The organism is Neoroseomonas rubea, assembly GCF_016106015.1.
Taxonomy (GTDB): domain Bacteria; phylum Pseudomonadota; class Alphaproteobacteria; order Acetobacterales; family Acetobacteraceae; genus Neoroseomonas; species Neoroseomonas rubea.
In genome coordinates, this window is the sequence record NZ_JACADQ010000003.1 from 1 (window position 1) to 55,602 (window position 55,602).

Annotated in this window: 51 protein-coding genes; 34 read left to right on the top strand and 17 right to left on the bottom strand. The window is 69.6% G+C overall.

Annotated elements, in window-relative coordinates:
- Positions 1-281 precede the first annotated feature (281 nt).
- Genes HW577_RS00750 through HW577_RS00760 form a run of 3 tightly spaced genes read right to left on the bottom strand, consistent with a single transcriptional unit; the run spans position 282 to position 3,330 of the window.
- Positions 282-725, bottom strand: coding sequence for a hypothetical protein (locus HW577_RS00750; protein WP_198374133.1), 444 nt, complete (start codon positions 723-725; stop codon positions 282-284).
- 47 nt (positions 726-772) lie between these two features.
- Entirely contained in the window at positions 773-2,512 is a 1,740-nt protein-coding gene (locus HW577_RS00755) for a thiamine pyrophosphate-binding protein (protein ID WP_332837282.1), read from the bottom strand.
- On the bottom strand, positions 2,509-3,330 hold the full coding sequence (locus HW577_RS00760; protein WP_198374134.1) for a hypothetical protein: 822 nt from the start codon (positions 3,328-3,330) through the stop codon (positions 2,509-2,511). The genes HW577_RS00755 and HW577_RS00760 overlap by 4 nt, the downstream gene beginning before the upstream one ends.
- Positions 3,331-3,397: 67 nt before the next feature.
- Between HW577_RS00760 and HW577_RS00765 the strand changes: the two genes are divergently transcribed.
- From HW577_RS00765 to HW577_RS00775, 3 genes are all read left to right on the top strand, one after another.
- On the top strand, positions 3,398-4,378 hold the full coding sequence (locus HW577_RS00765) for a thiamine pyrophosphate-dependent dehydrogenase E1 component subunit alpha (RefSeq protein WP_232474581.1): 981 nt from the start codon (positions 3,398-3,400) through the stop codon (positions 4,376-4,378).
- Entirely contained in the window at positions 4,375-5,340 is a 966-nt protein-coding gene (locus tag HW577_RS00770) for an alpha-ketoacid dehydrogenase subunit beta (protein WP_198374136.1), read from the top strand. Before HW577_RS00765 ends, HW577_RS00770 begins: the two co-directional genes overlap by 4 nt.
- Before the next feature lie 138 nt (positions 5,341-5,478).
- Positions 5,479-6,141 carry a peroxiredoxin gene (locus tag HW577_RS00775; RefSeq protein WP_198374137.1) on the top strand — a complete coding sequence of 221 codons (663 nt, stop codon included), beginning with the start codon at positions 5,479-5,481 and terminating at the stop codon, positions 6,139-6,141.
- Positions 6,142-6,278: 137 nt separating this feature from the next.
- On the opposite strand, the gene HW577_RS00780 is transcribed toward HW577_RS00775, so the two are convergent.
- Genes HW577_RS00780 through dctP form a run of 3 tightly spaced genes read right to left on the bottom strand, consistent with a single transcriptional unit; the run spans position 6,279 to position 9,131 of the window.
- Entirely contained in the window at positions 6,279-7,565 is a 1,287-nt protein-coding gene (locus HW577_RS00780; protein WP_198374138.1) for a TRAP transporter large permease, read from the bottom strand.
- Positions 7,562-8,071, bottom strand: a complete 510-nt coding sequence (locus tag HW577_RS00785; protein ID WP_332837285.1) for a TRAP transporter small permease — start codon at positions 8,069-8,071, stop codon at positions 7,562-7,564. The genes HW577_RS00780 and HW577_RS00785 overlap by 4 nt, the downstream gene beginning before the upstream one ends.
- A gap of 7 nt (positions 8,072-8,078) precedes the next feature.
- Complete coding sequence (gene dctP, locus HW577_RS00790; RefSeq protein ID WP_198374139.1) at positions 8,079-9,131, bottom strand: TRAP transporter substrate-binding protein DctP; 1,053 nt, start codon at positions 9,129-9,131, stop codon at positions 8,079-8,081.
- A 148-nt stretch (positions 9,132-9,279) separates the two neighbouring features.
- Between dctP and HW577_RS00795 the strand changes: the two genes are divergently transcribed.
- Positions 9,280-10,842, top strand: coding sequence for an acyl-CoA synthetase (locus HW577_RS00795; protein WP_198374140.1), 1,563 nt, complete (start codon positions 9,280-9,282; stop codon positions 10,840-10,842).
- Positions 10,843-10,921: 79 nt separating this feature from the next.
- Here HW577_RS00795 and HW577_RS00800 read toward each other — a convergent pair whose 3' ends face one another.
- Positions 10,922-11,680, bottom strand: a complete 759-nt coding sequence (locus HW577_RS00800) for an SDR family oxidoreductase (protein WP_198374141.1) — start codon at positions 11,678-11,680, stop codon at positions 10,922-10,924.
- Positions 11,681-11,808: 128 nt separating this feature from the next.
- Here HW577_RS00800 and HW577_RS00805 point away from each other — a divergent pair, with 128 nt between their 5' ends.
- Positions 11,809-13,053: an alpha/beta fold hydrolase gene (locus tag HW577_RS00805; RefSeq protein ID WP_198374142.1), complete on the top strand. Its 1,245-nt coding sequence runs from the start codon at positions 11,809-11,811 to the stop codon at positions 13,051-13,053.
- On the opposite strand, the gene HW577_RS00810 is transcribed toward HW577_RS00805, so the two are convergent.
- Positions 13,047-13,790 carry an SDR family NAD(P)-dependent oxidoreductase gene (locus HW577_RS00810; RefSeq protein ID WP_198374143.1) on the bottom strand — a complete coding sequence of 248 codons (744 nt, stop codon included), beginning with the start codon at positions 13,788-13,790 and terminating at the stop codon, positions 13,047-13,049. The two genes, HW577_RS00805 and HW577_RS00810, sit on opposite strands and share 7 nt — an antisense overlap.
- Before the next feature lie 149 nt (positions 13,791-13,939).
- Here HW577_RS00810 and HW577_RS00815 point away from each other — a divergent pair, with 149 nt between their 5' ends.
- The 14 genes from HW577_RS00815 (at position 13,940) to HW577_RS00880 (ending at position 31,842) form a co-directional block, all read left to right on the top strand.
- The gene (locus HW577_RS00815) at positions 13,940-14,944 is read left to right on the top strand and encodes a TRAP transporter substrate-binding protein (protein WP_198374144.1); all 1,005 of its coding nucleotides are present in this window, start codon (positions 13,940-13,942) and stop codon (positions 14,942-14,944) included.
- Positions 14,945-15,005: 61 nt separating this feature from the next.
- The gene (locus tag HW577_RS00820; RefSeq protein WP_198374145.1) at positions 15,006-15,515 is read left to right on the top strand and encodes a TRAP transporter small permease; all 510 of its coding nucleotides are present in this window, start codon (positions 15,006-15,008) and stop codon (positions 15,513-15,515) included.
- Positions 15,515-16,834, top strand: a complete 1,320-nt coding sequence (locus HW577_RS00825; protein WP_198374146.1) for a TRAP transporter large permease — start codon at positions 15,515-15,517, stop codon at positions 16,832-16,834. Before HW577_RS00820 ends, HW577_RS00825 begins: the two co-directional genes overlap by 1 nt.
- A 115-nt stretch (positions 16,835-16,949) precedes the next feature.
- On the top strand, positions 16,950-18,299 hold the full coding sequence (locus HW577_RS00830) for a glycosyltransferase family 4 protein (protein WP_198374147.1): 1,350 nt from the start codon (positions 16,950-16,952) through the stop codon (positions 18,297-18,299).
- Positions 18,300-18,309: 10 nt separating this feature from the next.
- A complete protein-coding gene (locus tag HW577_RS00835; RefSeq protein WP_198374148.1) occupies positions 18,310-20,538 on the top strand; it encodes a glycosyltransferase family 4 protein in 2,229 nt (742 codons plus the stop codon).
- Between the two features lie 85 nt (positions 20,539-20,623).
- Positions 20,624-21,835, top strand: coding sequence for an ABC transporter substrate-binding protein (locus tag HW577_RS00840; protein WP_198374149.1), 1,212 nt, complete (start codon positions 20,624-20,626; stop codon positions 21,833-21,835).
- A 3-nt stretch (positions 21,836-21,838) separates the two neighbouring features.
- Complete coding sequence (locus HW577_RS00845; protein ID WP_198374150.1) at positions 21,839-22,714, top strand: branched-chain amino acid ABC transporter permease; 876 nt, start codon at positions 21,839-21,841, stop codon at positions 22,712-22,714.
- Positions 22,711-23,658, top strand: coding sequence for a branched-chain amino acid ABC transporter permease (locus HW577_RS00850; protein ID WP_198374151.1), 948 nt, complete (start codon positions 22,711-22,713; stop codon positions 23,656-23,658). Before HW577_RS00845 ends, HW577_RS00850 begins: the two co-directional genes overlap by 4 nt.
- Positions 23,655-24,422: an ABC transporter ATP-binding protein gene (locus HW577_RS00855; RefSeq protein WP_198374152.1), complete on the top strand. Its 768-nt coding sequence runs from the start codon at positions 23,655-23,657 to the stop codon at positions 24,420-24,422. Before HW577_RS00850 ends, HW577_RS00855 begins: the two co-directional genes overlap by 4 nt.
- The gene (locus tag HW577_RS00860; protein WP_198374153.1) at positions 24,415-25,116 is read left to right on the top strand and encodes an ABC transporter ATP-binding protein; all 702 of its coding nucleotides are present in this window, start codon (positions 24,415-24,417) and stop codon (positions 25,114-25,116) included. The genes HW577_RS00855 and HW577_RS00860 overlap by 8 nt, the downstream gene beginning before the upstream one ends.
- A gap of 2 nt (positions 25,117-25,118) precedes the next feature.
- On the top strand, positions 25,119-26,819 hold the full coding sequence (locus HW577_RS00865) for a hydantoinase B/oxoprolinase family protein (RefSeq protein ID WP_198374154.1): 1,701 nt from the start codon (positions 25,119-25,121) through the stop codon (positions 26,817-26,819).
- On the top strand, positions 26,816-28,867 hold the full coding sequence (locus tag HW577_RS00870; protein ID WP_198374155.1) for a hydantoinase/oxoprolinase family protein: 2,052 nt from the start codon (positions 26,816-26,818) through the stop codon (positions 28,865-28,867). Before HW577_RS00865 ends, HW577_RS00870 begins: the two co-directional genes overlap by 4 nt.
- A 1-nt stretch (position 28,868) precedes the next feature.
- Positions 28,869-29,477, top strand: coding sequence for a cysteine hydrolase family protein (locus HW577_RS00875; protein ID WP_198374156.1), 609 nt, complete (start codon positions 28,869-28,871; stop codon positions 29,475-29,477).
- A gap of 61 nt (positions 29,478-29,538) precedes the next feature.
- Entirely contained in the window at positions 29,539-31,842 is a 2,304-nt protein-coding gene (locus tag HW577_RS00880; protein ID WP_198374157.1) for a xanthine dehydrogenase family protein molybdopterin-binding subunit, read from the top strand.
- On the opposite strand, the gene HW577_RS00885 is transcribed toward HW577_RS00880, so the two are convergent.
- Together HW577_RS00885 and HW577_RS00890 are read right to left on the bottom strand one after the other, a co-directional pair.
- Positions 31,839-32,798, bottom strand: coding sequence for a Bug family tripartite tricarboxylate transporter substrate binding protein (locus HW577_RS00885; protein WP_198374158.1), 960 nt, complete (start codon positions 32,796-32,798; stop codon positions 31,839-31,841). The two genes, HW577_RS00880 and HW577_RS00885, sit on opposite strands and share 4 nt — an antisense overlap.
- 11 nt (positions 32,799-32,809) lie before the next feature.
- Positions 32,810-34,018 carry an FAD-dependent oxidoreductase gene (locus HW577_RS00890; RefSeq protein ID WP_198374159.1) on the bottom strand — a complete coding sequence of 403 codons (1,209 nt, stop codon included), beginning with the start codon at positions 34,016-34,018 and terminating at the stop codon, positions 32,810-32,812.
- 73 nt (positions 34,019-34,091) lie between these two features.
- On the opposite strand from HW577_RS00890, the gene HW577_RS00895 reads away from it, so the two are divergent.
- A complete protein-coding gene (locus HW577_RS00895; RefSeq protein WP_198374160.1) occupies positions 34,092-34,862 on the top strand; it encodes a maleate cis-trans isomerase family protein in 771 nt (256 codons plus the stop codon).
- Here HW577_RS00895 and HW577_RS00900 read toward each other — a convergent pair.
- Positions 34,859-35,857, bottom strand: a complete 999-nt coding sequence (locus tag HW577_RS00900; RefSeq protein ID WP_198374161.1) for a nitrile hydratase subunit alpha — start codon at positions 35,855-35,857, stop codon at positions 34,859-34,861. The genes HW577_RS00895 and HW577_RS00900 overlap by 4 nt on opposite strands.
- Positions 35,858-35,958: 101 nt before the next feature.
- On the opposite strand from HW577_RS00900, the gene HW577_RS00905 reads away from it, so the two are divergent.
- The 3 genes from HW577_RS00905 to HW577_RS00915 are packed head-to-tail and all read left to right on the top strand — an operon-like array spanning position 35,959 to position 38,152.
- Positions 35,959-36,945, top strand: coding sequence for a Bug family tripartite tricarboxylate transporter substrate binding protein (locus HW577_RS00905; RefSeq protein ID WP_198374162.1), 987 nt, complete (start codon positions 35,959-35,961; stop codon positions 36,943-36,945).
- 59 nt (positions 36,946-37,004) lie between these two features.
- Entirely contained in the window at positions 37,005-37,712 is a 708-nt protein-coding gene (locus HW577_RS00910; RefSeq protein WP_198374163.1) for an RraA family protein, read from the top strand.
- Between the two features lie 2 nt (positions 37,713-37,714).
- Positions 37,715-38,152, top strand: coding sequence for an acyl-CoA thioesterase (locus tag HW577_RS00915; RefSeq protein ID WP_198374164.1), 438 nt, complete (start codon positions 37,715-37,717; stop codon positions 38,150-38,152).
- A gap of 109 nt (positions 38,153-38,261) precedes the next feature.
- Here HW577_RS00915 and HW577_RS00920 read toward each other — a convergent pair whose 3' ends face one another.
- Both HW577_RS00920 and HW577_RS00925 read right to left on the bottom strand, forming a co-directional pair.
- Positions 38,262-39,308, bottom strand: coding sequence for an SDR family oxidoreductase (locus tag HW577_RS00920; protein WP_198374165.1), 1,047 nt, complete (start codon positions 39,306-39,308; stop codon positions 38,262-38,264).
- A gap of 5 nt (positions 39,309-39,313) precedes the next feature.
- Complete coding sequence (locus tag HW577_RS00925; protein ID WP_198374166.1) at positions 39,314-40,057, bottom strand: cyclase family protein; 744 nt, start codon at positions 40,055-40,057, stop codon at positions 39,314-39,316.
- A gap of 120 nt (positions 40,058-40,177) precedes the next feature.
- Here HW577_RS00925 and HW577_RS00930 point away from each other — a divergent pair, with 120 nt between their 5' ends.
- The gene (locus HW577_RS00930) at positions 40,178-41,530 is read left to right on the top strand and encodes an MmgE/PrpD family protein (protein WP_198374167.1); all 1,353 of its coding nucleotides are present in this window, start codon (positions 40,178-40,180) and stop codon (positions 41,528-41,530) included.
- Here HW577_RS00930 and HW577_RS00935 read toward each other — a convergent pair.
- From HW577_RS00935 to HW577_RS00945, 3 genes are all read right to left on the bottom strand, one after another.
- On the bottom strand, positions 41,527-42,012 hold the full coding sequence (locus HW577_RS00935) for a GlcG/HbpS family heme-binding protein (protein ID WP_198374168.1): 486 nt from the start codon (positions 42,010-42,012) through the stop codon (positions 41,527-41,529). The genes HW577_RS00930 and HW577_RS00935 overlap by 4 nt on opposite strands.
- Positions 42,013-42,078: 66 nt before the next feature.
- Positions 42,079-43,698 carry an amidohydrolase gene (locus HW577_RS00940; protein ID WP_198374169.1) on the bottom strand — a complete coding sequence of 540 codons (1,620 nt, stop codon included), beginning with the start codon at positions 43,696-43,698 and terminating at the stop codon, positions 42,079-42,081.
- A complete protein-coding gene (locus tag HW577_RS00945; RefSeq protein WP_198374170.1) occupies positions 43,695-45,023 on the bottom strand; it encodes an NAD(P)/FAD-dependent oxidoreductase in 1,329 nt (442 codons plus the stop codon). Before HW577_RS00945 ends, HW577_RS00940 begins: the two co-directional genes overlap by 4 nt.
- 157 nt (positions 45,024-45,180) lie before the next feature.
- On the opposite strand from HW577_RS00945, the gene HW577_RS00950 reads away from it, so the two are divergent.
- From HW577_RS00950 to HW577_RS00980, 7 genes are read left to right on the top strand one after another with little or no spacing between them, the layout of a single operon-like run.
- Entirely contained in the window at positions 45,181-46,290 is a 1,110-nt protein-coding gene (locus HW577_RS00950; protein ID WP_198374171.1) for an extracellular solute-binding protein, read from the top strand.
- A gap of 9 nt (positions 46,291-46,299) precedes the next feature.
- Positions 46,300-47,238 carry a 2-hydroxyacid dehydrogenase gene (locus tag HW577_RS00955; RefSeq protein ID WP_332837290.1) on the top strand — a complete coding sequence of 313 codons (939 nt, stop codon included), beginning with the start codon at positions 46,300-46,302 and terminating at the stop codon, positions 47,236-47,238.
- Positions 47,238-48,008, top strand: coding sequence for a class II aldolase/adducin family protein (locus HW577_RS00960; protein ID WP_198374172.1), 771 nt, complete (start codon positions 47,238-47,240; stop codon positions 48,006-48,008). The genes HW577_RS00955 and HW577_RS00960 overlap by 1 nt, the downstream gene beginning before the upstream one ends.
- Positions 48,005-49,108 carry an ABC transporter ATP-binding protein gene (locus HW577_RS00965; RefSeq protein ID WP_198374173.1) on the top strand — a complete coding sequence of 368 codons (1,104 nt, stop codon included), beginning with the start codon at positions 48,005-48,007 and terminating at the stop codon, positions 49,106-49,108. The genes HW577_RS00960 and HW577_RS00965 overlap by 4 nt, the downstream gene beginning before the upstream one ends.
- The gene (locus tag HW577_RS00970) at positions 49,105-49,950 is read left to right on the top strand and encodes an ABC transporter permease (RefSeq protein ID WP_198374174.1); all 846 of its coding nucleotides are present in this window, start codon (positions 49,105-49,107) and stop codon (positions 49,948-49,950) included. The genes HW577_RS00965 and HW577_RS00970 overlap by 4 nt, the downstream gene beginning before the upstream one ends.
- A gap of 4 nt (positions 49,951-49,954) precedes the next feature.
- Complete coding sequence (locus HW577_RS00975; protein WP_198374175.1) at positions 49,955-50,746, top strand: ABC transporter permease; 792 nt, start codon at positions 49,955-49,957, stop codon at positions 50,744-50,746.
- 4 nt (positions 50,747-50,750) lie between these two features.
- Positions 50,751-51,761, top strand: a complete 1,011-nt coding sequence (locus tag HW577_RS00980; RefSeq protein ID WP_198374176.1) for a dimethylarginine dimethylaminohydrolase family protein — start codon at positions 50,751-50,753, stop codon at positions 51,759-51,761.
- Here HW577_RS00980 and cnbZ read toward each other — a convergent pair.
- Positions 51,758-52,510 (bottom strand): 2-amino-5-chloromuconate deaminase CnbZ, encoded by a 753-nt coding sequence (gene cnbZ, locus HW577_RS00985; RefSeq protein ID WP_198374177.1) that lies wholly within the window; start codon positions 52,508-52,510, stop codon positions 51,758-51,760. The genes HW577_RS00980 and cnbZ overlap by 4 nt on opposite strands.
- A 76-nt stretch (positions 52,511-52,586) precedes the next feature.
- On the opposite strand from cnbZ, the gene HW577_RS00990 reads away from it, so the two are divergent.
- The 3 genes from HW577_RS00990 to HW577_RS01000 are packed head-to-tail and all read left to right on the top strand — an operon-like array spanning position 52,587 to position 55,526.
- Positions 52,587-53,243 (top strand): DUF1028 domain-containing protein, encoded by a 657-nt coding sequence (locus tag HW577_RS00990; RefSeq protein ID WP_198374178.1) that lies wholly within the window; start codon positions 52,587-52,589, stop codon positions 53,241-53,243.
- 10 nt (positions 53,244-53,253) lie between these two features.
- On the top strand, positions 53,254-54,390 hold the full coding sequence (locus HW577_RS00995) for an aminotransferase class V-fold PLP-dependent enzyme (protein ID WP_198374179.1): 1,137 nt from the start codon (positions 53,254-53,256) through the stop codon (positions 54,388-54,390).
- A 2-nt stretch (positions 54,391-54,392) separates the two neighbouring features.
- Positions 54,393-55,526 (top strand): alcohol dehydrogenase catalytic domain-containing protein, encoded by a 1,134-nt coding sequence (locus HW577_RS01000; RefSeq protein ID WP_198374180.1) that lies wholly within the window; start codon positions 54,393-54,395, stop codon positions 55,524-55,526.
- The last annotated feature ends 76 nt before the right edge of the window (positions 55,527-55,602 follow it).

The window sequence follows — 55,602 nt, forward strand, 5'->3', positions numbered from 1 at the left end:
GCCGCGTCCGCCAGCCGCGCCGCCGATCACCGCGCCGGTGCCGGCGCCGATCAGCCCGCCGCCGACGGCGCGCTGCGTCGGGTCGTAGGGGTTGGTGCAGCCGGCCGCGAGAAGCGCCGCCAGCATCGCGAGAAGTCCCTTGCGGGCCATGGTCCGTTCCCGTCCGAGAATGGGCGCCGCACGACTCGTGCCGCGTCTGATGTCACCATCGCGCGCCAGCGTGGCGGGGCTGTGGCACGTCGATGCGATAGGGGAACGCGTGGCGCCGCGCGCCTCGTCCCTCACCAGCCACGCGGCCTGCCATAGGTGGGCGGCGGCGGCGCGCTCGGCGGGCGGCCGACATAGGAGCCTTCGGGCAGCGGTCGTTCGAAATATCCGTTGCGCGGGGAGACGTAGGGTGCCGTGTCCTGCGGCGGACCTGGACGACGCCAGGCGGGCGGCGCGCGATCCCAATGGGGCGGTGCGCCCCAATAGGCCTGGGGCGGTATGTAGGTCGGCCCGGACTGGTACGTCAGGCTGCCCTGCGGCGCTGCCGGCGGCGGCAGGGGGCGCGCTGCCTGTGGCGCGGGCGCCCGGCGCTGCTCCGGCTCGGGGCTCGGCGCGCCGTAGAGCACCTGCGGCAGCGGCGCGCCGTACTGCACGCTCGGCAGGCGCTGGTCCTGCGCCGTGGCAGCGCAGGGCAGGGCGAGGATCAGGGCGGCTACGATGCGGCGCGGCGCGGTCATGGCCCGCTCATCCTAGCTGCTTTCGTGGCGCCTGTGGGGCGTTGCGTTCAGACCGGACGGTCGCCCTTCTCGACCTTCAGCGTGCGGTTGTCGACGCCGGGCAGCATCCGCGCCGGATCGCGCGTGACGATCACGTCGAGGATGGTGGGGGAGGAGGTGTTCTCGAGCCCCTCCCGGATCGCGCCCGCCAGCTTCGCCGGGTCCTCCACGCGGATGCCGTGGCAGCCAAAGGCGCGGGCGGCCGCGGCGTAGTCCGTCTCGGCGAGTTCGGAGGACTGGTAGTTCCCCGGCCCGTAGACGGCATGCTGCAGGGCCTTCACATAGCCCGAGGCCGCATTGTTGAACACGCAGAGCACGTAGTTGGCGCCCGCGCGGCGCGCCGTCTCGATCTCCCCGATCGTCATGTTGAAGCCGCCATCGCCGGTCAGGCCCACGACGCGCCGCTTCGGCCCCGCCGCCATCTGCGCGCCCATCGCCCCCGGCGCGCCATAGCCGATGGAGGCGAAGCCGCGGTCGGCGATGAAGTGGCGGCCTTCCTTCTTGGTGTCGAACAGCAGCCCGCCCCAATGCCCGGCGAAGCCGCCGTCGGCGACGAGGATGTCCTCATCGCCCATTGCCAGGTTCAGCTCATTGATCAGGCGGCCGACATTGATCGGCGTCTCGTTCGATTCGAGCCTGTCCGCCGCACCGGCGCGCCAGGCGGCCATGCGCGGGGCGATCGCCGCGGCGAAGTCCGCGCGGTCTTCGGGCAGCGGGCCCGGCGGCAGCGTGGCGAGCAGGTCCTCGAGCGCAAGGCGCGCATCTGCCGCCATCGCAACATCGGCGCGGGTGGTCCGGCCGATCTCCTCCGGCACGATCTCGATGTGGATCAGCGGCACGCCGGCCGGCATCAGGGAGAAACGCTTCGTCGCGATCTCGCCCAGCTTGCAGCCGACGACGATCAGCAGGTCGGCCTCCGCGATGAAGTCGTTGGCGATGCGCGAATAGCGCCCGAACACGCCGAGGGAGAGCGGATGCGTGCAGGCAATCGCCCCCTTGCCGGACATCGTGTGGGCGACGGGCATGGCGTGCGCCTCGGCCAGCGCACGCAGCGCGGCATGCGCGCCGGAGACATGGATGCCACCGCCCACCAGCAGCAGCGGCCGCTTCGCCTTGGCCAGCAGCGCCGCAGCGCGGCCGAGTTCGCGGCCATCGGGGCGCGTGCGCCGCGCCTGGGCCATCAGCGTACCGGGGTCTGCCCAGATCTCGTCCGCACCGAACTCGTGCTCGCCATGGGCGACATCCTCCGGCACGTCGAGCACCACCGGGCCGGGGCGGCCGGATGTGGCAACGGCGAAGGCGCGGCGGACGAATTCCGGGATGCGCTTCGTGCTCTCGACGCGAAGCAATTCCTTGCAGGCGGGGCGGAGGATTTCGACCTGCCGCGCTTCCTGCGTCATGTTCTTCCAGGCGTGGTCGCGGTTGGCGTCGCCGGTGATGGCCACCAGCGGAATACCCGCATTCAGCGATTCCACGAGTCCCGTGACGAGGTTCGTCGCCCCCGGCCCGAGCGTCGCATCCACCACGCCCGGCCGGTTCGTCACCCGCGCCCAGGCATCGGCGGCAAAGGTGCCGCAGCGCTCGTCGTTGATCAGGTAGTGCTTCAGGCCCAGCGCGCGCACGGCCTCATAGAAGGGCAGCAGCTGGAAGCCGCCCATGCCGAACATCGGGCCGACCTGGTGGGCCTGCAGCATACGCGCCAGCGCCTCGCCGCCGGTGATCTTCAGGGTGGTGTTGGAACTGGTCACGCGCGTCGGTCCTTTTCGATCGCCTCGGCGAGGAGGGTGATGGCGTCTCGCACCGTGCCGCCTGGCGCGAGGCCCAGCGCGGCCGCACGGACGTTCACGGCGCTGACGATGCCGCTCTCGACGGCGGAGCGACCATCGCCGATCCGCGCTGTCCAGACAGAGTAGGTGGCGGCGGCGATGCCACGCGCGTCAAGGGCGGGCAGGCGCGTGAAGCCCGCGCCGTCGATCCCGCCATCGGCATCGTTGTAGAGCGCGGCGAAGACATTCGCGCGCGCCGCGGTTTCGGGTCGCCCGCCGAGCAGGGCGCCATGGCTGCCGGTGACGACGATGGTGCCGTCATCGTCCGGGCCCATCAGGGAGTTTGAATCGATCGCACTCGCCCGCGCGCGGCCGGGGAGTTCGACGGGGAAGCGGCTTTCCGCGCTCTCCGGCGGCTCGGCAGGCGAGAGGGGCGCGGCGGCGAGACGCCGGGCAGCCTCGCGGCACCACATGCCCGGCTCGATGCCGAGCGCGGCGGCGGCGCGGTTCACATGGCTGACGATGCCGCGGCCAAGCAGGTCGAAGCCGTCCCCGATGCGCGCGCTGCGATGGGAACAGCAGGCGGCCGGGACGCGAAGGGGGTCGAGCCAGTGAAGCCCGGCGATGCCGGCGCGATCGAGGCCGAGGCCCGCATCGTTCAGCAACACGCCCGCGACGCGGGCCTTCGCGGCGAGGTAGGCCGCGTAGATGCCGCCATGCGACCCGCCGACGATGACGCGCCCTTGCGCCTCCGGCCCCAGCCGGGTGACGCTGTCCACCACGATGAGCCGGTCCAGCATGGCGTTCCTCTCCGAAACCGGGAGTAGAGCGCGACGGTGGGGCTGGCAACAGGGGGAGGGGATCCGCATGTCGGGCACGTCGAATGAGACGGCGCGGCGCATGGCGATGCTGCGCGACATGGCGCGCATCCGTGCCTTCGAGCGCGAGGCCGTTGCCGCGATGCGGGAAGGCAAGGCGCCCGGCGTGGTGCATCCTTCCATCGGGCAGGAAGCGGTCGCTGTCGGCGTGTGCGCGAACCTGCGGCGTGCCGACCGCATCACCAGCACGCATCGCGGACATGGGCACGCGATTGCGAAGGGGGCCGATGCGCGGGCGATGATGCTCGAATTGCATGGCCGTGCGGGCGGGTCCTGCGGCGGCAAGGGCGGATCAATGCACATCGCCGATTTCGCAGTGGGGATGCTCGGCGCGAACGGCGTGGTCGGCGCGGGCATACCGATCGCCTGCGGCGCCGCGCAGGCCATCCGGCTGACCAAGGAGGACGCGATCGTCGCCTGCTTCTTCGGCGACGGCGCGGTGAACCGCGGTCCCTTCCTGGAAGGGATGAACTGGGCCGCGCTCTATCGCCTGCCCGTGCTGTTCGTGTGCGAAGACAACGGCTTCGCCGCCTTCACCCGCAACAGCGCGGTGACCGCCGGTGGCGGCCCGGCCGTGCGCGCCGAGGCCTGCGGCGTGCCAGCCACCGGGGTGGATGGGGAGGATGCGCTGGCGGTCGATGCCGTCGCGGCGGAGCTTGTTGCGCGCGTCCGTGCCGGCGCCGGTCCGCAATTCCTGCATGCGAAATGCTACCGATGGGAGGGGCATACGGGCACTGACGCTGCGGCCTATCGCCCGGCGGAGGAAGCGGCCGCGGCACGGCAGCGCGACTGCATCCGCCGCCTTGCCGCGCTGCTCGTGGCCGCTGGCGTATCCGAGGGCGAGATCGCCGCGCTGGAGGCCGGGGCGGCGGCCGAGATGGCCGGCCACCGCGCCGCCGCCATGGCTGCCCCCTGGCCCGATCCAGGCGCCGCCTTCACCGATGTCCAGGATGCAGGGGCGCCGGCATGACCCGGATGAGCTTCGCCGAGGCGACGCGCCGCGCGCTCGCCGACGAGATGCGGCGCGATCCGCTCGTCTGGGCGCTGGGCGAGGACCTGGTCCAGGGGGGCATCTTCGGCCAGTACAAGGGTCTCGCCGAGGAGTTCGGGGCGGATCGCATCGTCTCCACGCCCATCAGCGAAAGCACGATCATGGGGGCGGGGCTCGGCGCGGCGTTATGCGGCACGCGGCCCATCGTGGAGATGCGCATCGCCGACTTCACGCTCTGCGCCATGGACGAGTTGGTGAGCCAGATCGCCAAGGTCCGCTACATGTTCGGCGGGCAGGGGCGCGCGGCGCTGGTGGTCCGCATGCCGCAGGGCATGTGGCGCAATTCCGCCGCGCAGCACAGCCAGTGCCTGGAGGCCTGGCTGACGCACATCCCGGGCCTTGTCGTCGCGGCCCCCGGCACGCCGGCGGATGCGGCGGGGCTGCTCAAGGCCGCGATCCGCAGCGACGACCCGGTCGTGCTGATGGAACCCAAGAACCTCTGGACCTCGGAGGGCGAGGTGCCGGAGAAGGTCGCGCCCATCCCCTTCGGCGTGGCGCGCCACGCGGCGGCGGGCGATGCGGCGACGGTCGTCACCTGGTCCGCGACGGTGCCGGTGGCCGAACAGGGCGCGCTGGAGAGCGGCCTCGCCTGCGACGTGTTCGACCTGCGCAGCCTCTGGCCCTGGGACGAGGCGGCGGTGATCGCCTCGGCCCGACGCACGCGGCGCCTGCTCGTCGTGCATGAGGCGGTGACGGTTTCCGGCTTCGGCGCGGAGGTGGTCGCGCGGGTGGTCGAGGCGCTGGGGCCGGGCGGTCTCGCCGCGGTGGAGCGCCTCGGCGCGCCGCGCGCGCCGGTGCCCTTCAGTCCGCCGCTCGAGGACAGCCTGCGCATCACGCCGGCGCGCGTTGCGGATGCCATCCGCCGCCTGGCGGCGCGGTAGAAGGATCTTTCCGGGCGGCGCGCCGGGCGGAGAATCCCCCGCTCGTTGCACCGCCGGCGGGGAGAGCGAAACCTTCTGCTTGCGGTCGGCTCGCTCGCGTGGTGGCGTCCGCGCCTATCCAGGCAGGGAGCAACCGCCATGAGCATCCAGATCGGCCAGGCCGCACCCGATTTCGAAGCCGATACCACCCAGGGTCGCATCCGCTTTCATGAATGGATCGGCGATGGCTGGGCGATCCTGTTCAGCCATCCGAAGGACTTCACCCCGGTCTGCACGACGGAGCTCGGCACCATGGCCGGGCTGAAGCCGGAATTCGACAAGCGGAACTGCAAGATCATCGGCCTGTCGGTCGATCCGGTGGAAAGCCACCATCGCTGGGAAGGCGACATCGCCGAGGTGACGGGCCACGCCGTGACCTATCCGATGATCGGCGACCCGACGCTGGAGGTCTCGAAGCTCTACGGCATGCTGCCGGCCGATGCCGGCGCGAGTTCGGAAGGGCGCACGGCGGCGGCGAACCAGACGGTGCGCGTCGTCGTCTTCATTGGGCCGGTCAAGCAGGTGAAGGCCTACCTCGCCTACCCGATGACGGCGGGGCGCAACTTCGACGAGATCCTGCGACTGCTCGACAGCCTGCAACTGACGGCGAAGCACAAGGTGGCCACGCCCGCCAACTGGACGCGCGGGCAGGACGTGATCATCGCCGGATCGGTTTCCAACGAGGATGCCAAGGTGCTGTTCCCGAAAGGCTGGAAGGAACCCAAGCCCTATATCCGGATCGTGCCGCAGCCCCGTGGCTGATGCCGGTCCGCCAAAGGATTGACCATCGGCGGAACGGAATCCGCTATCCCTCACGCGCGGCCCCCCCGCCAACCCCGCGCGCCATAGGCGGGCGCGGAAGGCCTGACCTTCGGCGCGCGGGAATGAGGCGCGCCGGGTCAGACCAGGCCCATCGCTTGCGGCAGCCATAGCGCTAGATCCGGCACCGCCATCACGCAGGCAGCCGCGGCGGTCATGGCCAGCACCATCCAGATCACCCAGGGGATGGTGCTTTCCATTGGCACGCCGGCAATGCGGCAGGAGACCATCAGATTCACCGCCATCGGCGGGGTGAACTGGCCGATCGCGATCATCATGGTCAGCACGACGCCGAACCATGTCAGGTCCCACTGGAAGGCCGCCGCAATCGGCAGCAGCACCGGCAGCATGATCAGGAAGATCGATATGCCGTCGAGGAACATGCCGACGATGATCAGGAAGATCGTGAGCATCACGAGTGTACCGCCCGCACCGAAGCCAAGGCCCACCACCCATTCCGCGATCGGGCGCACGATGCCGAGCGTGCTGGTCGACCAGGCGAAGACCGTCGCGAGCGCCACGACGATGAGGATGACCGCCGATATCTCCCCGGCTTCCACCAGCATCTCGTAGACGTCGCGGAACGTCAGGGACCGATAGACGACGAAGCCGACGAAGAGGCCGTAGAACACAGCGACGACCGCGGCTTCTGTCGGCGTGAAGATGCCGATGCGCATGCCACCGAGGATCACGACGGGCGCCATCAGTCCCCAGATCGCGTCGCGGAAGGTCTGCCAGACGGCCAGAGCCTCCCGTTTCCGCGCCTTCCCGCCGAAATCCTTGACGATCGAGATCGTGACGACCGCACCGATGATGAAGAGGCCCGCGAGCAGCCCTGGGATCATGCCCGCCGCGAAGATCGCGGGGACGGACACGCCTGGCACCAGCACGGCATAGACGATGAAGGCGATTGACGGAGGGATCAGGATGTCCGTCGCGGCCGCCGCACCGACGGTGCTGGCGATGAAGGGGCGGGGATAGCCGTCCTCGACCATCGACTTCGTCATCACCTGCCCGACAGCCGCCGAATTGGCCGGGCCCGAGCCGGTGATGCCGCCCAGCACCATGGCGACGATCACGGCCACCGAGGCGAGCGCGCCGCGCCCCGCGCCGACCAGCGCCTGGGCAAAGCGCACGAGCCGCAGCGCGACGCCCGTGCGCTCGAACACGCAGCCCACCAGCACGAACATCGGTATGGCGATCAGCGGATACTTCGCGATGCCGGCATAGACATTGGTCGGCATCGCCATGATCGCCTGGTTGGCGAGCCATATGGCGAAGGCGCCGGCGAGGCCGAGGCAAATGCCAACCGGCACGCCGGCCATGAGCAGCACGCCGAAGGCGATGAAGAGCGTGGCAGCGATCATCCCGCCTCTCCGCGCGCAAGCCGGACCAGCCGCCCTGCCGCCCGGCCGATGACAAGCAGCGAGAGCAGCGGCAGCCAGCCAGTGTACCACCAGTTCGGATTGCCGAGGCCGTTGGAGAGCACCTCGAACCGATACTCGTCATAGGCCAGCTTCGCGCCGAACCAGGCGAGCAGGCCGAAGCAGGCGATGGCGAGCGCGAGCGCCAGCATCTCCGCCCGTCGCTGCCATGTGGTGGGCAGCAGCCCCGTAAAGTACTCGACCCGGATGTGCCGGCCGCCGGCGGTGGCGAGCGCCGCGCCGATCAGCGTCACGATCACCATGAGCACAACCGAGTATTCCTCGGTGACGGCGAGCGAGACGTTGGTCAGGTAGCGCGCCGCGACATTGGCTGCGGTGATCAGCGCCATCGCGCCCATGGCGAGCGCGAGAAGCACCCGCTCGAAGGAAAGCGGGAGGCGCGTGCGCGGGTCCGGCTGGGTCGCAGCCGGGTCGAGTTCGGCGCTCACCTGGTTCTCAGGCCGTGGCGCTGGTGATGGCGGCCTGCGCCTTCTGCACGAGCGGCATGCCGACCGTCTGCGCCCACTTGTCGAACACCGGGCGCGTCGCAGTCGCGAAGGCGGTCTTCTCCGCCGCAGTCAGCTCGGCCACCGAGACGCCGCGGCGGATGCATTCCTCGATCGCCGAGCGGTCGCCGCCGATGCCGATCCCCTTGCGGCTTTCGGCGATCTGCTTCTGCGCAGCTTCCCGCGCACAGGCGATGATCAGGTCGCGGTCCGCCGGCGCGAAGCTCTCCATCACCGACTTGGCGACGACGAAGGCGCCCGCATCGGCGACGTAGTTCCAGATCGTCAGATGCTTCTGCGCCAGCGTGTCCATACGGAAGGCAAGGAAGAGGTTGACCGGGTTCTCCTGCCCGTCCACCGCGCCGGTCGTGAGCGCGGGCTGCAGGTCGGCGAATGACATCTGCAGCGGGTTGGCGCCGAGGGCGGTGAAGATCTCGCTGAAGATGGCGCCAGCGGCGAAGCGGATCTTCATGCCGCGCAGATCCTCGGGGCGGCGGACCTCGCGCTTGGAGTTGGAGAGTTCGCGGAAGCCGTTCTCACCCCAGGCGACCGGCACCACTTCCCGCGCGGCGAGGGCACGGAACAGATCCTGGCCGACCTCCCCGTTGATGATGGCGTCGAAGCCGCGATGGTCGCGCAGCAGGAAGGGCAGTGAGAAGAGGTTCATCTCGCGGATCTGCGGCGAGATGTTGATCGTGCTGAACACCGCCATGTCGATCACGCCCTGGCGCATGGCGACGAGCTCACGCGTCTGGTCGCCACCGACGAGCTGGCTGCCGGGATAGACCTTCATGTTGATTCGTCCGCCCGAGCGCTGGGTGACCAGGTCAGCCCAGTCGAAGGCGCCGCCGGAGAGCGGGATGGGCCGGTTGCCCACGACCGAAACCTTGTATTCCGGGCGGTACTGCTGCTGCGCGCGGACGCGCAGCGGGATGGCGAGGCTCGTGCCCGCGGCCGCGAGCAGGAGCGTGCGGCGCGAGCCGCGGAGGTGGGTTTCGGTCATCTGGCGTCTCTCCCTGACGGATCGTTCATCTGCGCGCCCTGGGTGGCGCTTCCCGGCAGGATTGCCCGGGCACGGGCCGCGCCGCAAGCGCCGGCACGCTTGCGGGGTGGCGCGGGGCGCGGCAGACCACGGGGCGGAGGAAGCGCCGATGATCCCGACCTCGAACCTCGCGAGCCTGCTGTTGCAGACGGCCTGGCGGCTGCCGGAGCGTCCCGCGCTGGTCTGGCGCGACCGGACGTGGCGCTGGGCCGAGGTCGCGGCGCGCGTCACCGCGGCCGCGGCGGCGCTCCGGGCGAGGGGGATCGGCGCGGGCGACCGCGTCCTCGTCCATGCCCGCAACGGCAACGCCATCTTCGAATCCTGCTGGGCCTGCTGGCTGATCGGCGCGGTCTGGGTGCCGACGAACTTTCGCCTGAGCCCGCCGGAGGTTGCCTTCCTGGCGGCCAATGCCGGCTGCCGGGCGCATCTGTTCGACACCGGCTTCCCGGAGCATCGCGCGGCGGCGCGCGCGGAGAATGCGGCCTGCCTGCTGGAGGTTGCGGTGGGGGAGGGGGTGGGCCTGTCGTGGGAGGATCTGGTTGCGGAGGGATCAGCCGCGCGGGTGACGGAGACGGCGGCGGTGGATCGCGATCATCCGGCCTGGCTCTTCTACACCTCGGGCACCACGGGGCGGCCCAAGGGCGGCACGCTGACGCATGGGCAATTGGCCTTCGTCGTGGTGAACCACATCGCGGACCTGATGCCGGGGCTGAGCGAGCGCGACGCGTCGCTCGTGGTCGCGCCGCTGTCGCATGGCGCGGGCATCCACGCCATGGCGCAGGTGGCGCGCGGTTCGGTCTCGGTGCTGCTGCCAGGGGAGCGACTTGACGTGCCGGAGGCCTGGCGCCTCGTCGAGAAGCATCGGGTCAGCAACATGTTCACGGTGCCGACGATCCTGAACGCGCTGTGCCGTGACGCCAGCGTCGATGCCCACGACCATTCGAGCCTGCAGCACGTGATCTATGCCGGCGCGCCGATGTACCGGGAGGACCAGAAGCACGCGCTGCGCAAGCTCGGCCCCTGCCTGGTGCAGTATTTCGGCCTGGGAGAAGTGACCGGGAACATCACGGTCCTGCCGCCCGAATGGCACAGCCTGGAGGATGACCCGGCCTTCCCGATTGGGTCCTGCGGCTATCCGCGCACCGGGATCGAGGTCGCGATCCTCGACGCGCAGAACCGCCGGCTCGCGGCCGGCGAGACGGGTGAGATCTGCGTCCGCGGCCCCGCCGTGATGGCCGGTTATTTCGAGAACCCGACGGCGAACGAGAAGGCCTTCGCGGGAGGCTGGTTCCACACGGGCGACCTCGGTCATCTCGATGCGCGCGGTTTCCTCTACATCACGGGCCGGCAGTCGGACATGTACATCTCCGGCGGGTCGAACGTGTATCCGCGGGAGGTGGAGGAGGTGCTGCTGACGCATCCTTCCATCGCCGAGGCCTGCGTCGTCGGCGTGCCGCATGACAAGTGGGGCGAGGCCGGGGTTGCGGTGCTGGTGGCCGCGGAAGGCGCCGCGATCGACCCGGTTGCAGTCATGGCGCATCTCGATGGCCGGCTAGGTCGCTACAAGTGGCCGACGAGTATCGTGGTGTGGGATGCGCTGCCGCGCTCAGGCTACGGAAAGGTGCCCAAGAACGAGGTGAAGCGGCTCTTGCTCGAACGCGGCGACATCTGAACCGCGCGTCTGCGAGGGCGGAGTGGCAAGGAAGGGATGGGGGTTCGGGGGAGGTTCCCCTCCCCCGACCTTCTGTTGGTCAGCCGCGCCCTTCGAACGGCATCTTCGTCGCCTTGATGGTGAGCGTGAAGATGTTCGATTCCAGCGGCAGGTTCGCCATGTGCAGGATGGCCTGCCCCACATGGTTCACGTCCATGGTCGGCTCGACGGCGACCGTCCCGTCAGCCTGCTTCACGCCCTGCGACATGCGGCGCGTCATCGGCGTCGCGGCGTTGCCGATATCGATCTGCCCCGCGCAGATGTCGTACTTCCGGCCATCCAGCATCAGCGACTTGGTCAACCCAGTGATGGCGTGCTTCGTCGCCGTATAAGGCGCGCTGTCCGGTCGCGGCGTGTGCGCGCTGATCGAGCCGTTGTTGATGATGCGCCCGCCCTGGGGCGACTGGTCCTTCATAATGCGGAAGGCGGCCTGGGCACACAGGAACGAGCCGGTGAGGTTCACCGCGACGACGCGCGACCAGTCGGCGTAGGTCAGGTCCTCGAAGGGCATGCCCGGGACGTTCTGGCCGGCGTTGTTGAAGAGCAGGTCGAGCCGGCCGAATTCCTTCTTCACCGCGCCGAACAGCGCATCGACCGCCGCCGGGTCCGCGACATCGGCGGGGATGGCGCGGGCGCGCGGGGCGGCGTCGCCGGCGAGGGCGATCGTCTCCTCCAGCGCCTCCTTGCGCCGGCCGGTCAGCACGACCGTCCAGCCGCCGCCGAGCAGGGCGAGGGCGGCGGCGCGGCCGACGCCGGTGCCGGCGCCCGTGACAACGGCGATCTTGGTTGGTGCACTCATGGTCGTTTCCCCGATGGCGTACGTTGGATCTGCGGCAATGTGCGCGGGCCCGCTTTGGCTGGCAACGCCGGTTGCCGGGCCCTGCGGCTGCTGACATCCTCGGTCCGAGGAGACGGCAGGAGGGTCGCATGGCAGGCTGGCCGCAGGGCAGCGCATGGGAGAGCTTCGTTGCCCGCTGGCAGGCGGCCTGCGCCGAGGATGCGGTGCTCGCGGAATGGCGCCAGGGCGTCGCGGTACGCTTCGCGATCGTCAGCGGGGATGCACGCGCGGCGTTCGGGTTCGGTGGTGTGACCGGGCCGGAGACCTTCGCGCTGGAGGCGACGCCGGAGATCTGGGCGAAGCACCTAGAACCGATCCCGCCGCGGCACCATCACGCGATCTTCGCCATGCGCCATCGCGTGCCTGGCTTCCGCGTGACCGGTGATGAGATCGAGTTCCTGCGCCACTGCCATGTCGCACGCCGCGTGCTCGAGGTCGGGCGTTGGCTGGTGCTGCGCGGGAACGGGCCGGTGCCGGCCTTCCCGCGACCGTCGCTGCCCACCGCGACCCGTGCCGATCCCGTGGGGCGCTACCTCGACGTACTGGCCGATGGGCGCGATTGGCGGCTCTATGCCGAGCAGGCGGGGCAGGGCAGGGACCTGCTGGTGCTGCACACCGCGGGAGCGGACAACCGCCAGGCGCACGGCCTGATGGCCGATCCCCGCATCACGAAGGACTGGCGCATCACCGCCTTCGATATGCCCTGGCATGGCAAGAGCCCGCCGCCTGCCGAGATGCCCGGCGCCTGGCGCCTGACGACGGATCGTTATGTCGAGATCATCATGGGCGTGGTGAAGGCGGCGGGGCTAAAGCGCCCCGTGTTGCTCGGCGCTTCCATGTCGGGGGAGATCTGCCTCGAGGTGGCGCTGCGCCATCCGGAGGCCTTTTCCGCCATTATCGCCTGCGAGGCCTGCGAGCATGTGGCCGGTCGGCGCAGCCCCTGGGCGGACGATCCGCGGATCAACCAGGCGATCTTCGTGCCCGAATGGATCCATGGGTTGATGGCGCCGCAGAGCCCCGCGGAATGCGCGGCAGCCATCTGGTGGCACTATTCGCAGGGCGGCTACGCCACCTTCGACCGCGACATCGGCTTCTATTCGGGAGAATGGGACGCGCGCGAGAGGGTGCATCGGATCGACACCGCCCGCTGCCCTCTCTTCATGCTCACTGGCGAGTACGACTACTCCTGCACGGCGGAGATGAGCGAGGCGACCGCGTTAAAGATCAAGGGCGCGCGCTTTACGCGGATGAACGGGATCGGCCACTTCCCGTTCACCGAGAATCCCCCGCTCTTCGCCGAATACCTGCTGCCGATCCTGGCGGAGGTTCAGTAGACGGCGCGCCCGCCGGAGATGTCGAAGACGCCACCGGTCGAGAAAGAGCACTCCTCGCTCGCCAGCCAGCAGGCCATGGCCGCGATCTCCTCCACCTTCACGAAGCGGTCCATCGGGATCTTGGATCGCATCCAGGCGATCTGATCCGGCGTCATCTGGCGGAACAGGTCGGTCTCGGCGGCGGCCGGTGTGATGCAGTTGGCCAGGACGCCGGTCTTCGCCAGTTCCTTGCCGAGCGACTTGGTGAAGCCGATCAGCCCCGCCTTGGAGGCGCTGTAGTGCGAGGCATTCGGATTGCCTTCCTTGCCCGCGATCGAGGCGATGTTGACCACCCGCCCATAACCCGCCGCGATCATGCCTGGCACGATGGCGCGGGTGACGAGATAAGGCGCGACTAGGTTCACCTCGACCACGCGTTTCCATTCTGCGACGGGCAGTTCCCAGGACGGCGCGTTGCCCCCGGTGATGCCGGCGTTGTTGACCAGGATGTCGACCCGGCCATGGGCGGCGAGCGTCGCGGCATGGGCGGCGCCGATCGCCGCCTCGTCGGTCAGGTCGAGCACATGGGCGCTGGCGCGGCCGAGCGATGCCGCGACGGCTTCGGCGGCCGTGCGGTCCATGTCCCAGACCGCGACGGTCGCGCCCGAATCGATGGCGCGTCGCGCGATCGCGAGCCCGATGCCGCGCGCCGCGCCGGTCACGACCGCCACGCGTCCTGCAAGGTCCAGCCTGTTCATGGGCGTCTCTCCTTTGATGCCACAGTCTCGCGCGGGCGTCCTGCGGCGAAAAGAGGCGGTAACCGTGCGGTTCCCAAGCCGGCGTTTCCGCCTCTATAGTCGGCCCACAGCCGGCACCAAGCCGGCGCATCTGAGGGAGAATGCGATCCATGAACCGTAGGCAATTGCTCGGTGGCGCGGCCGCCGGCGCAGCCCTGCTTGCCAGCCCGCATGTCGCGCGCGCGCAGCAGGCCATCACGCTCAACGGCGCCGTCCAGTTCAATGACGATCATGTCTTCACCCGCGCGCTGGTGCGGTTCGAGGAACTGGTGAAGCAGTACTACACCGCAGGCCCGGTGAATTTCGTGCTCCACAAGAACTCCAGCCTCGGGCTCGAGAAGCAGTATTTCGAGTACATGTCCGCCGGCCGCGGCGCGGTCGATTACGGCATCGTCTCGCCCGCCCACATGTCCACCTTCAGCCGCGCCGCGCCCTTCGTCGACGCGCCCTTCCTGTTCCGCGACCTGGCGCATTGGAACCAGGTGCTGGACCAGGACCTGTTCGGCCCGGTCGCGCAGGAGGTGGAGCGCCGCGCCCGCGTCGCGCTGATCGGCTATGCCGGCGGCGGCGTGCGCAACATCTTCGCCAACAAGCGTGTGACGAACATGGCGGAACTCCGTGGCCTCAAGGTCCGCGTGCAGGGCGCGCCGATCTGGTCGCGCACCTTCCAGGCGGCGGGAATGTCGCCCTCGGTCATCGCCTACAACGAGGTCTACAACGGCATCCAGAACAACGTCATCGAGGCCGGCGAGAACGAGGCCGCGGGCGTGGAGGCGATGCGCTTCTACGAGGTGGCGCCGAACCTGATCATGACCCAGCACGCGATCACGATCCGGCCCATCTGCTTCGCGACCCAGACGCTCGCGCGCCTGCCCGCTCCGCTGCAGGAGGCGGTCCGTCGCGCGGGCCGCGAGGCCGGCGTCTTCGGCCGCCAGGCCGAGAGCACCGAGGACGGGCAGAAGATCGAGGCGCTGGAGCGTGCCGGACGCCTGCGGCGCGTCGAGTTCACCGAGCGCGCCGCGCTCAAGCGCGCGGTCGACCCGGTCATGATCGCCTATGCGCGCGAGGTGGACGCGGAAGGCATCTACACGCGCATCAACGCGATCTCGTCCTGATCGCGCGCGGCCGGGGGAGGTGCGTCCCCCGGCCGATGTCCTGCCTCGCCCGGAGCGAAACATGACCCCGACCGGCCTGCGCGGCGCGGTCCGACGGGCAGCCGACCTCTATGGCCGGCTGCTGTCCGGACTGCTCGCGATCTCCGTCCTTATCCTCGTCCTGCCGGTGACACTGCAGGTCGTCTCCCGGCAGACGAGCCTTCTGCCGCACTACATCTGGACGGAGGAGATGGCGCGCTTCCTGCTCGTCTACACCGTCATGATCGGGGCGATCGTCGGGCAGAGGGAGGGGATTCACTTCATCGTGGATCTGTGGCCGCGACTGACGGGCCGATTCCGGGCCTTCATGGACATCGTCTCCGGCCTGTTCGTGCTGACCTTCGGCGCCGTCTTCCTATGGTTCGGGATCGAGTTCGTGGATTTCGCCTGGTTCCGGATCAGCGAACTCGCGGAACTGCCGCTCTGGCTGATCCACCTGCCATGGCCCATCCTCGGGTTCTCCTGGCTGCTCTTCGCGGGCGAGAAGTTCGTCGATGACGTGCGCGTGCTCCTGCACGGGGATGGCGCCTGATGGGCGGGAACGCACTCGCGGCCTCCGAGGCCGCCTGGATCCTGTTCGGCGTCTTCTTCATCCTGCTGGCGCTGCGCGTTCCGGTCGCCGTCGCGCTCGGCCTCGCCTGCCTGCCCGTGCTGGTGCTGGAATCGCGCCTGGGGCCGATGGTCCTGATGCAGGAGACCTTCAACGCCTACAACTCCTTCATCCTGCTCGCCGTGCCTTTCTTCCTGCTGACCGCGAACCTGATGAATGTGGGCGGGATCACCGATCGGCTGATGCGGTTGTCACGATCGCTGGTCGGCCATTTTCCCGGCGGCCTGGCGCAGATCAACGTGGTGCTGTCCTTCTTCTTCGCAGGGATTTCCGGTTCATCCACCGCTGACGCCGCCTCCCAGTCGAAGATCTTCATCGAGGCGCAGCGGAAGGAGGGCTACGACGACAGCTTCTCGGTCGCCATCACCGCCGTCTCGGCGGTGCTCGCGGTGATCATCCCGCCCTCGATCCTGATGATCGTCTGGGGCGGGGTGCTGACCGTATCGATCGGTGCGCTGTTCCTGGCCGGCATCGTGCCCGGCATCCTGATTGGCGCCGTGCAGATGGCGACCGTGCATGCCTACGCGAAGGCGCGCGGCTATCCGACCTATCCGCGCGCGGCCTGGGGAGAACTGCTCGCGGCCCTTGCCGTCTCGGTCCCGGCCCTGATGACGCCGCTGATCATCATTGGTGGCAAGGTCTTTGGCTGGTTCACCGCGACCGAGAGCGCCTGCATCGCGGTGCTCTACGCGGGCGCGCTCTCGCTGCTCGTCTATCGGGAGATGGGGCTGAAGGAACTCTGGGGCGCGCTTGGGGAGACGGGGCGCCTCGCTGCCGTCGCGCTGTTCTGCGTCGGCACCGCCTCGTGCTTCGGTTGGCTGCTCGCCTACTATAAGATCCCGGAGGCGATCCTGTCGGGTGTCTCCGCCTGGGGCATGGGGCGCATCGCGACCGGGTTCTTCATCGCCGCGGTGTTCCTCGTCGTCGGCTGCTTCCTCGATGCGATTCCCTCGATCATCATTGTCGGCGCCATCCTGCAGCCGCTGGCCGCCGGCGCCGGGATCGACCCGGTGCATTTCGCGATGATCGGCATCGTCAGCCTGGCCTTCGGTCTCGTCACGCCACCCTATGGTCTGTGCCTGATGATCGCCTGCCATGTGGCGGGCATGCGTATGATGGACGCGCTGCGCGATACGCTCATCATGCTGCTGCCGATGTTTGCGGTGCTGATGCTGATCATCGTCTGGCCCGACGTCGTGCTGTTCCTGCCGCGCCTCGTTTCGCCTGAATTCCTGGACTGAGGATGTGCTCCGGCCTCGCTTGACCTCGGCGAGGCCGCTTGCCAGTTTCGATGCAAGAACGTAACGGGATTACTGTCCCGTTCACGATCCCGCGTTTACGCATCGGAATTCGCCCATGCCCGCCCCGCGCCCCCCGCGCATCTTCATCGACGGCTACAACCTCGCGCTCGAGCAGGGCACGGGCGTCGCCACCTATGCGCGCAACCTGTCCTTCGGGCTTCGGGACATCGGTGCCGAGGTCGGCGTCCTGTACGGCACCAAGACCTCGACCATCAGCGCAAGCCCGCTGATCCGGGAGATCGGCTTCTTCGACCCCCGCGTCGGGCGCCCGTCCCGAGTCGCGGAGGCGGCGGACTTTACCCGTCGCGCCTTCAGCACGCCCTTCGGTGAGATCGCGACCCAGGTACCCATCACCGGGCGCGTGGTGCGCGACGCGTTCCGTTCCCGCCTGCCGCACTTCGACCATGTGTGGAACGTGCAGAACCTGTTCGAGGCGCAGCGGGTCCACTTCAAGCTCTACCGGCGGCGGATGAATGTCTTCTTCCGCCAGCCGCCGCAGCTGATGCACTGGACCTATCCGCTCGCGATCCGCGCGCGCCGATCGCGCAACATCTACACCATGCACGACCTGGTGCCGCTGCGCCTGCCCTACACAACCCTCGACAACAAGCGGCTCTACTACAGGCTGGTGATGCAGCTCGGCCGCAAGGCGGACCACATCATCACCGTCAGCGAGGCATCCCGCCGCGACATCGTTTCCCTTCTCGGCGTACCGGAAGAGAAGGTGACGAACACCTACCAGGCGGTCGAGATCCCGAAGCGATACGCCGAAAAGCCCGTCAGCGACGTGGTGACCGAGATCGAAGGCACCTTCGGCCTGGCCCACAAGCGCTACTTCCTCTTCTTCGGCGCGATCGAGCCCAAGAAGAACGTCGGCCGGCTGATCGAAGCCTATCTCGCCTCCGGCGTGCAGGATCCGCTCGTCATCCTCGGAAAAAAGGCCTGGAAGTCGGAGGAAGAGCTGCGCCTGCTCGCGGACAACGATCACGTCCGCTACCTGCTTTCGCGCGAGGGCCGGATCGAGACGCGCTACCGCGTCCAGCACATCGACTACGCGCCCTTCCCGCTGCTGGTGAGCCTGATCCGCGGCGCGAAGGCGGTGCTGTTCCCGTCCTTGTACGAAGGCTTCGGGCTTCCGGCGCTGGAAGCGATGCTGCTGGGCACGCCGGTGATGACGTCCGACACCTCCTCCATGCCGGAGGTGGTGGGCGATGCCGCGATCAAGATCGATCCGTACGACACCCGGGCGATGGTTGAGGCGATCCGCGCCCTCGACGCGGACGCCGACCTGCGCGGGCGGCTGGCAGAAGCCGGACCCGCGCAGGCTGCCCTGTTCTCTCCCGAACGCTACCGGGCCCGGCTGCGCGACGCCTATGCGCGGCTCGGTGCCAGGTTCGAGACATGAGGGCGGGGCGATGACCGGCGCGATGGACAGCGACCTCGCTCGTGCGGACCAGTATCGCGACCAGCGCCTGTGGGATGCGGCGATCACGGCCTATCGCGCGCATCTCGATGCATGGCCGCAGGATTGGCGCGCACGGATCCAGCTCGGCCACTGCCTGAAGGAGGCCGGCGACCCGGCGGCAGCACTGGTTGCCTATCGGGCCGCCGCGGCGGTCGCGCCGAACAGTCCGGACGTCCATCTGCAGATGGGCCATGCCCTGAAGCTCTTGGGGGAGGCCTCGCAGGCCTGGCGCGCCTATATGCGCGCGCTCGAGCTCGACCCCGACAACCACGAAGCAGCGCGGGAGGCAGGCGTCCTCGCGCGTCACGCGACACCGGTTGCGGCCTCGGCGCGCGCGCCGGGCCAGCCGCTGCAGGTCGTCTTCGACAGCTCCGACCTCGTCGCCTACGTCAACATGGACCGCACGCCGACGGGCATCCAGCGCGTGCAACTGAGCCTGACCGCCCGTGCGCTGCTCGACCCGATCGAGGGCGTCGCCCCGTCCGTCGTCGCCTTCGACGAGGCGAGCGGGGCCTGGCGGGAGATCGGGCGCGACGTGTTCCTGCGGCTGTGGCGGCTGTCGCGCACCGGCGGGGAGGCGAGCGCGCCGGCCTGGCGCGCCGTGGTGGAGGAGGTGCGCGCGGCGTTGCGCGAGGGGCAGGACTTCGCCTTCGCGCCGGGCGCGAGCCTCGTCAACCTCGGCACATCGTGGTGGATCAAGGACTATTTCCTGCGCGTGCGGGACCTCGTCCGCCAGGTCGGCGTGCGCTACGTGCCGCTGGTCTATGACTGCATCCCACTCGTCGCGCCGGAGCACTGCCAGCGCGCGCTGGTTGAGGAATTCGCGCAGTGGTTCTCCGGCATGGTCGCGCTGGCCGACCACGCCTTCGCCATCTCCGAATGGTCGGCCGCTGACGCGCGGCGGATCGCCGCGGAGATCGCGCCGGAGCGACCGCTGCCAATCACTGTCGTGCCGCTCGATGCTGATCTCCGGCAGGATATCGGCGCGGCGGCGGCTCCGGACTGGCCTGCGCGCGCCGACCTGCCGGACCCAGGCGAGCCCTTCATTCTCTGCGTCGGCACGATCGAAAGCCGCAAGAACCACCTGATGCTGTTCCAGGCCTGGCTTGCGCTGATCCGTCGCCATGGCGTCGCGCGGATGCCGCGCCTCGTCTGCGTCGGCAAGGCCGGCTGGCTGGCGGAGGCGGCGACGACGCTGCTTGCCAATTCACCCGATCTGCAGGAGCGCGTGTCGATCGCGCACGGCGTGCCCGACGTCGCGCTCGCCGCGCTCTATGCGAAGGCGATGTTCACCGTCACCAACAGCTTCTACGAGGGCTGGGGGCTGCCGGTGACAGAAAGCCTCTCCTTCGGTCGCATCCCGCTCGTCGCACGCAACACCTCCCTGACCGAGGCCGGTGGCGAGGCGGCGGTCTATTTCGAGCCCCAGAACGTGCCGGACCTCGTCTCGGCGCTCGAAGGCCTGATCTTCGACGCGCCGGCGCGCGCGGCCCGCGAACGTCTGATCGCCGAGACGGTTCGCCTGCGGAGTTGGGGCGACATCGCCGACCAGGTGATGCGGGAGGTCGCGGCGCGGGCGAGGGCAGGGGCCGCGCCGACGAAACCCTTCCCGGTCGAGCCCGGCCGTACCTACCGCCTGGGGCTGGTGGGCGGCGGCAGGGCCGGTCGTGCCAAGGCCATGGCCGACCAGCTGCGCGACGGGCCGGCCTGGCATCCGCTCGAGCCCTGGGGGTGCTGGACGCGGCCCGGCGTCGCGCGTCTGCGCCTTCCGCTGCCTGCGGGCACCGAGGGTCCCCTGCGGCTGTACATCGGCTGCGCCACACCCGCCCCCGATGCGATCATCCGGCTTCGCGCGCATCCAGAAGGGAAGGCGCCGCCACGCTTCGCGGCGCTTGCGGTCACTGGCTCGACGCCAGCCGCATGCGTCCTGGAACTGGACAGCACCGGTCACGACATCCTCGTCGAGATCGACAGCGGCGAAGGCATCTTCCTGCCAGACCGTCCCATCGAGGCGGTTGGGGCACCCGAAGGCGACGACTCCGCCGAGGAGGCGCCACCACCGCCGGGCCGCATGGTGGGCCTCGGTGTCACCGGCGTGATGGTCTGCCGGGCCGACGATGCCGCGGCGCGGCTCGACTTCCTCGAAAGCCAGGCCTTCCGCATCCTCCGCCCGGAATGATCCGCCAGCCGCCTTGCGCGGCCGCGGCGCAGGGGCCAGTAAGGCGGTTGGGGGAAAGCAACCCCCGAAGCAGGGAGCGGTATCGATGAGCGGGATGATGATCGGCCGGCGCGGCCTCATGCTGGCTTCGGCTGCCGGGCTTGCGGCGCCGCGCGTCGCGGGGGCCCAGGCCCCGGCCGTGAAGCTTGGCATCCTCCAGCCGGTCACCGGCGCGCTGTCGCAGGATGGCGAATACGGCCGGCTCGGCGCCGAGCTCGCGATCAACGAGATCAATGCCTCGGGCGGCCTCCGCGCACTCGGCGGCGCGCGGATCGAGATGGTGTTCGGCGATGCGCGCTCGAACCCGGAAGGCGGCGTGGCCGAGGTCGAGAAGATGCAGGCCGAAGGCGTCGTCGCCGTGGTCGGCGGCTTCGCGAGCCCGATCTGCCTCGCCGCCTCCCAGGCGGCCTCTCGCTACGACCTGCCCTATGTCGTCGATGTCGGCGTGTCGGACCAGATCGTCAGCCGCGGCCTGACCAACACCTTCCGCTTCGGCCCTGGCTTTGGCGTGGTGACGCAGACCGCGCTCGACAACCTGGTCGCGCTGAACGACGCCGCCGGCAAGCCGGCCCGCACCGTGGTGATCGTGCATGAGGACGGGCTGTTCGGCTCGGGCATGGCGCGGCTGCTGAACGCGGAGCTGCCCAAGCGCGGCTTCGAGGTGCTCGAGACGATCGCGCACCCGACGCCGGCGCGGGACATGAACAACGTGGCGCTGCGCATTCGCGCGCTTCGGCCGGACCTCGTGATCCCTTCGTCCTATTATGCGGAATTCGTGCTGCTGTCGCGCACGATGCAGCAGCAACGCATTCGGCCGAAGGGCATCTACTGCGTGCTGAACGGCGCCGCTTCCAACTTCCGCTTCGTGCGGGAATTCCCGGATGCGGCGAACCTGGTGATGGACTGCAACCACTGGGCCGATCCGCGCAAGCCGAAGACCGCTGAGCTCCGCCGCGCGGTCGAGGCGCAGAACCGCTTCTGGCTCTACAACACGCCGCTCAATTACTCGGCGGTGATGCTGGTCGCCGATGCGCTGGAACGCGCGGGGCGCCCGGACCGGGCCGCGCTGGTCCAGGCGCTGGCCGCGACCGATGGGCGCTTCGAGCGGCACATCATGCCCTATGGCGCGACGCGCTTCGTCAACGGCCAGAACCAGGCCGGGCAGCCGGTGAACACGCAGGTCCAGGGTGGGGACATCAAGGTGATCTTCCCTCGCGACTTTGCCGACGCGCAGCCGGTCTTCCCCGTCACCGGCTGATCCGTGGGCTTCCCGCCGGAGATCATCCTGGAGGCCGTTCTCAACGGCCTCCTGACCGGGGCCGTCTATGGGCTCGTCGCGCTCGGCCTCACGCTCGTCTACGGCGTGCTGCACATCATCAATTTCGCTCATGGCGCGCTGCTGACGGCGGCGATGTACGCGGCCTATGTCGCGCGCACCGCCCTTGGGATTGATCCGTATGTCGCCGCGCTGCCGCTCGCCGGGCTGTTCTTCGTGCTGGGCTACGGCGTGCAGCGCCTGGTCATCGGACCGGCGAGCCAGGGGAAGGACGAGAATATCCTGCTGGTGACGCTCGGCCTGTCGATCATCGTCGAGAACCTGATGCTTGCGATCTTCCGGTCCGATACGCGCAGCATCGACGTGCCCTACGCGATGGAGGTGGTGGAGTTCGGCCCCGCGCTGCTGTCCTGGCCGCGCCTGGTCGGCTTCGGCGCGACGCTCGCCGTGGGCGTGGCGCTGTTCCTGCTGATGACGCGGACCGCGACGGGCAAGGCGATCCGGGCGGTCGCCAAGGAGCGAACGGGCGCGGCGCTGGTTGGGATCGACGTGGCCCACATCTATGCCGTCACCTTCGGCATCGGAACGGCGTGCCTGGCCATCGCTGCGGCGCTGCTGCTGCCGTCCTTCTACGTCTCGCCCCGCGTCGGCAATGCCTTCGTGCTGGTGGCCTTCACCATCGTCGTGCTTGGGGGCATGGGCAGCGTGGTGGGCGCCCTGGTGGGCGGGCTCGTGATCGGCGTCGTGGAGAGCCTTTCCGGCCTCTATCTCGGGGACAGCCTCGGGCAGATCGGCATCTTCCTGATCTTCATCCTCGTGCTGCTGGTCCGCCCGACGGGATTGTTCGGGGCGCGCGCATGACGGCGCGGGACCTGCTACCGATCCTGGCCTTCGCCGCCGTCGTGGCGCTTGCGCCGCTGCTGGTCAGCAGCAACGTCGTGCTGAACTTCCTCGTCTTCACCATGATCATCGCGCTGGCCGCGCAGGGGTGGAACCTGCTCGGCGGCTATGGCGGGCAGTATTCCTTCGGACATGCGGCCTTCTTCGGCACCGGCGCCTACCTGACCGCGATCCTTCAGGTCCGCTACGGCATGAACGCCTATCCGGCCTTCGCGGCGGGCATCGGGCTCGCGGCGCTGGTCGGGCTCGCGATCGGCTTCCTCGCTTTCCGCTCGGGGCTGCGCGGGTCCTACTTCGCGCTCGTCACGCTTGCCTTCGCCGAAGTGTTCCGCGTGCTCGCCAATGCCTCCGAGGTGACGGGCGGCGCGGCGGGCATCCTGATCCGGCTGCGCGCCGACCCGGCGAACTTCCAGTTTGCTGAGCGCGGGACCTTCCTTTGGGTCGCGCTCGCTCTCGTCACTCTCGCCCTGGTCGCGACCCTGATGCTGGAACGTTCGCGCCTCGGCGCCCAACTGGTCGCGGTGCGGGAGAACGAGGCGGCGGCGCAGGCGCTCGGCGTCGACGTGCTGTCCGTGAAGCTGCGCACCATCGCGCTGTCCGCCGGCATGACGGGCGCGGCAGGAGGCCTCTACGCGCAGTACTTCCTCTACCTCGACGCCAACATTGCCTACGGCACCTGGATCTCGGTCGAGGCGCTGCTGGCGCCCATCGTCGGCGGCGCGGGCACGGTCTTCGGCCCCGTGCTGGGCGCTGTGATCCTGCACGGGCTGGCGGAGGCGACGAAGTCCATCGCCGGCAGCATCCCGGGGATCGACCTGGTTGTCTTCGGCATCGTGCTGATCCTCGTGGTCCGCTACCCGCCGCGCGACCTGCCGGGGCTGCTGCGGCGCCGGAGGCGGCCATGACCGGCACCGGTCCCGACCCCGCCTTCCTCGCGGTGCGCGGCGTAACGAAGCGCTTCGGCGGCCTGGTCGCGGTCAACGACGCGACGCTTGACGTGGCGGAAGGCTCGATCACCGGCCTGATCGGCCCGAACGGCGCGGGCAAGACGACGCTCTTCGCCGTCGTCGCGGGCTTCGAGAAGCCGACCGCCGGGCTGGTGCTGCTGGAAGGGGAGGACATCACCGGCCGCCGCCCGCACGAACTCGCCCGCATGGGCCTCGCGCGCACCTTCCAGATCGTGCAGCCCTTCGCCGGGCTGACGGTGCGGGAGAACATCGCGGTCGGCGCCTTCCTGCGGGAGGCGAAGCGCCCGGCCGCGCTGGCGGTGGCGGAGGAGGTCGCGATGCGTGTCGGCCTCGCCGACCAGCTCGACAAGCCGGCCGCGGCGCTGACCGTCGCCGGCCGAAAGCGGCTCGAGGTCGCGCGTGCGTTGGCGACGCGGCCGAAGCTGCTGCTGCTGGACGAGGTGCTCGCCGGCCTGAACCCTTCGGAGGTGCGCGACATCGTCCCCGTCGTGCGGGCCATCCGTGATTCGGGCGTGACGGTGCTGATGATCGAGCATGTGATGCAGGCGGTGATGAACCTCTGCGACCGCGTCCATGTCCTGGCGCAGGGGCGGATCATCGCCTCGGGCACGCCGGCGGAGGTCGTCGCGGCACCGGAGGTGGTGGAAGCCTATCTGGGCCATGGGGCGGCGGCGCGGCTGAAGGGCGGTGCCCATGCTTGAGATTCGTGGGCTCGAGGCCGGCTATGGCTTGACGACGGTGCTGCGCGGCGTCGATCTCTCGGTACCCGCCGGTCGCATCGTCGCCGTGCTCGGGGCGAATGGCGCGGGCAAGACGACGCTCAACATGGCGATCAGCGGCCTGGTGAAGCCGCGTGCGGGCAGCATCACCTTCGACGGTCGGCGCATCGACGGTCTGCCACCGCCCGCCATCGCCGAGGCCGGCCTGGTGCATGTGCCCGAGGGCCGCAAGATCTTCCCGAACCTGACGGTGCGGGAGAACCTCGACCTTGGCGCCTATCGCCGCGCGCGCGGCAACCGGGCGCGCAACATGGACCGTGTCTTTGCCACCTTCCCTCGCCTGAAGGAACGCGCGCGGCAGTTCGCCGGCACGCTTTCGGGCGGGGAACAGCAGATGCTCGCGATCGGGCGGGGGCTAATGGCCGAGCCGCGACTGCTGATCCTCGACGAACCCTCGCTCGGCCTGTCGCCGCTGTTGGTCGAGGAGATGTTTGCCCTGATCCGCCGCCTGCATGACGAGGGCCTCGCCATCATGCTGGTCGAGCAGAACGTCGCGCAGAGTCTCGACCTCGCCGACGAGGCGCATGTGCTGGAAAACGGCGCCTTCGTCCTCGGCGGCGCGGCGGCGGATGTCCGCGCCGACCCGCATCTGCAGCGCGCCTATCTCGGATTGTAGCGATGCCCATCGACCCCGTGACGCTGGCGGTGCTGAAGGGCCGCCTGGAGCAGATCGCCGACGAGATGGACGCGACGCTTTATCGCAGCGCCTTCAACCCGATCATCGCCGAGGCGCGCGACGCCTGCCACGGCCTCTATCATGCCGAGACCGGCGATACGCTCGTGCAGGGCACGAAGGGGTTGCCGATCTTCGTCGGCGCGATGGCCTTCGCGGTCCGGGCCGTGATCGCGAAGGTGAAGGCGGAAGGCGGCCTCGCGTCGGGCGACACCTTCCTGTTCAACGACCCGTATGAGGGTGGCACGCATCTGAACGATTTCCGCCTCGTGCGGCCGGTCTTCCGCGACGGGCGCGTCTTCTGCTGGCTCGCGAGCGTCGGGCATTGGCTCGACATCGGCGGCAACGTGCCGGGGAACTACAATCCGCGCGCGACGGAAAGCCACCAGGAAGGCGTGCGCTTCCCGCCGGTGAAGCTGATCCGTGCCGGCACGATGCAACAGGACATCCTCGACATCCTGGCCGCCAATTCGCGCGTGCCGCAGTCGAACTGGGGCGACCTGAACGGGCAGCTGAACGCGCTCGACCTCGGGGAGCGGCGCCTCGCGGACCTGCTGGCAGAGCACGGCGACGAGGCCCTTTCCGAGGCCTTTGGCCTGCTGATGGATCGCGCCGAGGCGCTGATGGGTGCAGAGATCACGGCCCTGCCGGACGGCCACTACAGCTTCGAGGATTTCCTCGACAACGACGGCGTGGTGGATGAGCCGCTGCGCATTGCGCTCGACATGCGCATCGAGGGCGGGCGGCTCGTGCTGGATTTCTCGCGCTCCTCGCCGCCCTGCGCCGGGCCAATCAACATCTCCGTCGCGACCACCGTCGCAGCTTGCTACGTCGCGCTGAAGCATGCCTTCCCAGATGTGCCCGCCAATGCCGGCGTGCTGCGTCCTGTCGAGGTGATCGCACCGCCTTCGACGCTGCTCGGCGCGACTGCGCCGCGCCCTGTCGCGGGGTACACCGAGACGATCCTGCGGCTGATCGGCGTAATCTTCGGCGCGCTCGGCCAGGCGAGGCCCGACCGCGCGACGGCCGCACCCTTCGGCACGATCAACGCGCTTTCGCTCTCCGGCCAACGGGCGGACGGGACGCGCTGGGTGATGTTCTCCTTCTTCGGCGGCGGCCTTGGCGGTAACCCGGAGAGCGATGGGCTGCATCACGCGAACAACCCGATCTCGACTGCCACCATCCCGCCGATTGAGATCCTGGAAGCCGCGAACCCCGTGATGTTCACGCAATGGGCATTGCGGCCCGACAGCGGCGGGCCAGGCCTGAATCGCGGCGGCGTCGGCGCTGTCTATGAGATCGAGGCGCTGGCCCCGGGTCAGACGGAGATCGCGCTGCTCGGCGAACGCGGCCGCTTCGCACCCTTCGGCGTGACGGGTGGTGGCGCCGGTGCGACCAACGCCTTCTGGTGGGAGACGCCGGAAGGCCGCGCGACGCCGCCCATGGCGAGCAAGGTGGTTGGCGTCGCGATCGGGCAGGGGCAGCGCCTGCGCCTGGAGAGCCCCGGCGGCGGCGGCTGGGGCGACCCGATGCAGCGGCCGGTCGAGATCGTCGCCCGTGACATCCGGCTCGGCCATGTCAGTGTCGAAGCCGCGGTCCGCGACTACGGTGTCTCCGTGGCGCCGGATGGGAACGTGTCCCGATGACCGGGCTCATCGTCGGCGTCGATGTCGGTGGCACCTTCACCGACCTGTTTCTGTATGACCCTTCGGCCGGCGCCTTCCGCACGGCGAAGGTCTCTTCGAACCGCGGCGACGAGGCTTCCGGCTTCCTCGCCGGCCTGCGTGCGCTCGGTGGCGCGGCGGGGATGGAGGCGATCGTCCACGGGACCACAGTCGGTACGAATGCGCTGCTGGAACGCAAAGGCGCGCGGCTCGGCGTCATCACCACCGCGGGGTTTCGCGATGTGCTGGAGATGCGCCGCCGCGATCGCCGGCACACCTGGGGCCTCTGGGGCGATTTCACGCCCATCGCCGAGCGTGACCTGCGGCTGGAGGTGCCGGAGCGCACGCTCGCCGACGGTACGATCCGCACGCATGTCGATCTCGAGGCGGTGCGTGATGCCGCGCGGCGCCTGCTCGCCGCGGGCGCCGAGGCCTGCGCGATCGCCTTCATCAACGCCTATGCGAATTCGGCGAACGAGCAGGCGGCTGCGGCTGCCGTGCGTGCGATCTGGCCCAACCCGCATGTCTCCGTCTCCTCCGAGATCCTGCCCGAGATCCGCGAGTTTGAGCGCGCATCGACGGCTGCGTTGAACGCCTATCTCCAACCCGTCGTCGCGGGTTATCTCGGCCGGCTCGAAGGCGCGCTCGCGCAGGAGAGGTTTACGGGACGCTTTCACATCGTGCAGTCGAACGGCGGCATCATGTCGACCGCGACGGCGCGGCGGATGCCGGTGCGCACGGCGCTGTCCGGCCCCGCGGCGGGCGTCATCGCGGCCGCAGCGATTGCGCATGCGGCGGGCTTCGAGAACGCCATCACCTGCGACCTCGGCGGGACGTCTTTTGATGTGTCCGTCGTTGCCGGCGGGCGGATGGAACTGGCGGCGCAGGCCACGATCGACTTCGGCCTTGTCATCCGCTCTCCGATGATCGAGATCACCACCATCGGCGCTGGCGGTGGGTCGATCGCGCATGTCGATCGTGGCGGGCTGCTCCAGGTCGGGCCGGAAAGCGCCGGCAGCCGGCCGGGCCCGGTCTGCTACGGGCAGGGCAATGACCGGCCGACGCTGACAGATGCGAACCTCGTGCTCGGCCGCATCAATCCGGATCGCCCTATCGGCGGTACGCTCGCGCGCCTGGATGTGGATGCGGCGCGCGACGCGATCGCACGCCATGTCGGCGATCCGCTCGGCCTCGATGCCTTCGCGGCGGCGGAGGCGATCCTGCGCGTCGCGAACGCGAAGATGGCGGGCGCAATCCGGCTGGTCTCGATCGAGCGCGGGCACGATCCCGGACGCTTTGCCGCGCTGCCCTTCGGCGGTGGCGGCGCGCTGCATGTCAGCGCGCTGATCCGGCAGGTAGGGCTGAAGGCGGCTCTCGTCCCACGGTATCCGGGCGTGACCTCGGCGTTGGGCTGCATCATCGCCGATGTGCGCCACGACCAGGTACGGACGCTGAACCTCGCGCTCGACACGCTCGACGCGGCGGCGCTCGACGCGCGCATGGTGGCGGAGGCGGAGGCCGCGCGGGCTATCGTCGCCGAGGCGGGCCTGCCGCTCGAGCGGATCGACACCGTCTTCGAACTCGACATGCACTACGCGGGGCAGACGCATACCGTCGCGGTCCCTCTGCCGGTCAACCTCGGCGAAGGCACGACCGGCGTGACGGCTCAGGCTGTTCGCGCTGCCTTCGAGGCTGCCTATGGCCGCGCTTTCACGAGACTCCTGCCGGGGCTGCCGGTGCGCATCGTCACGCTGCGCACGGCGGCGATTGGGCGGCGACCGCATTTCGACCTGGCCATGCTCGCACCGGGGCAGGAGGCCTCCGTCGCGACGGCGGCGCAGGGCAGCCGCCCGGTCCGCTTCGACGGAGCGTGGCACGACACACCGGTCTTCGCACGCCTTGCGCTGCCCGTCGGCGCCGTGGTGGCAGGCCCCGCGGTGCTGGAGCAGCCGGATGCGACCATCGTCGTCGATCCCGGCCTCGCCGCGCGTGTCGATCGCTTCGGCAACCTGATCATCGAGAGGGCCTGACATGGCGGGCGCGCCCATATCCATCGCCGAGACGGCGCTGCTGCTCTGCGATCTGCAGAACGACTTCATCCATCCGCGCGGCGCCTATGGGCGGGCGGGCCAGTCCGCACCGGCCATCGCGGCGTTGCCGGCGCGGCTTGCCCCGCTTGTTGCTGCAATCCGTGCCAAGGGTGGCTGGATCGCCTCGACGCACTTCACCCTGGTGCCCGGGCGCGACGGCGAACCATTCATCTCCGAGCATCTGAGGCGCATGCGCCCCTTCCTCGGTAAAGGCGACTTCGCGCCCGGATCCTGGGGGCAAGCGCTGGTCGAGGAGCTGGCGCCATCGGAACTGCCGGTCGAGAAGCTCGGCTACGATGCCTTCTGGAACAGCCGTCTTGAATGGGTGCTGCGCCGGGCGGGCGTTCGGAAGCTGCTCGTTGCCGGCATCGTGACGAATGGCGGTGTGGCCTCGACCGTGCGCGGCGCGCATGTGCGGGAATTCGACGTGAAGCTGCTCGAGGATGGCTGCGCCGCCTTCTCCGAGGAGATACACCGCGCCGCCGTCGAGGGGCTGCGCCCGGTCGCGGAGGTCACGACCGTCGCGGAAGCACTCGCCGCGCTCGGCTGACCCCTGGACAAGCCGCGCGCGCCCGGCATCTATCCGGCGCGACGTACCGGGGATTCAGGACATGGACAAGTTCGGCATCGGCCAGCCCGTGCGGCGGAAGGAGGATGTCCGCCTCCTCACCGGCCGGGGCACCTACACGGACGATATTGACCGTCCTGGCCAGGCGCATGCGGCGATCCTGCGGTCCCCGCATGCGCATGCGCGCATCGTCTCGATCGATGTGCGGGAGGCCATGGCCGCGCCCGGCGTCCTCGCGGTGCTCACCGGCGCCGATGCGGATGCCGACGGCCTCGGCCTGCTACCCGTGCAGGTGGATGTGCCGGGCAAGGAAAGGCCGCTCTTCTGCCCGCCGCGGCGCATCCTCCAGACCGACCGCGTGCGCTTCGTGGGGGACCCCGTCGCGCTCGTCGTCGCCGACACGCGGGAGCAGGCGATGGATGCCTGCGAACTAATCGCGATCGACTACGATATCCTGCCCAGCGTCACCGAGACGGGCAGGGCGCTCGACCCGGATTCGCCCGTCATCTGGGAGCAGAATGGCAGCAACCTCTGCGTCCATTGGGACAGCGGGCGGTCCGAGATGGCGGACGCCGCCTTCGCGAAGGCGGATCGCGTCGTTGCGATGGACCTGGTGCAGAACAGGCTCGTCGGCAATCCGATGGAACCGCGCGTCGCCCTCGGCGAATGGGACGGGGAACGCTGGACGCTGACCTCCCCGACCCAGGGGGTGATCCGGGTGCGGGAGGGCCTCGCGAAGATCGTCTTCAAGGTGCCGCTCGAGAAGGTCCGGGTCGTCTCGCCGGATGTCGGTGGTGGCTTTGGCCTACGCGGGAAGCTGTTCCCGGAAACCGCGATGGTGCTCTGGGCGGCCAAGCGCCTGGGGCGACCGGTGAAGTGGCGCGCGGGGCGGACGGAGACCTTCTTGTCCGATCCGCACGGGCGCGACCATGTGACGCGTGCGGAGATGGCCTTCGACGCGAACGCCAAGGCGCTCGGCGTGCGCATCCGCACGACGGCGGCGATGGGCGCCTACCTGCTCGATTTCGGGCCGCGTATCCCGACCCTCGCTGGTGGGCGCATCAACGGCACCGTCTACGACATCCAGGCGCTGAATGTTCAGGTGAAGTGCGTCTTCACCAACACCGTCTCGACTGACGCCTATCGCGGCGCCGGGCGGCCGGAGACGGCGTATGTGCTCGAACGCCTGCTCGACCAGGGCGCGGCCGCCTTCGGCATCGGGCGCGACGACATCCGGCGGCGCAACTATGTCCGCCCCGACCAGATTCCCTATGCGAATGCCGCCGGCAACGTGATCGATTCCGGCCGGTTCGAGGAGACGCAGGAGATGGCGCTGAAGCTCGCCGACTGGGCGGGCTTCCCAGCGCGTCGGGCGAACGCGGCGCAGCGTGGAAAGAAGCGTGGCATCGGCCTCGGCTACTTCATCGAAGCCTCCGGCGGCCAGCCCTTCGAATGGGCGCGCGTTGCGCTCACGCCCGAAGGTCGCGCGAAGCTGACGGTGGGAACCTTCAGCCATGGCCAGGGGCACGAGACCGCCTACGCCCAGGTGCTGAGCGAGAAGCTCGGCATACCCTATGACAGCATCGACCTGGTGCAGGGCGACAGCGACGTGGTGCAGAAGGGCGCGGGCACGGGTGGTTCGCGATCTTCCCAGATGGGTGGTGTTGCCATCACGCGCACCGCGGCGCTTGTTCTCACGAAGGCTAAGCGCATCGCGGCACACCTGCTGGAAGCTGGCGTGGCGGATATCGAGTTCGCGGAAGGGCGCTTCAACGTGGCCGGCACCGACCTCACCGTCGATTGGCCCACCGTGATCGCCGCGGCGCATGATCCGGCGCGGTTGCCGCCTGGGGAGACGCCGGGCCTGGACGAGAACCTGACCTACACGCGCGACACGGAATGCAACTTCCCCAATGGCTGCCATGTGGCGGAGGTCGAGATCGACCCCGATACGGGGGAGGTCGTGCTCGTAAACTACGCCGCTGTCGACGATGTTGGCGTGGTGATCAACCCGATGCTCGTGCACGGGCAGTGCCATGGCGGGATCATGTCCGGCATCGGCCAGGCCATGCTGGAACATGCGCGCTACGATTCCGAGAGCGGCCAATTCCTGACCGCCACCTTCCAGGACTACTGCATGCCGCGGGCAGGCGATGCGCCATCCTTCCGCCTCGGCCTCAACATCGTGCCATGCCCGTCGAACGACCTTGGCGTGAAGGGCGCTGGGGAGGGCGGGGCCTGCGGCGCGCCGCCGGCGATCGTCTCGGCCGTGTGCGATGCGCTGGGCGTCGCGCATGTCGACATGCCGCTGACGCCCGAAAGCGTTTGGCGGGCGCTGTCGCGCTAGTCCACCCGCGCGCCGGATACGCGCACCACCTCCGCCCAGCGCGTGATCTCGCGCTGGACGAAGGCGGTGTAGTCCGCGCGCGAGAGCGGCGGCGACTGGGCACCGATCTCCGCCCGCCGCTGCGCCACGTCCGGCGCGGCCAGGGCCGCGAGTGCCTCGGCATGCAGCCTGTCGGCGATCGGCGCGGGCAGGCCGGCCGGGCCCGAGAGACCGAACCAGGTCGAGGCGACGAGGTCCGGGAAGCCCTGCTCGACAATGGTCGGGACATCGGGCCAGCCCGGGATCCGGCCTTCACTCATCACGGCCAGGATGCGCACGCGGCTGTTGCGCCCGGCTTCCTGCAGCGTCGTGATCATCGCCTCGATCTGGTTCGCGACAACATCGTTGAACGCCGGGCCGCTGCCGCGATAGGGCACGTGGGTGAGTTCGATGCCGGCCAGACGCTTGAACAATTCCAGCGTCACGTGGCTCGAGGAGCCGTTGCCCGGGGACGCGACGCGAATGCCGCCTGGATCGCGCCGCGCCCAGGCGACGAACTCCGCAACGTACGCGACCGGCCGATCCGCGTTGACAATCAGGACGTTCGGTATGGCGGCCAGCAGCGCGATATGCGTGAAGTCCCGCATCGCATCATAGGGGATGGTCCGGTAGACGGACGGCCCGACGCCCTGGCTCGCGATGTTCGACACGAGGAGGGTGTGTCCGTCGGGCGCGCTTTTCGCGACCACGTCGCTGCCCACAGTCCCGCCGGCACCGGCGCGGTTCTCCACCACGACCGTCTGCCCCAGCGCAGTCCCCATGCGGTGCGCGACGAGCCGCGCGACGACATCCGTCGCGCCGCCCGGCGGGAAGGGCACGACCAGACGCACCGGCCTCGCTGGCGCCCATGGCGCCGGCTGGGCCTGCGCGATAGCGGGCGCGGCGACGAGGCTTGCAAGGATCGCGCGGCGCTGCATGACGGCTTCCTTCAGGCGATGGCGGCTGCGGCACGCAGGCCGCTGATCATGGAACTGCGGAGAAGGTGCTCACGCGCGCGGACCGGATCGCCTGCGATGGCCTGCATATCGGCGAGCAGTTGCGCCCGGCGGGCGGGATCGCGTTCCCTCATCCTTGCGCGGTTGCGATCGGCCTGGGCGATGATCTCGCGCTCCGCGACCGGCCTCCGGCGGCGGGTGTAGCGATCGAGATGCGTCAGGTCTGTCTCTCCGCGCCAGACGGAGGCGATATGCGTGGCGAGCTCGAAGGCGTCATGGATGCCCCCGTTCATGCCCATGCCGCCGGACGGTGAATTCAGATGCGCCGCGTCGCCGCAGAGCAGCATCCGTCCGCGGCGATAATCCCCCACAATCCGCTGGTGGATTCGATAGGGGCGGAGGTCGAGCACCTCATAGGGCGTGCCCTTGGGATGGATCGCGTGCAGCTTGCGTTCGATGGCGTCCGGCGTCAGCGCGGCCTCCACATCCTCGCCCTGAGCGGTGTGCAGGCTGGCGCGCCAGCGCCCGGGCACGTGCAGCAGGGAAAAGGTTCCCGAGAAGGCGGGGTGGTCCGTCCAGATGTAGTTGACGTTCGACAGGCCATCGAACACGTCCTGGAAGTCGAAGGGCGTCGTCGCGAGGATGGTCGTCTCGGGGTAGGTGTCGCCGCCGAACGGCATCTGCATCGCCTTGCGCACGACGCTGCGCGCGCCGTCGCAGCCAATGACGAAGGCGGCGCGGAACGGTTCGAAACCCTGGCCCGACAAGGTCACGCCGTCCGCGTCCTGCGTCAGCGCATCGACCGCGCAGCCGAAGCGTGGCGCGGCGTCCCGATGCTCCGCATGCAGCTTCGCCAGGATGAGGCGCGACAGCTTCCACTGTTCCGCCTGCAGCCTGTAGGGATGGGCGGTATCGGCCGCGATGACGGAGAGGTCGAAGACCGCGCGCGCGCCATCCTCATGCCGCCGGATCTGCCAGGTCGGCGTGACGAGCCCCTGCGCGATCAGCGGCGTGGCCAGGTCGAGCCCGTCCAGCATGTCGAGCGTCGGCGGGTGGAAGGTGGAGGCGCGGAGTTCCTCGCTGATGTCCTCTCCCGCCTCGAGCAGCGCGACAGGCAGTCCCGCGCGCGCGAGCAGAAGCGACAGGACGAGCCCGACGGGCCCGGCGCCCACGATGGCGATCGGATCGCGCTGGCCTGCCATGTCGCCTCCTTCCGTGACGCCCGGAAAGTGAGGCATCGTGGCACGGTCGTCCAGGGTCCGGGGAGAGGCGCGCATGTCGGTCGAATACGCAGCGGACGGACTGCTCGGCGTGCTGACGCCACAAGCGAACACGACGGTCGAGCCGGAGTTCGCCATCCTGCTTCCGCCGCGGACGGCGATGCTGAACGCCCGGCTGACCAGCCCGAAGCCGACGATCGCCGCACGCCTGGTGGACTATGTGGATGGGCTGGATTTCGCCGTTACCCAATTCGCCAATGCCCCGGTCGGCGCGATCGCCTTCGCCTGCACCGGTGCCTCCTACCTGGTGGGACGGGATGCGGAGGATGCGGCGGTCGCGCGGCTCGAAGCACGGCTCGCCATCCCCTTCGTGACGGCGGCGCGGGCGGTCTGTGATGCCTTCGCGGCCCTTGGCGCGCGGCGCATCGGCCTTGTCTCGCCATATCCGGCAGAACTGACGGAAGCCTCCGCCGCCTATTGGGCGTCGCGCGGATTCACGGTTGGGCGGATCGTGGCGGCGGCACCTCCTGGCGATGCCTTCCACCCGATCTACGCCATGTCCGCGGGCAGCGCGGGGGAGGCGCTGGCCGGCATGCGCGGCGCGGGCGTGGATGCGATCGTCATGCTTGGCACCGGCATGCCGACGCTGAAGCCGATCCTCGACTGCCCGGCGGTCGATGGCGCGCCGGTCATTTCCTGCATGACGGCGCTCGCATGGCGCAGCCTGGTCGCGCTGCGCGGCGCGGCGCCCGATGGCGCGGGCCTCCGCCGCTGGATCGGCGGAGAGGGCTGGCGCGTGCGCTACGCGCAGCGAATGGGCGGCTAGGGAGACTTCGCCGGCGTCACGCCAATCATCGAATCGCGTGTGATAAGGGTGGCGAGTTGCTCCTCTGACCAGTCCTCCGTCCCGGCAGGGCGAGCCGGGATGACCATGTAGCGCAGCTCCGCATTGCTGTCGTGGACGCGCAGTTCCACATCGTCGGGTAGGTGCGTGCCGAATTCCGCAAGCACGCCGCGCGGGTCGCGCACTGCGCGTGCCCGGTAGGCTCGTGACTTGTACCAGGCCGGCGGCCGGCCGAGCACGCTGCGCGGATAGCAGGAACAGAGCGTGCAGACGACGAGGTTGTGCAGTCGATCGGTGTTGAACAGCGCCGTCAGCACCGTCTCCCCGCCCGAGAAGCCGAGTTCCCCCACGGTCCTTCCTGCATCTGCGGCGAGCCGCGCGGCAAAGCCTGGATCGGTCCAGGCGCGCGCGACGACGCGCGCACCGTTGTGCGGTCCGCGGCTGTCCATGCGCTCGATCTCGGTCCGGATCTCCTCGGCCGTCACGATGCCCTTGGCGAGAAGGAGGTTACGCACGGCAAGTCCACGCAGGCGGAGCGGCGGAAGCTCCTCGAGCGTTGCGTCGTCATCCTGCTGGTAGGGGTGATCGTCGTGGTCATGCTCGTGGTCATGATCGTGATGCTGATGTGCGGCTGGGGCGCCCTCCACACGGTGCAGGCCGGCCGCGCGCAGGCGTGCCTCCTCCGCCTGCATCTCGGCCTCCGGGATCACGCCCTTTGTGTCGAGCAGTGAGGAGAAGGCGAGGATCCAGCGCTGGTAGTAGGGCATGGCCCAGTAGTCCGGCGCATCGAGCCCTTCCTGTACGCGGCGGCTCTCGTCGGTGGTAAAGAAGTGCCGCTTCCGGTCGGCGAGCAGGATGCGGATCGCGTCCGCCTCCTTCTCCCAATGCGCAGGCTCGTGCTCCTCGCGCGTGATGGGGCCGGCGTAGCGGCCGCCGGCGTCATGCGGCGGATGGTCGGGCGGGGCGATCTCGGTCATGCGGCGCATCCTGCCAGGGACGGTGCGGACGGCAAGCCGCATCTCGACAGCCCGTCCGCTCGCCCGCATCCTCCCACGCCGTCACCGGGAGACGCCACGCCATGCCAGCCATCGCCCGCCGTTCCATGCTTGCCCTCGCCGCAGCGCCGCTTGCCATGCCAGCCGTCGCGCAAGGCGCCTGGCCGCAGCGCGACCTTCGCCTCATTTGCCCCTTCCCGCCCGGCGGTACGACGGACGTGGTCGCGCGGCTGGTCGCGACCGCCATGCGGGAACCGCTCGGCCGTGCCGTGGTCGTGGAGAACCAGCCGGGCGCGGGCAGCACGCTCGCTGCCGGCCGTTTCGCAAGGGAAGCGGACGACCATGCGCTGTTCCTGAGCCAGATCGCGTCGCATGCCATCGGCCCGGCCCTCTACCGGAACCTGGCCTACGATCCGGAGACCGATTTCCGCGCTGTGACGCTGCTCGTGACCGTGCCGAACGTGCTGGTGGCCAATCCGCGCAAGGTGCCCTCCGGCGACATCCGTGACTTCCTTCGGGAAGCGCGGCGCCAGCCGGGCGAGCGCAACTTCGCCTCGGCCGGCAACGGCACCTCCACCCACCTGACGGGCGAGCTGATCGGCCAGCTCGCGGGCGCGCGGCTGACGCATGTGCCGTACCGCGGCGCGGGCCCTGCCATGACCGCCGTGGTGGGCGGGGAAGTCGACACGCTGATCGACAACCTCCCGACCGCGCTGCCGCAGATCCGCGCGGGGACGGTGCGTGCGCTGGCGGTGACCGCCCGCACGCGCGTGCCCGACCTGCCGGACGTGCCGGCGCTGTCGGAACTCGGCGCCGAATTCGGACTGGAAGGCTTCGAGGCCGAGGCCTGGTTCGGGCTGCACGCGCATCGCAGTGCGCCCGACGCCGTCGTCGAGCGGATGTCCGCGGCCGTGCTTGCCGCGCTTGCGGATGCCGGGGTGCGGCAGCAGCTTGCAAGCCGCGGGACGACGCCGCGCGGCGGCCCCCCCGCCGACTACGCGCGGCTGGTCGCATCCGAGCGCGCGCGCTGGCTGCGCGTGGTCCGCGACGGCAACGTGCAAGCCGACTGAGGCGGGTTTGACCGGAACGGGCCGCCGCCCGATGCTGGTGGCCCGGAGGAGACACCGACATGACGACCTACCCCTTCACCGCCGCGGATCTCGAGGCGCTGCGCCAGTGGGACACGCCCACCATCTGCAACGCGCTTGAGCTCGTCGCTCCGCAGCGCCGCGGGCACGGCTTCACCGTGCGCCCGATGACGGCGGTCGATCCGAAGTTGCCGCCGATCTGCGGCCTCGCGCGCACCGGTACACAGCGCGCCGCCTTCCCCTCGGGTCGCAGCAAGGATGCGGATCGCGCCATGCGGGTCGCCTGGTACGAGTATGTGGCGGATGCCGCGCTGCCGACCGTGGTCTGCCTGCAGGACCTGGACGACACGCCGGGCGTGGGCGCCTTCTGGGGCGAGGTGAACAGTGCCGTGCACCAGGGACTTGGCGCGCAGGGCGTGGTGACGAACGGGTCGGTGCGCGACCTCGACATGTTCGCGCCGGGCTTCCAGGGCATCGCCGGCGTGGTCAATCCGTCGCATGCCTACGTCCATATCGTCGCGCTGAACTGCGACGTGACGATCCACGGCATGCAGGTGAAGCATGACAACGTCATCCATGCCGACCGGCACGGCGCCGTTGTGATTCCGCACGACGTCGTCACCAAGCTGCCGGCGGCGATCGAGCTCGGCGCGCGGCGCGAGAAGGTGATCCTCGACATGGTCAAGGCGCCCGGCTTCGACGTGCACAAGCTCAAGGAAGCGCTCTCGAAGGCCGACGACATCCACTGAGGATGGTGCGCGCGCCGCTCTGTCATGTGCTGCCCGGATGGGTCGACCATTACGGGCACATGAACCTCGCCTACTACCTCGTGGCCTTCGACCTGGCGACGGACGCAGTGTGGCCGTCGCTCGGTCTCGGCAAGGGCTTCCAGGAGAGAGGGCTCGGCACCTTCGCGGCCGAGTCCTGGCAGGCCTACACGCGGGAGGTGACGCAGGGCGCGCCGCTCGCCTTCGAGAGCGAGGTCCTCGCCTTCGACGCCAAGCGCCTGCTCTGCCGCCATACCATGTTCCACGCGACGGAAGGCTGGCAGGCGGCGGAGAACGAGGTTCTCTATCTCTGCGTCGACCTCTCGGCACGGCGCGTCGGCGCCTGGCCGGAGGATGTGGTGGCGCGCTTCGCCGCGCGTGCGAGCGGCGCCACGCCGAAGCGCCTTGCGCTCAGGCGCTAGGGCAACATCCGATCAGCCGGAAACGGCTGATCGGATTCCTTGTTCTGGAAACCATTGAACCCACAGCACGAAATCCGATCACGCTGATTCGGTGCGATCGGATAGTGCTTTAGACGGGCGGCAGTACGCCCGCCGCGCGATAGCCCTCGATCTGCGTCGCGAACATCGCCCAGCTGTCGACGAAGCCCGTGAAGCCCGCCGCGCGCGCGGCGGTCATGGAGGACAGCACGTCGTAGTCCATGCCCAGGAAGAAATCAGCAAACGGCCAGCTCGCCACGTCCGACAGCGGCAGGCGCAGCCGGGCGCGCGCCCGGATCGCCTCCCAGACCGGTTCCTTGTCCGCCATCCAGTGGGGCATGGACATCGGGCGCGGACGGCCACAGGGCAGACCGAAGCGGTCGGCCAGGAACGGCCAGAGGTCGCACCAGCGGAAAGCATCGCCATTGGTGATGTTGAAGGCGCGGTTTGCCGCGCGCGGGTCTCGCACCATCCAAAGCACGCCGTTGGCGAGCAGCGTCGCCTCCGTCACCTCGTGCAGCGCCGTCCAGGCGCCGGCACGCCCCGGGAAGTCGAAGGGCACGCCCAGTTCGCGGCAGATTGCGGCATAGGCGCCGAGCGTCGAGACCATGTTTCGCGCGCGCCCGGGGGCGACATCGAGCACGAAGTTCGGCCGGCTTGCGCTCCAAGACCAGGCGCGCCCACGCTGGCGCGCGACCACCAGATCCTGCTGGTCATAGTAGAAATTGGGCGGAAGGTGCCGCGGATCATCCTCGCGTGCCGGCGTGCGGAAGGGGCCGATGTGCAGTCCATACCACTTGCCCCCGTGGATCAGATGGATATGCGCGAAGCGCGGCAGCGAGCCCTCGGCGGCGTCGAGCAGGTTGCGCAGCATGCGGGTGTTCGCCGGCACGTCCTCGACGCCGCTCTCACCATGCGGTGCCCGGGATGCGTAGACGATGCGGGTGATCTCCGGATGTTCTGCGAGTGCGTGGCGAAGTCCATCGGCGTCGCACAGGTCGGCTTCGATCCAGGCACCGGCGCCGGCCGGGCGGTGGCGCGAGAGGCCGATTACGGCGAGGTCTGGCACGGCCCGCGCGCGCTCCATCACGCGCGTCGCGGCAGCGCCGCTGGCGCCGACGACGAGAAGGGTGTCCATGGCGCTCAGCTCTCCCTGACCGGCCGCGCGAAGATGCGCGCCGGCGCGCCATCTGCCCCCGCGAGCGACAGGGCACCGAAGACGAAGTCCGCACGCTGTCCCGCCAGCGGTCGCGGTCCACGAAGATGCTCGCAGATCAGCACGCCGTCCTTCAGCAGCACCTGGTGCACGGGCCAGTCGAACCCCTGGGCTGGCCGGCGATGGACGGGAAGGTCCGGCGTTGCGAAGTCGAAGGCGACCAGCTTCACCCGCTGAGCAACGATCCAGGATGCGGCTTCGAGGCTGAGACAGGGGTGGTGATCATAGGCATCGGTGCCCACGAAATCCGACCAGCCGGTATCGAAGGCCAGCACGTCGCCCGGCCGCAACGCGGGTCGCGCGGCTTTCAGGTGATGGGGCTCGATCAGGGAATCGGGCGGCAGGTCCAGGCGCCAGACCACGCCTGCGCCGCTCAGACGTTCGGGCGGAATCGCCTCGAAGGTCGGGCCGTCATTGAAGAAATGAAAGGGCGCGTCGAGATGCGTGCCGGTGTGCACTACCATCCCGAATTCGGTGACGTTGAGCGGATCCGCCGGCAGGCACATGAGGCGACGGATCGTCGGCGGCGGGAACATCGGCACGCGCGGCGTGGCTTGGGAGACCGAGTGTGACAGGTCGATCCAGGGGCCCGCGGGGATGGCCGGCGACGGCGCGGGCAGGTCGATCCAGCCGCGCCAACCCGTTCCGCGCGGTGGTGCCGTGTCGCACATGGGGCGTTCCTCCGTTGCGCGGATGCTCGCAGCGTGGGGGTCGCTCCGTCAACCGGAGCGCCTTGCGCCGTGCGGTTGGCGCGGCCACGCTGCACGGCAAGCAATGACTGGAGGGACGCCATGACCACCCGCGCGCTTGCGGAATTCGTCGCCGCGCTGAAGCCGGATGCGATGCCGCCCGAGGTGACGGCGCAGGCGGCGCGTGTCGTGCTCGACGCCGTGGGTTGCGCCGTCGCGGCCTGGACGGAGGATGCTGAGAAGGCGCGCGTGGCACGGGAGATCGCCGCGCTCTATCCGGCGAACCCCGGCGCCGGCGTGATCGGTGCACCGGGTCTTTCGGCGCAGCCGGCCTTCGCCGCGCTCGCCAACGGCATCCTTGTGAATGCTGCGGACAATGACGACACGCACAAGCGCGCGCTGCTGCATGTAGGCTCCGTCGTCGTGCCGGCCGCGCTCGCGATGGCGCAGACGCGCGGCCTGACGGGGCCTGCCATGCTTGCCGCGCTGGTCGCGGGCTATGAGGTCGCGGTGCGCGTCGGCATGGCGGTGATGCCGACGCATTACCGCTTCTGGCATTCCACGGCGACCAACGGCACCTTCGGTGGGGCGGCGACGGCGGCGCATGCGATGGGCCTCGATGCTGATGGGGTGCAGCGTGCGCTCGGGCTTGCGGGAACGCAGGCGGCGGGGCTCAACACCTTCTTCGAATCCGGCGACATGACCAAGAGCCTCCATCCCGGCAAGGCGGCACTGAACGGCGTGCTCTCGGCGCAACTCGCAGCCCTCGGCATGACCTCGCCGCCCGGCATCCTGGAACATCCGAAGGGCTATCTCGCGGCCTTCTCGCTCGACCCCAAGGAGGCGGCTCTGACCGATGGGCTTGGGACGCGATGGGAGATCCTGCAGAACGGCTTCAAGTTCTTTCCCTCGATCCTCGCGAGCCATTCGCCCATCCAGGCGACGCTCGCGATCGTTGCGAAGCACCGGCCGGATCCGGCACGCATCGCGCGCATCACGAACGAGACCTACGAGACGGTACGCACGCACTTCTCGAACAAGGAGGTCGCCTCGGTGATGGCGGCCCGGGTCTCAGTGCCCTACTGCATCGCCGCGGCCGCGGTGGACGGGCGGCTGACCCAGGCGCAGTTCGCGCCGGCGCGCATCGCCGACCCGCTCATGCGCCGCGTGCTGGAGCGCACCGAGGTGATCGCGGATCCCGAGCTGAACCGGCTCTATCCCGCGAATTTCCCCGCACGCGTCACCATCACCATGGAGGACGGCCAGTCCTTCCAGGAAACGGTGATGCTGCCCAAGGGCGATCCCGGCGCACCGCTCTCGGATGCGGAACTGGAGGACAAGTTCCGCGGCAATGTGGAACCGGTCTTCGGCGCCGAGCGCGCGACACGGCTGCGCGACGCCATCCTGCGCCTTGCGGAAGGCGGGACGGTCGCGGAAGTCGCGACGCTGGTCTAGCCGAGCCGGTCGCGAATGCGGGCGATGCCGGCCTCGGCGCATTGGTCGTCGATGTTGCCGCCCGGCGCGCCACCAACGCCGATCGCGCCCACCACCTCGTCGCCCACGCGGATCGGCAGGCCGCCTCCCACGACAAGGAAGCCTTCGATGTCCGGCAGCCGCGCCGCGCCGGGATTGGTCCGCACCGTTTCCAGGATCTGGCTGGTGCCGGCGCGCATGCTGGCGGAGGTGTAGGCCTTGGCGCGCGCCGAGGCGACGGTGTGCGGGCCGGCGCCATCGGCGCGAAGCAGGGCCCGGACGATACCCGAACGGTCGACGACGGCGGCGGTGACGCGATGGCCGCGCCCGGCGCAGGCCTCGACCGCCGCCGCGACGGCTTCGTGCGCAAGCGCGGCGCTGAGCGTCCGTTCGGTCACCAGTCCTTGCGCCAAGGCGGGTGGCGCCGCGAGGGCGAGGCTGGCGAGCAGGAGCAGGCGGCGCATGGCGTGATCTTTCGGCGAAACGGCGTCACCTGTGTCGCATGGCGCGTGCCCGGCGGGGAAGGGGGCTCAGGCGCGATGCCGGATCACACCGCCGACGACGGTCGCCCGCACCTGCGTCTGGCGGATCGCGGCCGGATCGCTGGCGAGGATGTCGGTGTCCAGCACGGCGAGGTCCGCGAGCTTGCCGACCTCGAGGCTGCCCTTCTCGAGTTCCTCCCGTTGCGCCCAGGCACCCAGGGTTGTGTAGGCGGCGAGCGCCTCGCGTGGCGACACGGCCTCATGCGGGTCGAGCTCCGCGCCGCTCGCTGTCCGCCGCGTGACCATCGCGCCAAGCGCGGTGAAGGGATTGACCCGGCAGACGGCGAAATCCGAATGGCCCGGCGCCGGGATGCCGGCATCGATCAGGCTGCGATGCGGCCACATGTGGCGCATCGCGGCTTGGCCACGATTGGCGACATAGGCTTCCCCGAGTTCGTCCATGAAGCCGGTGGCCGAGGAATCGACGAACCCGCCGCGCTTCAGCCGTGCGAGGATGGGCGGCGTGACGTAGCAGCAATGCTCGACCCGCATGCGGTGATCCTCGGCCGGATGCGCGGCAAGCGCCGCTTCCATCACGTCGAGTGCGAAGTCGATGCCGCGATCACCCACGCCCTCGATCATGACCTGCAGCCCGGCCTTGTGCGCGGCGGTCGCACGCACCGTCAGGTCGTCCTTGTCATAGAGCAGCATGCCGGTGTTCGGCACCGGTTCGCCGGGCACCGGCGTGCCGACATAGGGCTCCCAATAGGCCGCGGTGCGGCCAGAGGTCGAGCAGTCCGGGCACCATTCGACGCCGATCAGGCGTAGCCACTCGTCCCCGAAGCCGGAGCGGATGCCGGCGCCGATCAGATGCGGGATCAACGGCTCGTCGCGGCCGCTCGCGATGATGCCCATGCGCATCCGCCAGCGCCCTTCGCGCCGCATCGCCTGGTAGGCACGGATGGCCTTGGATGGCGTGAGGGAATTGGCGACCGAGGTGATGCCCCAGCGCAGGCATTCGTCCTGCACCTGCTCCATCCCCTCGGCGATGTCGGCCTCGCTGTCCGCGCCGTGGACGGCGTTGAGGAAGATGTGCGCGGCCGTCTCCCGCACCAGGCCGGTGAATGCGCCTGTGGCGGGGTCCCGGTCGAAGGCGCCGAAGGGCGGGTCCGCGGCGTCGGCGGGTACCCCACAGGCGGCGAAGGCGGCGCGGTTGGCGAGGCCGAGATGCCCGTCGGTGCGGAGGATGAAGACAGGATGCCCCGCGCTCGCCGCGTCCAACTCGTCCAGCGTCGGGTATCCGCCGGATGCACGCTCGTTCAGCCGGTAGAAGGCACCCCAGCGGCCCGGCGGCAGCGCGGCGCAAACGCGGGCGATGGTGTCGAGCAACTCCGCCCGCGTCCTCACACGGTCGGGCGAGACGAGAGTCCAGGTCCGCAGCCGGACGGCGTAGGCATCCGGATGCGCGTGGCTGTCGACAATGCCGGGGATGACCCGGCGGCCTTCCGCGTCCAGCACCGTGGTGCCGGGGCCGACATGGCCGCGCATCGCGGCGCTGCTTCCGATGGCGACGATGCGACCGCCATGGGCGGCAAGCGCCTCGGCCTCGGTTCCCGCCGCATCCATCGTCGCGATGCGGCCGTTGAGCAGGACGAAGTCGACGTTCATGCGGCCACCCTGTCGATATGGTCGCGCAGCCGGTACCAGCCGCCGACGATGGGAAGGAACCAGTTCGGATTGCCGTTGTAGAGCGGCGGTGCCGGAAAGCTGAGGCCGTCCAGCGCGAAGGGCTCGTTCTCCGCGCCCGCTATCTTCAGCGCGGCGCGATGGCCGAGCCAGGTCGCCATGGCGACGCCAGATCCCTGGCAGCCCGCGGCATAGTGGATGCCGTCCTGCACGCCGATATGCGGCAGGAAGTCGAAGGTGAAGGCGACGTTGCCGGTCCAGGCATGGGTGATCCGCGCTTCCTTCAACTCGGGAAAGACCGCCGTCATGAAACCGTGCAGCACGGGTGCCGCAGTGTCGGGCGCGGCGGGGCCGAAGCTCGCCCGCCCGCCCCACAGAATGCGGTTGCCGTAGGGGGAGGGGCGGAAATAGTTCAGCACGCGCTTGGTGTCGCTGATCATCCGCCGACCAGGGAACAGGCGGTCGATCGTCTCGGCCGGCAGTTCCTCGGTGGCGATGATGTAGGAGCCGACCGGGATCATGCGCCGCGCGAGCCATGGCAGGGCTGCGTTGCCATGCGCGTCGCGGGAGTACCCGTTGGTCGCGACCAGCACGGCATCCGCGCGCATCTGGCCGCGGTCGGTGGTCAGGCGGAAGCCCGCGCCGTCCTGCCGGATGCCGCCGACGCGCACGCCGTCCACCAGGCGGGCGCCGGCACGATCGGCGGCGTCCGCAAGGCCTCGCGCATATTTGCCGGGATGCAGGCTGCCAGACGCGTCGGCCAGCATGCCGCCATGATAATGGTCGCTGCCGAGCGCCTCTCGCTGCCGATCGCGCGGCAGCATGCGGGTCGGCAGGCCGGTGACCTCCGCTATGAAGTCGGCCTTCGCGGAAAGTGCGTCGTAGTGCTTGCGGGTCCAGGCCGGCACGAAGCGGCCGCAGCGGACGTAGTCGCAGTCGATCGCCTCCCGCGCGATCGTCTCCTCGATGAAGGGGAAGGAGGCCGCGGCGGCGGCGGCGATAGCGCGGGCCTTGTCCGCCCCATGCGCCTTCTCGAGCGCGCCGGAGGCGACCTTCAGCCCGCCCGAGACCATGCCGCCATTGCGGGAGGAAGCCCCCCAGCCGATCCGCTCCGCGTCCAGCACGGCGACGTCGTGGCCGAGGCGCCGGAGCGTCAGCGCGGCGGATAGTCCCGCATAGCCGCCGCCCACGACGGCGACGCCGGCATGGTCGGGCAGCACGCTGTCGCGCCGCGGCGGCTCGGCGGCGTCCCACCACCAGGGCGTCGTCTTGAAGCCGGAAGCGAAGATCCCTGTCGCGAGGGTCATTGCCGGATCATCCTGCCCATGGTCAGATTTCGCCGGGAGAGTTCACGCCGGCGCATCGGCCATCGCAAGTGGGGATGCCACGGCGGGGCATGGCGACGTGTCCGCCAGGCATCGGCCGGCGCCCCCAGGCGCCCGGGCAGGATGAGGAGAGACGGTGATGCAGACCTTCCAGCAGGATTGCGTGGACCTTGCGGTGCGGAAGTACAGGCGCGGGGAGATCGGACGACGCGGGCTGCTCGCGGCGCTCTCTGCACTCGGCGTTGCGCCATTGGCCGGCGGGGACGCAGTTGCGCAGGCCGCGCGCCAACTCGTGATGGTCAACTGGGGCGGCATTGCCAACCAGGGCTTCGGCCGCTTCTACGGCGAGCCCTTCATGGCCGCGAATTCCGGCTGGACGGTGGTGCAGGACAGCACAGGGCCGTCTGCCGGCCGTATCCGGTCGATGGTGGAAAGCGGGCGCGTCACCTGGGATCTATGCGATTCCTCGGCGTCCTCCTCCAACCTGCTCGGCCGGCAAAACCTGCTGACGCGGGTCGACTATTCGATCGTGAAGCGGGAGGACACGCTGCCGGTGGGCTTCGCGCTGGAATACGGCGCCGCGCCCTATTCCTTCAGCAGCGTGCTCGCCTACGACAGTTCGAAGTTCCCGCAGGGCGGGCCTACCTCCTGGGCAGACTTCTGGGACCTGCGGCGCTTCCCCGGCACAAGGCTGATGCGGCGCGATGCCCTGGCCACGCTCGACGCGGCGCAGATGGCGCTCGGGAAGGATCCGGCCAACCTCTATCCGCTCGACATCCGCGCCTGCCTGCGGAAGGTCGCGGAACTGCGCCGCAACGCGGTCTACTGGAACAGCGGCAGCGAGAGCGAGCAGTTCCTCCGGACCGGGGAGGCGGTGATGGGCCAGATCTGGCACACCCGCGCCACGGTGCTGGAACGCGAGACGAACGGACGCATCAAGTTCATTTGGCCGCAGGCGCTGCTGCAGGCGGGCATCTTCGTCATGCCGCGCGGCAATCCCGGGGGCGAGATGGCGCAGCGACTGCTCGCCTCCATGCTTGCCAATCCCGAGCCGCAGGTCGGGCTGCTGCAACTGCTCGGCAACGGGCCGACCAACCCGCGCGCGGCCGCCATGGTGCCGCAGGAGTTGCGCCGGAACAATCCGACCGATCCTGAGAATGCCCGCGTGCAGGTGGTCCTTGACGGCAACTGGTGGGGCCAGAACTACCAGCAGGCCAACGCGGACTTCATCGACACCATCACGGGCTGATCCGCCCCCGTGATCCTGGTGGTGAAGTCGGGGGGCGAGGCCGCCCTCCCCGAATGGCGGGCGCATTTCGCCGAGTTCGCGCCCGGGCTCGACCTGCGTTGGTGGGACGACGCGACGCTCGATCCCGCCACGGTGGACTTCGCGCTGGTATGGGACCCGGAGCCGGGGCGGCTCGCGCGTCTGCCGCGGCTGCGCGCCATCTTCGGATCTGGCGCCGGCGTCGACCTGATCGCGGCCGATCCCGGCCTGCCGCGCCATGTGCCGCTGGTCCGCTGCGTGCCGCCCGAGGCGACACAGCGCATGGGTGAATTCGTGTGCTGGGCCGTGCTCTCCCTGAGCCGCGACGCCCGCCGCATGGCGATCGCCCAGGCGCGCTCGACCTGGGATTACTTCGAGGCACCCTTCGCCGCGTCGGAAAGGACGGTCGGCATCATGGGCCTCGGCGCCATGGGACAGCGCGCCGCGGCGATGCTCCGCGGTCTCGGGGTCCCTGTCATCGGCTGGTCGCGCACGCCGAAGGCGCTGCCGGACATCGAGACCTTCGCCGGCGCGGAAGGCCGCGACGCCTTCCTTGCGCGGAGCGAGGTGCTGGTCTGCCTGCTGCCCGCGACGCCGGAGACCAAGGGGATCATCGCCGCGCCCTTGCTGGAGCGCCTGCCGCGCGGTGCTGGTCTGGTGCAGGTCGGGCGCGGCGCGCAGCAGGTGCTGCCGGACATCCTCGCGGCGCTGGACGACGGCCAATTGTCGGGTGCGGTGCTCGACGTGTTCGAGCCCGAGCCGCTGCCGCCCGACAGCCCCGCCTGGACGCATCCGAAGGCCATCGTCACGCCCCATGTCGGCAGCCTGCCGAGCCGGCGGGAACGGGCGCGGTATGTCGCCGACTGCATCGCGCGCGTGATTCGCGGCGAGGCACTGCCCAACGTCTATGATCCCGCGCGAGGCTATTGATGCCCCTGCCGCCCCCGCCCATCCGCCCCGACCCGAACCGCATTCCGACCGAGCGGGAGGTGCGGGAGGATCTCGCCGCCGCCTATCGCCTGATCGCGCTGTTCGGCATGACGGACCTTGTCTTCACGCATCTTTCGGCACGCCTGCCGGGGGAGGGGCACCGTTTCCTCGTGAACCCCTACGGCATGCTGTTCGAGGAGATCACGGCGAGCAGCCTCGTCATCGTCGATGCGGATGGCGAGCCGCTGCAGGAAACATCCTGGCCCGTGAACCCCGCCGGCTTCGTCATCCATTCTGCCGTCCATCGAGGGCGGGAGGATGCGATGTGCGTGATGCATACACACACGCTGGCCGGCATGGCGGTGGCGGCGCAGACCGGCGGACTCCTCCCGCTGAACCAGATGAGCATCGAGTTCGACGGCCGCGTCGCGATCCACGACTACGAGGGCATCGCAGCGGACGACAATCTATCCGAACGCGAAAGGCTGGTGCGCGACCTGGGCGACAGGCCCTGCATGATCCTGCGCCAACACGGTACGCTGACGGTGGGCCGCACGGTCGCGGAGGCGTTCTACTGGATGTACTACCTGGAGCAGGCCTGCCGGATCCAACTGGCCGCGCAGTCTTCCGGCGTGCCCTTGTCGATGCCCCCGGCGCCCGTGGTGCGGCGCGCGCGCGACCAGTTCGGGGAAGGGCCTACCAAGGGATGGCTGCCCTGGCAGGCGCTGCGGCGCAAACTCGATCGCGAGCAGCCGGATTACCGCGCATGAGCGACCTTGGTGGCCATGCGCTGGCGCTCAGCGGCCTGACCAAGCGCTACGGCGACTTCACGGCGGTGGACCGGGTGTCGCTCGACGTCGCGCGTGGGGAATTCCTGACCCTGCTCGGCCCGTCCGGGTCCGGCAAGACGACGATCCTGATGGCGGTGGCGGGCTTTGTCGCCCCGAGCGAGGGCGCGATCCTGCTCGATGGGCGCGACATCACGCCCCTGCCGCCGGAACGACGCGATTTCGGGATGGTGTTCCAGGGCTATGCCCTGTTCCCGCACATGACGGTGGCGGAGAACGTCGCCTTCCCGCTGCGCGTGCGCGGCCTGTCCCGCGCCGACCGGGATGCGAAGGTGCGCGCGGCGCTCGACCTTGTGCAACTCGGCTTCTTTGCTGACCGCCTGCCCAAGCAGTTGTCCGGCGGGCAGCAACAGCGCGTGGCGCTGGCGCGCGCGCTGGTGTTCGAGCCGAACCTGCTGCTGCTGGACGAGCCGTTATCCGCGCTCGACAAGAAGCTGCGCGCCGAGTTGCAGGAGGAGTTGAAGGCGCTGCACCGCCGCGTCGGCCGCACCTTCATTAACGTGACGCATGACCAGGAGGAGGCGCTGTCGCTCTCCGACCGCATCGCCATCCTCAATCACGGGAAACTCGTGCAGGCCGGCGCGCCGACCGACCTGTACGAACGCCCGCGAACGCGCTTCGTCGCCGACTTCCTCGGCAAGTCGAATTTCCTTGAAGGCACGGTCCGCGCCGTCGTGGCGGGCGGCTTCGGGCTTGAGGCCGGTGGAACGCAGATCGTCGTGGCCCTGCCGCCAGGCATCGATGCGCCAAGCGTCGGCGCGCGCAGCGTGGTGTCGCTTCGGCCTGAGAAGGTCGCGCTTCTGCTCGATGGCGACGTGGCCGACAATACCGTCGAGGGGCGCATCGCAGGCTTCGCCTATCTCGGCGCCGGCTTCGCCCTGCGTGTCGATGTCCCCGGCCTGGGCGAGGTGCGCGCGACGCTGCCCGCCTGGAAGGCGCCGATCGCGCCGGCTGAAGGGCTGACGGTCCGCCTCGGCTGGGCGGCCGAGGCCGCGGTGCCGGTCGAGGAGGACGGACGGTGAGCGCCGCTGGCCGTGCAAGCGCAGGCTGGTGGTGGCTGATCCTTCCCGCCTTCCTCCTGCTGGTCGTCTTCTACATCGCGCCGATCGTGCAGGTGCTGGCGATCAGCGTGACGGAGCCGGAGCCCGGCCTAGGCAACTACGAACGGCTGTTCACCTCGGGCGCCGTGCAGCGCGTCATTCTGACGACGCTGCGAATTTGCGTCATCACAACGGCGCTGGCGCTGCTGCTTGGCTATGCCATCGCCTATGCCATCACGCTCGCCACGCCGCAGGCGCAGGGCTGGTGGATCCTCGCCGTGCTCGTGCCGCTCTGGATCTCGGTGCTGGTGCGCGCCTTCGCCTGGGTGACGCTGCTGCGCCGGCAGGGGCTCGTCAACAATACGCTGATGGAAGCGGGGTTGATCACGGAGCCCTTGCCGCTCGTCTGGAACGAATTCGGCATCGTGGTCGGCATGGTGCACTACATGGTGCCCTTCGCCGTGCTGCCGATGCTCGCCAGCATGAAGGAGATCGACCCGCGCCTGCTGGCGGCTGCCCGCGGCCTCGGTGCCTCCCGTGGGGCGGTGTTCCGCCGCGTCTTCCTGCCGCTGTCGCTGCCGGGCGTGATTGCCGCGGGCGTTCTGGTCTTCATCTTCTCGCTCGGATTCTACATCACCCCGGCGATCCTCGGCGGCGGCAAGACGCTGATGGTCGCGGAGTGGATCGGGCTGCAGATCCTGGACCTGATCCGCTGGGGGCTGGGCACCATGATGGCGACGATGCTGGTGGTGGCGATCCTGGTGACGCCGGCGATCTTCTCGCGCATCGTCGACCTGCGGCGCATCTTCGGGACGGGGGCGTAGGATCATGGACGGCGCCTATCGCCCTGGCCCCTTCGGACGCGGCCTCGCCTGGGTCACCGCGCTCTACCTCGTTCTGCCGATCCTGATCGTGGTGCCGGTGGCTCTGACGGACCAGCGCTTCCTGTCCCTGCCGCAGGACGGCATTTCCTTTCGCCATTTCCAGACGGTTCTGGGCTCGGCGGAATGGCTCGGATCGATCTGGCAGTCCTTCACCATCGCGCTCGCCGCAACGGTTCTGTCCGTCGTAGCGGGCACGCTCTGCGCCATCGGCTGCTGGCGGATCTCCCGCCGGGCGACCGACCTGGTGCGCGTGCTGATGCTGCTGCCGCTCATCATCCCCTCCATCGTCTATGCCATCGGCCTCTATCGCTATTTCGGGCCGCTCGGGCTGCTCGACCGCTTCCTGGGCGTTGTGATCGCGCATGGCGTCACCGGCATACCCTACGTGGTCATCACCGTTTCCACGGCGCTTGCGGCCTTCGATCCGCGGCTCGAGCAGGCGGCGCGGGGGATGGGAGCATCGCTGTCGCAGACGCTGCGCTGGGTCATCCTGCCGCGCATCGCGCCCGGCATTTTCTCCGGCGCCATCTTCGCCTTCATCCATTCCTGGGATGAGTTGGTGATGGTGCTGTTCATCGCTTCCCGCGATGTCTTTACCCTGCCGCGCCGGATTTGGGATGGGATCAACGAGAATCTCGACCCGGCCATGGCCGCGGTCGCGGTGCTGCTGATCCTGTTCACGCTGCTGCTGCTGCTTGCCGACCGGGCTCTGCGTCGGCGCACCGAGGGAGGCTGACGCCATGGCCCAGGCGATGAGCGAGTTCGACCACCGCTACAACATGCTGATCGAGCGCTTCCATTCCGAAGCCGAGCCCGCCTTCAACAGCGCTGGCGAGCAGGAATTCGGCTGGGGCCGCCGCTGGGGCTGCAATTCGGACATCGGGCGGCTGCGCGCCGTGCTGATGCACAGGCCCGGGGAGGAGATGAAGGTCCTCGACGGCCTGCCGCTGATCCCCGAGCTCGGCGCCTATGGCGATTCCGCCACCGGGGCCTATTGGCGCGGCGAAGTCATCCCCTCGCTGGCGGAACAGCAGGCGCAGCACGATGCGCTCGCCGCCGCGCTGCGGGAGGAGGGCGTGGAGGTCGTGATGCTCAATCGCGCAGCCCCCGGCCGGCACAAGTCCATCTACACGCGCGATTCCTGCGTCGCCCTCGATGGCGGAGCCGTGGTGACGCGCCTCGGCCCGCGCATCCGCCGCGGGGAGGAACGGCCCGTGACGGAAACCCTCGCCGCCATCGGCATGCCGATCCTGCGGACCATCGCCGGCACCGGGCTGATGGAAGGCGGATCCTTCGCGTATATCCGGCCCGATGTCGCGGTCATCGGCGTTTCCTCCCGAGTCAACGAGGAAGGCGCGCGCCAGATGGAGGAGTTGCTCGCCCTGCAGGGCACGCGGCTGATCCGCGTGCAGATCCCCGGCTACCGGCTCCACATCGACGGCGCCTTCGTCATGCTCGCCCACGATGTCGCGCTGGTGAACCCGGTGATCCTGCCCTTCGTCTTCATGGAGGAACTGAAGCGTCTCGGCATCCGGATGATCCCCCTGAACCACGAGGATCCGTCCTGGGCCATCAATTGCCTGGCCGTGGCGCCAGGCCGCGTGCTGATGAGCGACCAGGTCGGCCCGCGCACGCAGGAGGCGCTTGACAAGGCTGGGATCTCGGTCCGCCTCGTCACCTATGACAAAGTGTATCTCGGCGGCGGCGGCATCCACTGCTCCACCGCGCCGTTGGTGCGGGACCCGATCTAGCCGGGCAGGACCCGCTCGAACGCGATTCCGCGGCAGTCCATCTCGTAGTCCAGGCCCTCGACCGGCGGGCGGCAATCCTGCCAGGTGAGACCATGGCGCGCCGCGCCCCACGCGACGATGTCATCGGTCAGCGCCGGCGGCATCGGGTACACGGTGTAGGCCTGCACCCCCGTCGTCGCGGCCCAGTCGAAGCCGAGCAGCCCCATCCGGCGTTCCATCTCCCCCAGCACCCAGCGCCCCTTGGCCAGCATGCCCGCCGGCGAGGTGTCGTCGAGTGCCACGATGTGGTCGCGGTAGTTGCCCTTGCCCTCGGGGGCTTCACCGCTGCCGGCCACGGCGAAGGACGGCGCCGCGCCAGCATCGGGCACGGTGTAGACGAAGGCGTGGAAGCAGGGCTCGCCGGGCGGGGAGAGGCGTGGGCAGACATTGCTGCGCGCGACGGGGTTGCGGCCGTCCCGGATCACGCCCCATTCGCCGAGCACGCCGGCATAGGCGGCGTTGAAGGTGGCAAAGCCGGCTTCGGTGAAGGGGGCGGGCGATCGCAACTCGCAGGCCGCGAAGGACGTGCGTGGGCGGCCGATGCCATCGAGGAAGGCCGCGATCCGCCGCCAGCCTTCAGCCAGTGGCACCGGTTGCGCAAAGCGGGCGCGTTCCAGGCGGAAGCCTGGTAGCGCCGCGACGCCGCCCGAATACTGCATGACGGCGGGGATGAAGCGGAAGCCCGCCTTGGGGATGTCGATCGTGGCCATGCGGCATGTTCACCCGATGCGTGCTCGGAGGGAAGCCGCCTGGACGAAGCGGCGCGGCGGGCCTTGAATGCGGTGCATGACCTTCTCGCTCCTCGGCCGCTGCGCGCGCACCGGCCAGTTCGGCGCCGCCGTGACGACCTCCTCCATCGCGGTCGGGACGCGCGTGCCTTTCCTCGCGGCCGGCATCGGGGGCGTGCTGACGCAGCACCGGACCGATCCGCGCCTTGGCCCGCGCGGTCTCGACCTGCTGCGATCGGGCTGTTCGGCGGAGGAAGCGGTTGCGGCGCTGGCCGCCTCCACGCCGCATCACCGCTGGCGGCAGCTGGCCGTGATGGACGCGGCGGGCCGCACCGCGCATTTCGACGGGGCGAATGTGAAGCCGGAGCGTGGCGTGGCGCATGGCACGGACGTGGTCGCGCTCGGCAACATCCTCTCGAGCCCCCGCGTGCCGGAGGCGATGGCCGCCGCCTTCCTCGCCGGCCCCGAGCAGCCGCTGGCGGAGCGGCTTCTCCGCGCCCTGGAGGCGGGAGAGGACGCGGGTGGCGAGCATGGCGACGTGACGTCCGCCTGCCTGCTCGTCGTCCATCGCGAATGCTTTCCCTATGTCGATCTCCGCATCGACAAGGATCCCCGTCCGCTGCCCGCACTGCGTCGGTTGTGGGAGGAATACGCGCCGCTCGCCGACGGCTTCGTGCGTCGTGCGGTCGATCCCGACGACGCGCCGATTATCTGAGGCCGCGCGCATGGTGACCGCGCCACTCTTCGATCCCGCCGACTTCCGCATCCCGCCCGGCATCGTCCATGTCTGCGCAGCGGGCGAGACCCCCTTCCTGAAGCGCCACGACGCCGCCTTCGCTGCCTATGCCGAGGACAAGTCGGCAGGCCCCGCGGGCCGGACGCGCCAGGAAGCCGTCATGGAGTCCGCCCGCGGCCGTGCCGCCGCCCTGTTCGGCGTGGCACCGGAGACGATCGGCTTCGTCTCCTCCGTCGCCGAGGGCGTCTCCATGGTGGTGGAGAGCCTCGACTGGCGAGCCGGCGACAATGTCGTGGTGGACCCGGACGAGTATCCTTCCGTCGTCGCGCCCGTCGCGCAGCAGCGATATCCGGAGGTCGCGCTGAAATTCGCGCGGATCGCCGATCCTTCTTCCGTCGTCGCGGCGGTGGACCAGCGTACGCGGATCGTGGCCGTCAGCGCCGTCTCCTTCCTCACCGCGGCTCGCTGCGACCTGGCCTCGCTGCGGGCTGCGGCCGACCGTGTCGGTGCGCTATTGGTCGTCGACTTCACCCAGGGCGCGGGCTGGATGCCCATCGCGGCCGACGTCGCCGATTTCGCCTTCTCCGCCTGCTACAAGTGGGTGCTGGGATGCACGGGCGTCGGCATCGCGTATTGGAATCGGGCGCGGCTGCCCGGCTGGGCGCCGAGCACGGCCGGATGGCATTCCATTGCCTCCATGGCGCGGCCGGACTGGTCCGCGCGGCCGGCACTGCTGTCCGACGCCGGCGTCTTCACGCGCGGCAACCCGGCGCATCTCGGGCTCTATGTTCTGGACGGCGCGCTCGACTATCTGGAGCGCTTCGGCGCGGCGCGGATCGAGCGGCATGTGCAGGCGCTGACCACCGGCATGCTGGCGCGGCTCGCCGAGGCGGGCATCGCCTCGACCACCCCGGCGGACCCGGCGCGCCACGGCGCCAGCGTCTGCGTCGCCAGCCCCCATGCGGGGGCGATCTGCGCGGGGATGGATCGGCGCGGCGTGCTGGCGTGGAACGGGCGGGGGCGTGTCCGCGTCTCCTTCCACGGCTACAACGGCGTGGAGGACATGATCCGCGCCAGCGACGCGCTGATCGCCGAATGGCGCGCCGCGCATATGGGGGAAAACTGACCATGCGCATGAAGGCCGCGATCCTGTTCGAGCAGGGCAAGCCGCGCCCCTACGCCACCACGCGCCCGCTGGTGGTCGAGGAAGTCGAGATCGACCCGCCCGGCCCCGGCGAGATCATGATCGAGGTCGCTGCCGCGGGCCTATGCCACTCGGACCTCTCCACCATCGAGAACCAGCGGCCGCGCCCGCTGCCCATCGTCATCGGGCATGAGGGCGCGGGCATCGTGCGGGAGGTCGGGCAGGGGATCACGGACCTGAATCCGGGCGACCATGTGATCACCGTCTTCGCCTCGTCGTGCGGAAATTGTCGCTACTGCGTGCGCGGGCGGCCGAACATCTGTCCGTCCGGCAACTCCGCGCGCGCCGCGGGCACGCTGGTGACGGGGACGAAGAAGCTGCGCCGGCTGGATGGCACGCCGATCAACCATAATTCGGGGCTGTCGCTCTACGCGCAGTACGCGGTGGTGGCGCGGCGTTCAGCGGTGAAGATCGGCAAGGACATCCCGCTCGACGATGCCGCGATCTTCGGCTGCGCCGTGATGACCGGGGCAGGAGCGGTGCTGAACACCGCCAATCTGCAGGCCGGCGAGGCGGTGGGCGTCATCGGCCTGGGCGGCGTCGGGATGAACGCGCTGTTCGCCGCCGTCGCGGCGGGCGCGGAACGCATCATCGCCATCGACACCAACCCGATGAAGCTGGACCTGGCGAAGCAATGGGGGGCGACCGACACCTTCCTCGCCGGCAACGAGGATTGCGCCGCGCAGGTGCGGGAGGCGACGGATGGCGGCCTCGACACCGTCATCGAGACGGCCGGGACGGTGCCGGCGATGCAACTCGCCATCGCCATCACGGCGCGCGGCGGCAGCACGATCAGCGCCGGGCTGCCCAACATCAACGCGCAGGTCTCCTACCTGCACGCCAGCCTGGTCAGCGAGGAGCGCTCGATCCTGGGGTCCTACATGGGCTCCTGCGTGCCGGAGCGCGACCTGCCGCGGCTGCTCGGCCTCTACCGCCGCGGCAAGCTGCCGGTGGACAAGTTGAAGACCAGCAGCATCACCTTCGACCAGATCAACGAGGGGTTCGACCTTCTGTCGGACGGCGTGGTGCTGCGGCAGATGCTGCGGCCGAACGCCTGATCGCGCGGCAGCACCTGCCCATTCCTTAGGCGGGCGCGGCCGGCTTGCATCGTGCCGCGCGCGTGGCAGGTTGAAG

Excerpts from the sequence above, each read along its gene's own strand:
- HW577_RS00915 (WP_198374164.1), top strand. The coding sequence starts at position 37,715 with ATGGTGCGCGCGCCGCTCTGTCATGTGCTGCCCGGATGGGTCGACCAT.
- HW577_RS00930 (WP_198374167.1), top strand. The coding sequence starts at position 40,178 with ATGACCACCCGCGCGCTTGCGGAATTCGTCGCCGCGCTGAAGCCGGAT.
- HW577_RS00960 (WP_198374172.1), top strand. The coding sequence starts at position 47,238 with ATGCCCCTGCCGCCCCCGCCCATCCGCCCCGACCCGAACCGCATTCCG.
- HW577_RS00965 (WP_198374173.1), top strand. The coding sequence starts at position 48,005 with ATGAGCGACCTTGGTGGCCATGCGCTGGCGCTCAGCGGCCTGACCAAG.
- HW577_RS00940 (WP_198374169.1), bottom strand. The coding sequence starts at position 43,698 with ATGAACGTCGACTTCGTCCTGCTCAACGGCCGCATCGCGACGATGGAT.
- HW577_RS01000 (WP_198374180.1), top strand. The coding sequence starts at position 54,393 with ATGCGCATGAAGGCCGCGATCCTGTTCGAGCAGGGCAAGCCGCGCCCC.
- HW577_RS00855 (WP_198374152.1), top strand. The coding sequence starts at position 23,655 with ATGACCGGCACCGGTCCCGACCCCGCCTTCCTCGCGGTGCGCGGCGTA.
- HW577_RS00870 (WP_198374155.1), top strand. The coding sequence starts at position 26,816 with ATGACCGGGCTCATCGTCGGCGTCGATGTCGGTGGCACCTTCACCGAC.
- HW577_RS00820 (WP_198374145.1), top strand. The coding sequence starts at position 15,006 with ATGACCCCGACCGGCCTGCGCGGCGCGGTCCGACGGGCAGCCGACCTC.
- HW577_RS00895 (WP_198374160.1), top strand. The coding sequence starts at position 34,092 with ATGTCGGTCGAATACGCAGCGGACGGACTGCTCGGCGTGCTGACGCCA.
- HW577_RS00875 (WP_198374156.1), top strand. The coding sequence starts at position 28,869 with ATGGCGGGCGCGCCCATATCCATCGCCGAGACGGCGCTGCTGCTCTGC.
- HW577_RS00900 (WP_198374161.1), bottom strand. The coding sequence starts at position 35,857 with ATGACCGAGATCGCCCCGCCCGACCATCCGCCGCATGACGCCGGCGGC.
- HW577_RS00990 (WP_198374178.1), top strand. The coding sequence starts at position 52,587 with ATGACCTTCTCGCTCCTCGGCCGCTGCGCGCGCACCGGCCAGTTCGGC.
- HW577_RS00810 (WP_198374143.1), bottom strand. The coding sequence starts at position 13,790 with ATGAACAGGCTGGACCTTGCAGGACGCGTGGCGGTCGTGACCGGCGCG.
- HW577_RS00880 (WP_198374157.1), top strand. The coding sequence starts at position 29,539 with ATGGACAAGTTCGGCATCGGCCAGCCCGTGCGGCGGAAGGAGGATGTC.
- HW577_RS00850 (WP_198374151.1), top strand. The coding sequence starts at position 22,711 with ATGACGGCGCGGGACCTGCTACCGATCCTGGCCTTCGCCGCCGTCGTG.
- HW577_RS00910 (WP_198374163.1), top strand. The coding sequence starts at position 37,005 with ATGACGACCTACCCCTTCACCGCCGCGGATCTCGAGGCGCTGCGCCAG.
- HW577_RS00935 (WP_198374168.1), bottom strand. The coding sequence starts at position 42,012 with ATGCGCCGCCTGCTCCTGCTCGCCAGCCTCGCCCTCGCGGCGCCACCC.
- HW577_RS00800 (WP_198374141.1), bottom strand. The coding sequence starts at position 11,680 with ATGAGTGCACCAACCAAGATCGCCGTTGTCACGGGCGCCGGCACCGGC.
- HW577_RS00890 (WP_198374159.1), bottom strand. The coding sequence starts at position 34,018 with ATGGCAGGCCAGCGCGATCCGATCGCCATCGTGGGCGCCGGGCCCGTC.
- HW577_RS00885 (WP_198374158.1), bottom strand. The coding sequence starts at position 32,798 with ATGCAGCGCCGCGCGATCCTTGCAAGCCTCGTCGCCGCGCCCGCTATC.
- HW577_RS00750 (WP_198374133.1), bottom strand. The coding sequence starts at position 725 with ATGACCGCGCCGCGCCGCATCGTAGCCGCCCTGATCCTCGCCCTGCCC.
- HW577_RS00765 (WP_232474581.1), top strand. The coding sequence starts at position 3,398 with ATGTCGGGCACGTCGAATGAGACGGCGCGGCGCATGGCGATGCTGCGC.
- HW577_RS00805 (WP_198374142.1), top strand. The coding sequence starts at position 11,809 with ATGGCAGGCTGGCCGCAGGGCAGCGCATGGGAGAGCTTCGTTGCCCGC.
- HW577_RS00815 (WP_198374144.1), top strand. The coding sequence starts at position 13,940 with ATGAACCGTAGGCAATTGCTCGGTGGCGCGGCCGCCGGCGCAGCCCTG.
- HW577_RS00840 (WP_198374149.1), top strand. The coding sequence starts at position 20,624 with ATGAGCGGGATGATGATCGGCCGGCGCGGCCTCATGCTGGCTTCGGCT.
- HW577_RS00795 (WP_198374140.1), top strand. The coding sequence starts at position 9,280 with ATGATCCCGACCTCGAACCTCGCGAGCCTGCTGTTGCAGACGGCCTGG.
- HW577_RS00980 (WP_198374176.1), top strand. The coding sequence starts at position 50,751 with ATGGCCCAGGCGATGAGCGAGTTCGACCACCGCTACAACATGCTGATC.
- dctP (WP_198374139.1), bottom strand. The coding sequence starts at position 9,131 with ATGACCGAAACCCACCTCCGCGGCTCGCGCCGCACGCTCCTGCTCGCG.
- HW577_RS00995 (WP_198374179.1), top strand. The coding sequence starts at position 53,254 with ATGGTGACCGCGCCACTCTTCGATCCCGCCGACTTCCGCATCCCGCCC.
- HW577_RS00905 (WP_198374162.1), top strand. The coding sequence starts at position 35,959 with ATGCCAGCCATCGCCCGCCGTTCCATGCTTGCCCTCGCCGCAGCGCCG.
- HW577_RS00925 (WP_198374166.1), bottom strand. The coding sequence starts at position 40,057 with ATGTGCGACACGGCACCACCGCGCGGAACGGGTTGGCGCGGCTGGATC.
- HW577_RS00860 (WP_198374153.1), top strand. The coding sequence starts at position 24,415 with ATGCTTGAGATTCGTGGGCTCGAGGCCGGCTATGGCTTGACGACGGTG.
- HW577_RS00975 (WP_198374175.1), top strand. The coding sequence starts at position 49,955 with ATGGACGGCGCCTATCGCCCTGGCCCCTTCGGACGCGGCCTCGCCTGG.
- HW577_RS00830 (WP_198374147.1), top strand. The coding sequence starts at position 16,950 with ATGCCCGCCCCGCGCCCCCCGCGCATCTTCATCGACGGCTACAACCTC.
- HW577_RS00865 (WP_198374154.1), top strand. The coding sequence starts at position 25,119 with ATGCCCATCGACCCCGTGACGCTGGCGGTGCTGAAGGGCCGCCTGGAG.
- HW577_RS00835 (WP_198374148.1), top strand. The coding sequence starts at position 18,310 with ATGACCGGCGCGATGGACAGCGACCTCGCTCGTGCGGACCAGTATCGC.
- HW577_RS00775 (WP_198374137.1), top strand. The coding sequence starts at position 5,479 with ATGAGCATCCAGATCGGCCAGGCCGCACCCGATTTCGAAGCCGATACC.
- HW577_RS00950 (WP_198374171.1), top strand. The coding sequence starts at position 45,181 with ATGCAGACCTTCCAGCAGGATTGCGTGGACCTTGCGGTGCGGAAGTAC.
- HW577_RS00920 (WP_198374165.1), bottom strand. The coding sequence starts at position 39,308 with ATGGACACCCTTCTCGTCGTCGGCGCCAGCGGCGCTGCCGCGACGCGC.
- HW577_RS00770 (WP_198374136.1), top strand. The coding sequence starts at position 4,375 with ATGACCCGGATGAGCTTCGCCGAGGCGACGCGCCGCGCGCTCGCCGAC.
- cnbZ (WP_198374177.1), bottom strand. The coding sequence starts at position 52,510 with ATGGCCACGATCGACATCCCCAAGGCGGGCTTCCGCTTCATCCCCGCC.
- HW577_RS00825 (WP_198374146.1), top strand. The coding sequence starts at position 15,515 with ATGGGCGGGAACGCACTCGCGGCCTCCGAGGCCGCCTGGATCCTGTTC.
- HW577_RS00760 (WP_198374134.1), bottom strand. The coding sequence starts at position 3,330 with ATGCTGGACCGGCTCATCGTGGTGGACAGCGTCACCCGGCTGGGGCCG.
- HW577_RS00780 (WP_198374138.1), bottom strand. The coding sequence starts at position 7,565 with ATGATCGCTGCCACGCTCTTCATCGCCTTCGGCGTGCTGCTCATGGCC.
- HW577_RS00945 (WP_198374170.1), bottom strand. The coding sequence starts at position 45,023 with ATGACCCTCGCGACAGGGATCTTCGCTTCCGGCTTCAAGACGACGCCC.